General features: G+C 58.0%; 62 protein-coding genes and 1 tRNA gene (2 of these 63 running past the window's edge). 15 read left to right on the top strand and 48 right to left on the bottom strand.

What is annotated here, in order from left to right; genetic code table 11:
- Positions 1 to 525: the beginning of a dipeptidase gene (locus BLU89_RS01170; protein ID WP_074733778.1), read on the bottom strand. The gene continues 531 nt to the left of window position 1, outside the view; the window shows 525 of its 1,056 coding nt (coding positions 1-525); its start codon is at positions 523 to 525; the stop codon falls past the left edge of the window.
- Positions 526 to 640: 115 nt separating this feature from the next.
- Between BLU89_RS01170 and BLU89_RS01165 the strand changes: the two genes are divergently transcribed.
- Entirely contained in the window at positions 641 to 1,558 is a 918-nt protein-coding gene (locus tag BLU89_RS01165) for a LysR family transcriptional regulator (protein WP_074733776.1), read from the top strand.
- 116 nt (positions 1,559 to 1,674) lie between these two features.
- On the opposite strand, the gene BLU89_RS01160 is transcribed toward BLU89_RS01165, so the two are convergent.
- Positions 1,675 to 2,382 (bottom strand): IS6 family transposase, encoded by a 708-nt coding sequence (locus BLU89_RS01160; protein WP_074733774.1) that lies wholly within the window; start codon positions 2,380 to 2,382, stop codon positions 1,675 to 1,677.
- Between the two features lie 582 nt (positions 2,383 to 2,964).
- Positions 2,965 to 3,054: transfer RNA gene (locus BLU89_RS01155), tRNA-Ser, on the bottom strand.
- 205 nt (positions 3,055 to 3,259) lie between these two features.
- Here BLU89_RS01155 and BLU89_RS01150 point away from each other — a divergent pair.
- The 8 genes from BLU89_RS01150 (at position 3,260) to BLU89_RS01115 (ending at position 10,834) form a co-directional block, all read left to right on the top strand.
- The gene (locus BLU89_RS01150) at positions 3,260 to 4,552 is read left to right on the top strand and encodes an SPOR domain-containing protein (RefSeq protein ID WP_074733773.1); all 1,293 of its coding nucleotides are present in this window, start codon (positions 3,260 to 3,262) and stop codon (positions 4,550 to 4,552) included.
- Between the two features lie 18 nt (positions 4,553 to 4,570).
- Positions 4,571 to 5,737 carry a D-alanyl-D-alanine carboxypeptidase family protein gene (locus BLU89_RS01145; RefSeq protein WP_074736270.1) on the top strand — a complete coding sequence of 389 codons (1,167 nt, stop codon included), beginning with the start codon at positions 4,571 to 4,573 and terminating at the stop codon, positions 5,735 to 5,737.
- Complete coding sequence (tmk, locus tag BLU89_RS01140; RefSeq protein ID WP_074733771.1) at positions 5,734 to 6,360, top strand: dTMP kinase; 627 nt, start codon at positions 5,734 to 5,736, stop codon at positions 6,358 to 6,360. The genes BLU89_RS01145 and tmk overlap by 4 nt, the downstream gene beginning before the upstream one ends.
- A gap of 7 nt (positions 6,361 to 6,367) precedes the next feature.
- Entirely contained in the window at positions 6,368 to 7,492 is a 1,125-nt protein-coding gene (locus tag BLU89_RS01135) for a DNA polymerase III subunit delta' (protein ID WP_074733769.1), read from the top strand.
- Complete coding sequence (locus tag BLU89_RS01130; protein ID WP_074733767.1) at positions 7,489 to 8,295, top strand: TatD family hydrolase; 807 nt, start codon at positions 7,489 to 7,491, stop codon at positions 8,293 to 8,295. Before BLU89_RS01135 ends, BLU89_RS01130 begins: the two co-directional genes overlap by 4 nt.
- Positions 8,292 to 9,089: an MBL fold metallo-hydrolase gene (locus BLU89_RS01125; RefSeq protein ID WP_074733765.1), complete on the top strand. Its 798-nt coding sequence runs from the start codon at positions 8,292 to 8,294 to the stop codon at positions 9,087 to 9,089. Before BLU89_RS01130 ends, BLU89_RS01125 begins: the two co-directional genes overlap by 4 nt.
- A gap of 53 nt (positions 9,090 to 9,142) precedes the next feature.
- Positions 9,143 to 10,075 (top strand): AEC family transporter, encoded by a 933-nt coding sequence (locus BLU89_RS01120; protein WP_074733764.1) that lies wholly within the window; start codon positions 9,143 to 9,145, stop codon positions 10,073 to 10,075.
- A 72-nt stretch (positions 10,076 to 10,147) separates the two neighbouring features.
- The gene (locus tag BLU89_RS01115; protein WP_074733762.1) at positions 10,148 to 10,834 is read left to right on the top strand and encodes a CbiX/SirB N-terminal domain-containing protein; all 687 of its coding nucleotides are present in this window, start codon (positions 10,148 to 10,150) and stop codon (positions 10,832 to 10,834) included.
- A gap of 26 nt (positions 10,835 to 10,860) precedes the next feature.
- Here BLU89_RS01115 and BLU89_RS01110 read toward each other — a convergent pair whose 3' ends face one another.
- The 5 genes from BLU89_RS01110 to BLU89_RS01090 all read right to left on the bottom strand — a co-directional run bounded on the left by BLU89_RS01110 (position 10,861) and on the right by BLU89_RS01090 (position 15,244).
- Positions 10,861 to 11,859 carry a GGDEF domain-containing protein gene (locus BLU89_RS01110; RefSeq protein WP_074733760.1) on the bottom strand — a complete coding sequence of 333 codons (999 nt, stop codon included), beginning with the start codon at positions 11,857 to 11,859 and terminating at the stop codon, positions 10,861 to 10,863.
- A complete protein-coding gene (locus tag BLU89_RS01105) occupies positions 11,856 to 12,443 on the bottom strand; it encodes a heme NO-binding domain-containing protein (protein WP_074733758.1) in 588 nt (195 codons plus the stop codon). Before BLU89_RS01105 ends, BLU89_RS01110 begins: the two co-directional genes overlap by 4 nt.
- Before the next feature lie 126 nt (positions 12,444 to 12,569).
- The gene (locus tag BLU89_RS01100; protein WP_074733756.1) at positions 12,570 to 14,129 is read right to left on the bottom strand and encodes a trimethylamine methyltransferase family protein; all 1,560 of its coding nucleotides are present in this window, start codon (positions 14,127 to 14,129) and stop codon (positions 12,570 to 12,572) included.
- 118 nt (positions 14,130 to 14,247) lie between these two features.
- Positions 14,248 to 14,940, bottom strand: a complete 693-nt coding sequence (locus BLU89_RS01095; protein WP_074733755.1) for an HAD family hydrolase — start codon at positions 14,938 to 14,940, stop codon at positions 14,248 to 14,250.
- 19 nt (positions 14,941 to 14,959) lie between these two features.
- Positions 14,960 to 15,244 carry a DUF3572 domain-containing protein gene (locus tag BLU89_RS01090; RefSeq protein WP_074733753.1) on the bottom strand — a complete coding sequence of 95 codons (285 nt, stop codon included), beginning with the start codon at positions 15,242 to 15,244 and terminating at the stop codon, positions 14,960 to 14,962.
- An 89-nt stretch (positions 15,245 to 15,333) separates the two neighbouring features.
- Here BLU89_RS01090 and BLU89_RS01085 point away from each other — a divergent pair, with 89 nt between their 5' ends.
- Positions 15,334 to 16,734: a diguanylate cyclase gene (locus tag BLU89_RS01085; protein ID WP_083347661.1), complete on the top strand. Its 1,401-nt coding sequence runs from the start codon at positions 15,334 to 15,336 to the stop codon at positions 16,732 to 16,734.
- A 4-nt stretch (positions 16,735 to 16,738) separates the two neighbouring features.
- On the opposite strand, the gene BLU89_RS01080 is transcribed toward BLU89_RS01085, so the two are convergent.
- Genes BLU89_RS01080 through BLU89_RS01065 form a run of 4 tightly spaced genes read right to left on the bottom strand, consistent with a single transcriptional unit; the run spans position 16,739 to position 18,622 of the window.
- Positions 16,739 to 17,212, bottom strand: a complete 474-nt coding sequence (locus BLU89_RS01080; RefSeq protein WP_074733751.1) for a periplasmic heavy metal sensor — start codon at positions 17,210 to 17,212, stop codon at positions 16,739 to 16,741.
- Positions 17,209 to 17,553 (bottom strand): hypothetical protein, encoded by a 345-nt coding sequence (locus tag BLU89_RS01075; RefSeq protein ID WP_074733749.1) that lies wholly within the window; start codon positions 17,551 to 17,553, stop codon positions 17,209 to 17,211. The genes BLU89_RS01080 and BLU89_RS01075 overlap by 4 nt, the downstream gene beginning before the upstream one ends.
- Positions 17,546 to 18,160, bottom strand: a complete 615-nt coding sequence (locus BLU89_RS01070) for an RNA polymerase sigma factor (protein ID WP_074733747.1) — start codon at positions 18,158 to 18,160, stop codon at positions 17,546 to 17,548. The genes BLU89_RS01075 and BLU89_RS01070 overlap by 8 nt, the downstream gene beginning before the upstream one ends.
- Positions 18,161 to 18,166: 6 nt before the next feature.
- Positions 18,167 to 18,622 (bottom strand): EF-hand domain-containing protein, encoded by a 456-nt coding sequence (locus BLU89_RS01065; RefSeq protein WP_074733745.1) that lies wholly within the window; start codon positions 18,620 to 18,622, stop codon positions 18,167 to 18,169.
- Positions 18,623 to 18,843: 221 nt separating this feature from the next.
- On the opposite strand from BLU89_RS01065, the gene BLU89_RS01060 reads away from it, so the two are divergent.
- Positions 18,844 to 19,242, top strand: coding sequence for a DUF983 domain-containing protein (locus BLU89_RS01060; RefSeq protein ID WP_074733743.1), 399 nt, complete (start codon positions 18,844 to 18,846; stop codon positions 19,240 to 19,242).
- Positions 19,239 to 19,940, top strand: coding sequence for an NUDIX hydrolase (locus BLU89_RS01055; protein ID WP_074733741.1), 702 nt, complete (start codon positions 19,239 to 19,241; stop codon positions 19,938 to 19,940). Before BLU89_RS01060 ends, BLU89_RS01055 begins: the two co-directional genes overlap by 4 nt.
- Here the strand turns inward: BLU89_RS01055 and BLU89_RS01050 are convergent.
- The 33 genes from BLU89_RS01050 to BLU89_RS00900 form a co-directional block, all read right to left on the bottom strand.
- Positions 19,937 to 21,604, bottom strand: a complete 1,668-nt coding sequence (locus BLU89_RS01050) for a ribonuclease J (protein ID WP_074733739.1) — start codon at positions 21,602 to 21,604, stop codon at positions 19,937 to 19,939. The two genes, BLU89_RS01055 and BLU89_RS01050, sit on opposite strands and share 4 nt — an antisense overlap.
- A complete protein-coding gene (locus tag BLU89_RS01045) occupies positions 21,601 to 22,380 on the bottom strand; it encodes a type III pantothenate kinase (RefSeq protein ID WP_074733738.1) in 780 nt (259 codons plus the stop codon). Before BLU89_RS01045 ends, BLU89_RS01050 begins: the two co-directional genes overlap by 4 nt.
- An 11-nt stretch (positions 22,381 to 22,391) precedes the next feature.
- Entirely contained in the window at positions 22,392 to 23,141 is a 750-nt protein-coding gene (locus BLU89_RS01040; RefSeq protein WP_074733736.1) for a biotin--[acetyl-CoA-carboxylase] ligase, read from the bottom strand.
- Between the two features lie 54 nt (positions 23,142 to 23,195).
- On the bottom strand, positions 23,196 to 24,638 hold the full coding sequence (gene nuoN, locus BLU89_RS01035) for an NADH-quinone oxidoreductase subunit NuoN (protein ID WP_074733734.1): 1,443 nt from the start codon (positions 24,636 to 24,638) through the stop codon (positions 23,196 to 23,198).
- Positions 24,639 to 24,653: 15 nt separating this feature from the next.
- Positions 24,654 to 26,198, bottom strand: coding sequence for an NADH-quinone oxidoreductase subunit M (locus BLU89_RS01030; RefSeq protein ID WP_074733732.1), 1,545 nt, complete (start codon positions 26,196 to 26,198; stop codon positions 24,654 to 24,656).
- Positions 26,198 to 28,351 carry an NADH-quinone oxidoreductase subunit L gene (gene nuoL, locus BLU89_RS01025; RefSeq protein WP_074733731.1) on the bottom strand — a complete coding sequence of 718 codons (2,154 nt, stop codon included), beginning with the start codon at positions 28,349 to 28,351 and terminating at the stop codon, positions 26,198 to 26,200. The genes BLU89_RS01030 and nuoL overlap by 1 nt, the downstream gene beginning before the upstream one ends.
- A gap of 6 nt (positions 28,352 to 28,357) precedes the next feature.
- On the bottom strand, positions 28,358 to 28,663 hold the full coding sequence (nuoK, locus tag BLU89_RS01020) for an NADH-quinone oxidoreductase subunit NuoK (RefSeq protein ID WP_005984024.1): 306 nt from the start codon (positions 28,661 to 28,663) through the stop codon (positions 28,358 to 28,360).
- A 4-nt stretch (positions 28,664 to 28,667) separates the two neighbouring features.
- Positions 28,668 to 29,270: an NADH-quinone oxidoreductase subunit J gene (locus tag BLU89_RS01015; RefSeq protein WP_074733729.1), complete on the bottom strand. Its 603-nt coding sequence runs from the start codon at positions 29,268 to 29,270 to the stop codon at positions 28,668 to 28,670.
- Complete coding sequence (locus tag BLU89_RS01010; protein ID WP_074733728.1) at positions 29,267 to 29,677, bottom strand: carboxymuconolactone decarboxylase family protein; 411 nt, start codon at positions 29,675 to 29,677, stop codon at positions 29,267 to 29,269. The genes BLU89_RS01015 and BLU89_RS01010 overlap by 4 nt, the downstream gene beginning before the upstream one ends.
- On the bottom strand, positions 29,674 to 30,168 hold the full coding sequence (nuoI, locus tag BLU89_RS01005; RefSeq protein ID WP_074733726.1) for an NADH-quinone oxidoreductase subunit NuoI: 495 nt from the start codon (positions 30,166 to 30,168) through the stop codon (positions 29,674 to 29,676). Before nuoI ends, BLU89_RS01010 begins: the two co-directional genes overlap by 4 nt.
- Position 30,169: 1 nt before the next feature.
- Positions 30,170 to 31,207 carry an NADH-quinone oxidoreductase subunit NuoH gene (nuoH, locus tag BLU89_RS01000; RefSeq protein WP_074733724.1) on the bottom strand — a complete coding sequence of 346 codons (1,038 nt, stop codon included), beginning with the start codon at positions 31,205 to 31,207 and terminating at the stop codon, positions 30,170 to 30,172.
- On the bottom strand, positions 31,200 to 31,415 hold the full coding sequence (locus BLU89_RS00995; RefSeq protein WP_074733722.1) for a hypothetical protein: 216 nt from the start codon (positions 31,413 to 31,415) through the stop codon (positions 31,200 to 31,202). Before BLU89_RS00995 ends, nuoH begins: the two co-directional genes overlap by 8 nt.
- A complete protein-coding gene (gene nuoG, locus BLU89_RS00990) occupies positions 31,412 to 33,433 on the bottom strand; it encodes an NADH-quinone oxidoreductase subunit NuoG (RefSeq protein ID WP_074733720.1) in 2,022 nt (673 codons plus the stop codon). The genes BLU89_RS00995 and nuoG overlap by 4 nt, the downstream gene beginning before the upstream one ends.
- Before the next feature lie 3 nt (positions 33,434 to 33,436).
- Positions 33,437 to 33,841, bottom strand: a complete 405-nt coding sequence (locus BLU89_RS00985) for a DUF5333 domain-containing protein (RefSeq protein WP_074733719.1) — start codon at positions 33,839 to 33,841, stop codon at positions 33,437 to 33,439.
- 98 nt (positions 33,842 to 33,939) lie between these two features.
- Positions 33,940 to 34,296: a hypothetical protein gene (locus BLU89_RS00980; RefSeq protein ID WP_074733717.1), complete on the bottom strand. Its 357-nt coding sequence runs from the start codon at positions 34,294 to 34,296 to the stop codon at positions 33,940 to 33,942.
- A gap of 78 nt (positions 34,297 to 34,374) precedes the next feature.
- Positions 34,375 to 34,878, bottom strand: a complete 504-nt coding sequence (locus BLU89_RS00975; RefSeq protein ID WP_074733716.1) for a DUF3291 domain-containing protein — start codon at positions 34,876 to 34,878, stop codon at positions 34,375 to 34,377.
- Positions 34,875 to 35,291 (bottom strand): MAPEG family protein, encoded by a 417-nt coding sequence (locus BLU89_RS00970; protein WP_074733714.1) that lies wholly within the window; start codon positions 35,289 to 35,291, stop codon positions 34,875 to 34,877. Before BLU89_RS00970 ends, BLU89_RS00975 begins: the two co-directional genes overlap by 4 nt.
- Positions 35,292 to 35,296: 5 nt before the next feature.
- Positions 35,297 to 36,595, bottom strand: a complete 1,299-nt coding sequence (gene nuoF, locus BLU89_RS00965; protein WP_074736266.1) for an NADH-quinone oxidoreductase subunit NuoF — start codon at positions 36,593 to 36,595, stop codon at positions 35,297 to 35,299.
- 12 nt (positions 36,596 to 36,607) lie between these two features.
- The gene (locus BLU89_RS00960; RefSeq protein WP_074733712.1) at positions 36,608 to 36,829 is read right to left on the bottom strand and encodes a DUF5337 domain-containing protein; all 222 of its coding nucleotides are present in this window, start codon (positions 36,827 to 36,829) and stop codon (positions 36,608 to 36,610) included.
- Between the two features lie 30 nt (positions 36,830 to 36,859).
- Positions 36,860 to 37,960, bottom strand: coding sequence for an NADH-quinone oxidoreductase subunit NuoE (gene nuoE, locus BLU89_RS00955; RefSeq protein ID WP_074733711.1), 1,101 nt, complete (start codon positions 37,958 to 37,960; stop codon positions 36,860 to 36,862).
- Positions 37,960 to 39,183 (bottom strand): NADH-quinone oxidoreductase subunit D, encoded by a 1,224-nt coding sequence (locus BLU89_RS00950; RefSeq protein WP_176797643.1) that lies wholly within the window; start codon positions 39,181 to 39,183, stop codon positions 37,960 to 37,962. Before BLU89_RS00950 ends, nuoE begins: the two co-directional genes overlap by 1 nt.
- Positions 39,183 to 39,305: a hypothetical protein gene (locus BLU89_RS21870; RefSeq protein ID WP_257599041.1), complete on the bottom strand. Its 123-nt coding sequence runs from the start codon at positions 39,303 to 39,305 to the stop codon at positions 39,183 to 39,185. The genes BLU89_RS00950 and BLU89_RS21870 overlap by 1 nt, the downstream gene beginning before the upstream one ends.
- Position 39,306: 1 nt before the next feature.
- Complete coding sequence (locus BLU89_RS21470; RefSeq protein ID WP_176797642.1) at positions 39,307 to 39,480, bottom strand: hypothetical protein; 174 nt, start codon at positions 39,478 to 39,480, stop codon at positions 39,307 to 39,309.
- The gene (locus BLU89_RS00945; protein ID WP_074733708.1) at positions 39,480 to 40,085 is read right to left on the bottom strand and encodes an NADH-quinone oxidoreductase subunit C; all 606 of its coding nucleotides are present in this window, start codon (positions 40,083 to 40,085) and stop codon (positions 39,480 to 39,482) included. Before BLU89_RS00945 ends, BLU89_RS21470 begins: the two co-directional genes overlap by 1 nt.
- Before the next feature lie 11 nt (positions 40,086 to 40,096).
- Positions 40,097 to 40,630 carry a NuoB/complex I 20 kDa subunit family protein gene (locus BLU89_RS00940; RefSeq protein ID WP_010442777.1) on the bottom strand — a complete coding sequence of 178 codons (534 nt, stop codon included), beginning with the start codon at positions 40,628 to 40,630 and terminating at the stop codon, positions 40,097 to 40,099.
- Complete coding sequence (locus tag BLU89_RS00935; RefSeq protein WP_074733706.1) at positions 40,621 to 40,986, bottom strand: NADH-quinone oxidoreductase subunit A; 366 nt, start codon at positions 40,984 to 40,986, stop codon at positions 40,621 to 40,623. The genes BLU89_RS00940 and BLU89_RS00935 overlap by 10 nt, the downstream gene beginning before the upstream one ends.
- Before the next feature lie 176 nt (positions 40,987 to 41,162).
- Positions 41,163 to 41,951, bottom strand: coding sequence for a crotonase/enoyl-CoA hydratase family protein (locus tag BLU89_RS00930; protein ID WP_074733704.1), 789 nt, complete (start codon positions 41,949 to 41,951; stop codon positions 41,163 to 41,165).
- A 3-nt stretch (positions 41,952 to 41,954) separates the two neighbouring features.
- Positions 41,955 to 42,809, bottom strand: a complete 855-nt coding sequence (locus BLU89_RS00925; RefSeq protein WP_074733703.1) for a hydroxymethylglutaryl-CoA lyase — start codon at positions 42,807 to 42,809, stop codon at positions 41,955 to 41,957.
- A 79-nt stretch (positions 42,810 to 42,888) separates the two neighbouring features.
- Positions 42,889 to 44,820, bottom strand: coding sequence for an acetyl-CoA carboxylase biotin carboxylase subunit (locus BLU89_RS00920; protein ID WP_074733701.1), 1,932 nt, complete (start codon positions 44,818 to 44,820; stop codon positions 42,889 to 42,891).
- On the bottom strand, positions 44,821 to 45,267 hold the full coding sequence (locus tag BLU89_RS00915; protein ID WP_074733700.1) for a hypothetical protein: 447 nt from the start codon (positions 45,265 to 45,267) through the stop codon (positions 44,821 to 44,823).
- A gap of 7 nt (positions 45,268 to 45,274) precedes the next feature.
- Positions 45,275 to 46,885: a carboxyl transferase domain-containing protein gene (locus tag BLU89_RS00910; protein WP_074736264.1), complete on the bottom strand. Its 1,611-nt coding sequence runs from the start codon at positions 46,883 to 46,885 to the stop codon at positions 45,275 to 45,277.
- Entirely contained in the window at positions 46,878 to 47,360 is a 483-nt protein-coding gene (locus BLU89_RS00905; protein WP_074733698.1) for a lysozyme inhibitor LprI family protein, read from the bottom strand. The genes BLU89_RS00910 and BLU89_RS00905 overlap by 8 nt, the downstream gene beginning before the upstream one ends.
- Positions 47,357 to 48,880: an AMP-binding protein gene (locus tag BLU89_RS00900; protein WP_074733696.1), complete on the bottom strand. Its 1,524-nt coding sequence runs from the start codon at positions 48,878 to 48,880 to the stop codon at positions 47,357 to 47,359. Before BLU89_RS00900 ends, BLU89_RS00905 begins: the two co-directional genes overlap by 4 nt.
- Before the next feature lie 136 nt (positions 48,881 to 49,016).
- Between BLU89_RS00900 and BLU89_RS00895 the strand changes: the two genes are divergently transcribed.
- Positions 49,017 to 49,622 carry an OmpW/AlkL family protein gene (locus tag BLU89_RS00895; RefSeq protein ID WP_074736262.1) on the top strand — a complete coding sequence of 202 codons (606 nt, stop codon included), beginning with the start codon at positions 49,017 to 49,019 and terminating at the stop codon, positions 49,620 to 49,622.
- A gap of 49 nt (positions 49,623 to 49,671) precedes the next feature.
- Here BLU89_RS00895 and BLU89_RS00890 read toward each other — a convergent pair whose 3' ends face one another.
- The 3 genes from BLU89_RS00890 to BLU89_RS00880 all read right to left on the bottom strand — a co-directional run bounded on the left by BLU89_RS00890 (position 49,672) and on the right by BLU89_RS00880 (position 52,900).
- Positions 49,672 to 50,835, bottom strand: a complete 1,164-nt coding sequence (locus tag BLU89_RS00890) for an isovaleryl-CoA dehydrogenase (RefSeq protein WP_074733695.1) — start codon at positions 50,833 to 50,835, stop codon at positions 49,672 to 49,674.
- 163 nt (positions 50,836 to 50,998) lie between these two features.
- Positions 50,999 to 52,189 (bottom strand): DegT/DnrJ/EryC1/StrS family aminotransferase, encoded by a 1,191-nt coding sequence (locus BLU89_RS00885; protein WP_074733694.1) that lies wholly within the window; start codon positions 52,187 to 52,189, stop codon positions 50,999 to 51,001.
- Positions 52,190 to 52,228: 39 nt separating this feature from the next.
- Positions 52,229 to 52,900 (bottom strand): HAD-IA family hydrolase, encoded by a 672-nt coding sequence (locus BLU89_RS00880; RefSeq protein ID WP_074733693.1) that lies wholly within the window; start codon positions 52,898 to 52,900, stop codon positions 52,229 to 52,231.
- A 134-nt stretch (positions 52,901 to 53,034) separates the two neighbouring features.
- On the opposite strand from BLU89_RS00880, the gene glmU reads away from it, so the two are divergent.
- Together glmU and glmS are read left to right on the top strand one after the other, a co-directional pair.
- Positions 53,035 to 54,387 (top strand): bifunctional UDP-N-acetylglucosamine diphosphorylase/glucosamine-1-phosphate N-acetyltransferase GlmU, encoded by a 1,353-nt coding sequence (gene glmU / locus BLU89_RS00875; RefSeq protein WP_074733692.1) that lies wholly within the window; start codon positions 53,035 to 53,037, stop codon positions 54,385 to 54,387.
- Between the two features lie 3 nt (positions 54,388 to 54,390).
- Positions 54,391 to 54,580, top strand: the beginning of a protein-coding gene (gene glmS, locus BLU89_RS00870) for a glutamine--fructose-6-phosphate transaminase (isomerizing) (protein WP_074733691.1). It continues 1,634 nt past the right edge of the window; the window shows 190 of its 1,824 coding nt (coding positions 1-190); its start codon is at positions 54,391 to 54,393; its stop codon lies beyond the right edge, outside the window.

Raw genomic sequence — 54,580 nt, 5'->3', positions numbered from 1 at the left:
TGGATATCTGAATGGCACTCCGTGGCCAAATATGTTGGGCCTGCTCCAAACCGGCCCGAGCGAACGCAACCCCGCAGCATGAAAAACGTCGAGTGAATGTAGATCAGCATCGATCGCTTCGGCGCCTTCGATATGGAATATGGCCGCCATCTGGCCCCGTGCCATGCAGTCCCGGATATCCGCAACGGATCCAACTACCTTCAAAGCATCCAAGCGTTCCAGTTCAAGCAATATTGCAATCTGGCTCAGCGCCGCTGGCAGAGCGTCTTCGGCATCAATCTGGTCAGGAAGCGGCAAGTCATAGCTCGGCTGAACCATTTCTTCCATCTTTGCGTCGATATCGATAGGCGAAGGCACCCAAACTGCAAAGAATCCGCCGCCGAACCCCCCTTCTCTGGACTTAACCAGATCGATTGCGCCATCGCGGCCTTCAAGGAAGCGATCAGCTTTGGACCGACCACCCGCCAAAGCGAGTTTCGATAACACGTCGTTGTGCCCGTCAAAGATAAGAGGAGAAGTATTCACCCTCACATCACCCGATCAAGTATCAATTCGACACACGCTAACAGACATAATAATCATAATTGTAAAAAAAAACGATGAGTTTTACTCATAGAGCTAGTCAGAATCACGAGGGTGCATGGCGTTCAAGAAACCGCGGAACTGGCATTCGCTGCCAGAGTATCAAGCGCTGCGCGCGCTCATGCAGGCTGGAACAACGGCTGCTGCTGCTCGGCAACTTGGCTTGTCTCAATCTGCCATAAGCCGATCCGTCGGCAGCCTGGAGTCCCGATTGGGTAAAACACTGTTCGAACGGGATGCCGGCAGGTTGCGCCCCACGCAGGAGGCCGTGAGGCTCAATATGCGCCTTGATCCCTTATTCGAAGCCTTGGACAGAATAGACGGACCGGGTGAAACCGTACAGGAAACACTGCGTCTGGTTGCTCCGCCCAGCTACGCCCATCGATATATCGTCTCGTTGATCGCCAGCTTCCTGCGAGGAAACCCAGGCTTTTTCGTCAATCTGGAAGTCACGACCTCGGATATGGTCACATTGGGGGTTCTGGAAAACCGCTTCGATCTGGCGGTGACCGGCATTGAACAAAGCCGAGCGGGAATAAAGCTCATTCCCTTCAGGGAGTCGCCCGCTTTTTGCGTCATGCGCCCCGAACATCCGCTTGCGAAACGCGACAAAATTTTACCGTATGACCTTCACAACCAAGAACTGATCGCTTTGACCTATCGTCATGGCAGGCGCGGACAACTGGATCGTTTGCTTCAACAGGTTCGGGCAGAACCAAGAATTGTCGCCGAAGTTTCAACCTCATTTGCCGCTGCTGATATGGCCCGAGAAGGTTTGGGTTTGGCAATCATCAACCCCTTTCCGATTTACATGTACCGCTCACCCGACCTGACATTTATCCCGTTTGAATCCCCCATGAGATATCGCGGCCACTTTGTCGTGTCGGATCAGAGGCCCGTACCAAGGATTGCGCGCGCATTCATGCGACATCTCCGGCTGAATACGCCCTCTGATCCATACACGTTCAAAACTTAGCGGGAGCATTTGATCATTCAAAACACCCGGAAGTATGGCTAATGTCGTCATGGTTGTAGAATAGGTGCTGTCAGACGAATTCGAACCAGTCTCAGTTTGCCACAGAAACCGTGAACCTATCCGGAACAAAGTTGACGCCACTCGGCAAGAGCGGCGGCGCGGGTCAGCTTGAAGGTGTCTCGGCTGGTCAGCGATCTTTCCTGGTTGAAGTGGTTGTAGACGGAGGAATGGACGGAGGCGAATTTCTGTAAACTTCGCATACGCCTGAAACGCTGCATCGCGCGTTCGCGTCGTCGGAAAGGAAGGTGGGAATTCTCAACGCGGTTGTTGAGCCACCTGCCCGTCTGTTGTTTTTTGAGCACGCCCAGCTCTCTGAGCGCGGCTCTGTATGAGGCGAAGCGATCTGTGACGATCTCTTCGGCGCAACCGTGCCGCTTCATCAATTTCTTGAGGAATTTCAGTGCTGCAGCTTTGTTTCGGCGTTTAGTGACTACGGCTTCCAGCACCTCACCTTCGTGATCAACGGCCCGCCAAAGATAATGCCGCTTGCCATTCACCTTCACGAAAACCTCGTCAACGTGCCACTTCCATTTGGAGAAGGCGCGCAGTTGCTGAACACGCTTTCGTCTGATCTCAGCAGCAAACATCGGGCCAAACCTGTTCCACCAATATCGGATAGTTTCGTGGCTCACTTCGATGCCTCTCTCGTGCAGCAGATCTTCGACATTCCGAAGCGAGAGCGGGAAACGGATATACAGCATCACCGCAAGGCGGATGATCTCGGGACTGGTTTTAAAGTATTTGAATGAGGCAGGTCTGGTCATGGGCAAAAGCTACGCAACTGCCCTGCCCCGCTCAAGCAAAGTTCTTCTGACAAGACCCGCACCCGTGCTCAGCTCGCATTTCTCTCACCGAAGATTCAGGCTGCAATTCTCGACGGCACCCAGCCGCCCGAACTCACTCTCAAGCGTCTGGTCAGCGTTACCCAACCACTTGATTGGGCCGAACAGGAATGTCTGTTCGACTTTTGACACCTCAAGAACCGGCCTCCCTGATACAGGGTTCGCCCTCCCTGATCCGTCGGAATAATTCCCTGTTCGCTCAAGAAAATTCCATGTTCCACCTTTTAGGGAATTTCCCGCATAAGCCTCTGAAAAGCATACAATGCTGACATGAAAAATGTCGGATTCCAGACCCGCTTCACGAAATTTCCTTGTAAATTACAGTCTATCAGGGAAATTCAGCCCAAAGCGACCTCGCCAAAACGCGGCACTGAGACTGAGGCCTAAATTGCGCTCTGAGTTTACGGTCTGCTCCGTCTCTGACTGAAAGCGCATGCGCCAACGCGCGGGAATTGCGGCACAATTCCGGGTCAGAAAACACAACTGAAGTGAGACGGGTATGAGTGGCGGGGAGACAGGGATTCGAACCCTGGGAACGCTCTCACGTTCAACGGTTTTCAAGACCGCCGCATTCGACCACTCTGCCACCTCCCCGCGTAAAGCCGGGTCTTAAGACGAGTTTGGCGCAGAGGCAAGCCATAAAGAGGGAAATCTTGCCGAAGCGGAAGCAGCAGTCTTTTCATGGTCCGACGCCCGCGCTATGATCCGCGGGTAAGACCGCACGAGACTGGCATCAAGAACCAGCGAACATGCGGTGGGGCGCGGCCAACATGGCCTTGTCAGGCAAGGGATTGAGAAAATGAAGCGAGCTACGGGCACACGCTTTGGGCCACAACGGTTGGCAGTTTTGGTCGTGACTTTGGCCGCATTGACCGGGTGCGAGGAAGGGTTAATCCCACAAGAAGCCTCGCCCGAAGAAGCGGCAGCCGAGAATGCAGACAACACCAATCGGTTCGAATTGTTCCCCGAGGCAGCGTCTGGCAAACAGCGCGATATCGAAGCACCCGAAGTGTTTCAAGTGACCGAGGCCGGGCTTTGGGACGGGCGGCCATCGCTGGGTGGCATCTGGGTGGCACACCCTGATGTCGCGCAACCCGAACGGGTGCTGATCAAGAACACGGCCAACAATAAATCCGTCACCGGAGCCCTGTTCCGCCGCGAGCGGAACCTGCCCGGGCCTGCGCTGCAGATTTCGTCTTCGGCGGCAGAGCAATTGGGAATGCTGGCAGGTGCTCCGACCAAGGTTCAGGTCGTCGCCCTGCGGCGCGAAACGGTGGAAGAACCCCCTGCCCCGGTGGAATCAGAGCTAACCGAGGACGGCGATGTGGCCGAGGGAACCGATGCCGCAGATGAAACTGCTGATGGCGAGGCGCCCGAAAAGCCAGAAAAGCGTAAGTGGTGGCAGAAGAAACCAGCCGACGAGTCGAATGCCGGTGCGGCGGTTGTCGCCGGGACCGCCGCTGGCGCGGCTGTCGCGTCCTCTGACGATGAGACTGCTGATGCGCAGAGCACAGAACTGACCGCGGCTGACCCGCAAGCGCCTGAGAAACCTGAAAAACGCAAATGGTGGCAGAAGAAACCAGCCGACGAAACAAGCGCCGCTGCAACCGGTGCCGCTGCGGCTACGGTTACGGCTGCCGAGATCGATGCCACGCCCCCAGAGCCTCAGACCACCAACTTGTCCGTCCCTAAGGTGACACCGCCGGCAGAGAAGCCTGCCAAGCGCAAGTGGTGGCAGAAAAAGAACCCCAACGAGATCACCGAGACCCAGCTGGATCCGATCGCGGGGGCAGCAGCAGCCATCGAAGCGTCAGAGCCGACCGCGCCAATTGCGACAAGCGCTGCCGCTGCGGGCGGTTTGTCTAAGCCCTACGTTCAGGCTGGCACCTTCAGCGTTGAAGCCAACGCCAAGAGTGCTGCAGAAAAACTCCGGCGCAACGGTATGACCGCCAACGTGTTCGAGTTGAATAGCGGTGACAAATCGGTCTGGCGCGTTCTGGTTGGGCCCGTTGCAACCCGCACGGAGCGCCGGGCGTTGCTGAACGACGTGAAAGACCTCGGATTCACCGATGCCTTTACGTCCAAGAACTGACGGAACAGGAGGCTCATGATGCTTTCCGCTTTGCGATCTACCAGCTTGGCTATCGGACTGGCGCTGCTGGCAATGCCCGCCCATGCGTTCGACACGACCGCGCGGGCGGCTTATGTAATTGACCAGAAAACCGGCACGGTGCTGCTGTCGAAAGAGGCCGACCAGCCGCTGCCGCCTGCATCGATGTCAAAACTCATGACACTCTATGTCGCGTTCGAAGCGTTGCGTGATGGTCGGCTAACGCTGGATGAAACCCTCCCCGTCTCGGAACACGCCATGAGCTATGGCGGCTCGACGATGTTCCTGAACACGCAGGATCGGGTACGAGTCGAAGATCTTCTGCGTGGGATCATCGTGCTTTCTGGAAACGATGCCTGCGTGGTGATCGCCGAAGCACTGAGCCCGGACGGAACAGAGGCCGGTTTTGCCCGGTTTATGACTCAGCGCGCGCAGCAGATGGGCATGAACAACTCGAACTTTGCCAATTCCAACGGCTGGCCGGCAGCCGGGCATATGATGTCGGTGCATGATCTGGCAGTTCTCGCTGACCGGCTTATTTCTGATTTCCCCGAGTATTATCCGCTGTTTGCAGAAGAAGTGTTCGAGTTCGATGGCCGAGCGCCTTCGAACGCGCGCAACCGAAATCCGCTACTGAAGCTGGATATAGGGGCAGATGGCCTCAAAACCGGTCATACACAAGAGGCGGGGTATGGTCTGGTTGGTTCGGCCAAACAAGGGGATCGTCGGGTTGTCTTCGTTCTTTCTGGTCTCGATAGCGTCGGCAAGCGGGCAGAGGAGGCTGAGGCCGTGGTTAACTGGTCGTTTCGAAATTTTGTCGAGAGGACAGTTGCCAAATCGGAAGAACCGGTAGCCCAGGCCAAGCTTTGGATGGGGGCTGAAAGAACTGTTGGGTTGGTTCCCAAAGCAGACCTGACCCTTTTATTTCCGGTGCTGGGAGACAAGGAAATTCAGGCCGAGGTCGTTTATGATGGCCCGATCAACGCGCCTGTCAGCAAAGGTCAGCCCCTGGCTGAACTGGTGATCAAACCCGAAGGATTGCCCGAGATCCGCCGCCCTCTGGTCGCGGACAGGGATGTACCGCTTGGTGGGTTTGTTGTCCGCATGATGACTGTGGGCGGTATTGTTCTGAAAGACGTGATCAACACCCCGTTGGAGCAAATGTGAGCGCGCGCGGGACGTTTCTGACCTTCGAAGGGATTGACGGTTCGGGCAAGTCCACTCAGGCTCGCTTGCTGGCCGAGCATCTGCGCCGTGAAGGCCGTGACGTTGTTCTGACGCGGGAACCGGGCGGGTCGGACGGAGCCGAGGAAATCCGCAGCCTTGTTCTGCAGGGCGACCCGGATCGCTGGTCGGCCGAGACCGAAATCCTGTTGTTCACCGCCGCTCGGCGTGACCACCTGGAGCGTACGATCGAGCCTGCTCTGGCCGAAGGCAAAGTGGTGATATGTGATCGTTTCGCCGACAGCACGCGCCTGTATCAGGGCCTCTCGCGCGGTGATTTGCGCGGGCTGGTGGATAAGTTGCACAGCCTGATGATCGGACGGGAACCTGACCTGACCTTGCTGATCGACATGGACCCGGAAACGGGGCTGTCGCGTGCCAAAGGACGTCAAGGGGCCGAAGAGAGGTTCGAGGATTTCGGGCTGGGCCTTCAACTGCAGATACGCGCCGGGTTTCTGGGGTTGGCCGAAGAATTCGCAGACCGATTCCGCGTGGTTGACGGCAACCGAGACATGGACAGGGTTGCGCAGGATGTGTCAGAGATTGTCATGACAGCCTTGCGATAGATCAGACATGAGCGACGACACTCCAACACCGGATCAAGCCCCCGGCGCCCCGCATCCGCGTGAAACCGCCAAGCTTCTTGGACAGGAGGCAGCACAGCAGGCGTTTCTAACCGCGTATAATTCAGACCGTTTGCATCACGGCTGGTTGTTGACAGGCCCGCGCGGTGTGGGCAAAGCAACGCTCGCCTGGCGCATTGCGCAATTCTTGCTGGCAACACCTCCGTCCGATGACAGCGGGTTGTTCGGCGCCCCGCCCCCGCCTGACACGCTGGACACCGCCCCGGATCACCCCGTCACACACCGCATTCTTGCAGGGGCCGAACCCGGCCTTGCGGCGATCACCCGATCCGTGAACGATCAGGGGCGACTGCGAAACGAGATCGTTGTCGATGATATCCGCAAACTGGGACGGTTCTTTGGCCTTTCCGCAGCCGACGGTGGTCGGCGCGTTGTCATCGTGGATTCTGCAGACGAGATGAACGTCAGCGCTGCAAATGCGCTGTTGAAAATGCTTGAAGAGCCCCCCGCACGAACGACACTGTTGTTGATCTCGCACCAACCCTCGCGCCTGTTGCCAACCATCCGCTCACGCTGTCGCACATTGCGATTGTCGCCGCTGGGGAGCGACGACATGCAGGCTGCACTGGCCCAAACCGGCACCGATGTCACTGGTGGCCAGGCCGACCATCTGGCCGCAATCGCCGTCGGGTCAGTGGGCGATGCTGTTCGCCTGATCAATCTCGGCGGGCTTGAGTTGTATGCAGAGTTGATCGACATTCTGGGCACACTGCCCCGGCTCGACCGGCAGCGCGCATTGAAGCTTGCCGAAGCTGCGGCACAACGGGGTGCAGCCGACAGGTTCGACTTGCTGTTGTCACTGATCGACATGGCCTTGTCCCGTCTCGCGCTAACCGGAGCAACGGGCACAGCCCCAATGCCCGAAGCTGCCCCGAACGAGGCTGAAATTCTGACTCGCCTGTCCGGCTCGCCAAATAAGGCCCGGCAGTGGGCTGAGGTCGCCGCCCTGATCACGGCGCGCGCGCGGCATGGGCAGGCGGTGAACCTTGACCCTGCCTCGCTAGTCCTAGATACGGTGTTCAAGATACAGGAAACCGCCGGTCAGAGCAGATGAGCCCCACCCCCGAAATTACCGACAGCCACTGCCATCTGGACTTCCCAGATTTCGAGGGGCAGTTGGACGAAATTGTCACCCGCGCCACCGAGGCTGGTGTAACCCGCATGGTGACTATCTGCACCCGCCTTCGTAACGAACCCGCCGTGCGTTCCATCGCCGAGGCCCACGCCCCGGTCTTCTACGCCGCAGGCACCCATCCGATGAGTGCCGCAGAAGAGCCGATGGCCACGATTGATGAACTTGTAGCCCTGACTAAGCACCCGAAATTCGTGGGTATCGGCGAAACCGGGCTTGATTACCACTACACGGCCGAGTCTGCCGATGTGCAGCAACAATCGCTGCGCATTCATATCGAAGCTGCCCAGCGCACTGGTTTACCGCTGATCATCCATGCCCGCGCCGCCGATGACGACATGGCCCGCATTCTGGCAGAGGAATACCGCAACGCGCCCTATTCCTGCGTCATGCATTGCTTTTCTTCTTCGGCTGAGCTGGCCCATGCGGCACTTGAGTTAGGGTTCTACCTGTCCATGTCCGGCATCGCAGCTTTCCCCAAAAGCCAGGAACTGCGCGATATCTTTGCCACCGCGCCGGTCGACCGCATTCTGGTGGAAACTGATGCGCCGTATCTGGCGCCCCCTCCCTATCGCGGCAAGCGGAACGAGCCGGCATATACCGCCCACACCGCCCGCAAAGGTGCCGAAGTCTTTGGGATGGACTATGCCGAATTTGCCGCCCGGACGCAGGCGAACTTTGACAGGCTATTTGCCAAAGCCGCCACATACAGGGCGGCTGCATGAGTGAACTGCGCCTAACAATTCTGGGCTGCGGGTCTTCCGGCGGCGTCCCCCGTCTGGGTGGGCATTGGGGGGCCTGCGATCCGGAGAACCCCAAAAACATCCGCCGACGCTGCTCATTATTGGTTGAACGCGACGGGCCAGAAGGTACGACATCGGTTCTGATCGACACCTCGCCTGATATGCGCAGCCAGTTGTTGGACACGGGTACGGGACGTCTGGATGGAGTGATCTACACTCATTCCCACGCCGATCACATGAACGGGATCGACGACTTGCGGATGATCGTTTTTAACATGAAGACCCGGGTTCCCGTCTGGGCTGACGGCGATACACAGAATGATCTGCTTAGCCGATTTGGTTATGCCTTCGTCCAGCCCGAAGGTTCGCCCTATCCGCCAATTCTCGACCTCAAGACAATTGATGGCCCGTTCGAGGTTTCCGGCACCGGTGGCCCCATCCCGTTCCGACCGTTTCGCGTGAACCACGGGTCGATTGATGCCCTTGGATTCAGAATGGGCGCGACCGTCTATCTACCTGATGTCGCGGATCTTTACGACGAGAGCATGGCTGAACTGGCAAACCTTGATTGCCTGATCATCGATGCCTTACGCCGGTCGCCTCATCCAACTCATGCCCATCTGGACAAAACGCTGGGCTGGATCGATCAATTGCAACCGAAACGCGCTGTATTGACCAACATGCATATAGATCTGGATTATGCCACGGTCGATGCGGAAACTCCGGATCATATTACGCCTGCCTTTGACGGCATGGTGATCCGGCAACCGCTGTAGGGCAAGCCGCTGTTCGCGCCCGCAAAACCCGCTCTGGCGCCTAAGGTCCGATCATGTTTCAAAGTCTGATCGATGTCATCCTGCCGGTGTTTCTGGTCATCGGCGCAGGGTATACTGCAACGCGGTCTGGCTATTTCCGTGAAGCCCATATCGACGGTCTGATGAAGTTTACTCAGGGTTTTGCCATTCCCTGTCTGCTGTTTCTGGCCATTGCAAATCTCGACCTGAGTGCCAGCTTCGATCCTCGACTTCTGGCCAGTTTCTACTCGGCTGCTGGCCTCTGTTTTGTTGCTGGTATGGTTGGCGCTCGCCTGATTTTCGCCCGCGAGTGGGAAGACTGCATCGCCATCGGCTTTTGCTGCCTGTTTTCAAACTCGGTTCTGTTGGGTTTGCCCATAACCGAACGCGCTTATGGGCCTGATAACCTGACAGGCAATTTCGCAATCATCGCGATCCACTCACCTTTTTGCTATTGCGTCGGAATCACGGTGATGGAGGTCTTCCGAAACCGCGGACACGGCGGGGCGCAGATGATTAAATCCGTGTTGTCAGCCATGTTCAAGAACGCGCTCATTCTTGGCATCTCGTTGGGGTTTATCGTGAACCTTACGGGGCTTGGCGTACCCGGCGTCGTGGATGAGGCGCTTAACCTGATCACTCGTGCTGCCCTGCCCGGAGCTTTGTTCGCGCTGGGGGGCGTGCTGGTAAAGTACCGTCCCGAAGGCGACCTGCGTGCGATCATCTTTGTCTGCTGCATATCACTGCTGCTGCATCCAAGCCTGGTTTGGCTGTTCGGATCGTCGCTGGCGCTGCCGCAGGATCTTTTTCGCTCGGGCGTTCTAACGGCGGCAATGGCACCGGGTTTCAACGCCTATATTTTCGCCAATATGTATGGTCGCGCCAAGCGAGTCGCCGCATCCTCGGTCCTGGTGGGGACAGCCGCATCGATCCTGACCGTCTGGTTGTGGCTGACCCTGCTGGGATGACTAAAATGCCAATACCGCATTGACTCTGCCCATAAGCAAAACATCTATCGCAGAACCCATTCGGAGCCCTGCATGTCACACGCCGTTATCGTAGCCCATGGCCAACCCTCTGACCCGGCACCCGCCGAGGCGGCGCTGGCAGCTTTTGCCCGAGAAATCGGCGCATTGTGTCAGCGGGCCTCGGTGCGTTCGGCCACTTTGGCCGCCCCCAACGCGCTAGAGCAGTGTCTGGACAACTTGCCCGACACGACAGCAATCTACCCGCTATTTATGGCACGTGGCTGGTTCGTCACCAGTGCTTTACCCAAGCGGATCGGCAACCGGCCCGTAACGATTCTGGAACCGCTGGGCACCGATCCGAACTTGCCTGCACTTGTTGCCGCTGCCCTACATCAGGCGTTGGCGGACCGGCAGTGGCGCGCATCCAAGACAGACCTTGTGATCGCAGCGCATGGCTCGGGTCGCAGCGCCAATCCGGCGGTGGTTGCGAATGGGTTTGCAAATGCGCTGGGTCGGCTGACTTCTTTCAACAGCATCCGCACTGGTTTTGTAGAACAGCCGCCATCCATTGCTGACGCGGCTACGAATTGCGGTGAACAGGCACTCTGTCTGCCATTTTTTGCCTGCACCGGAGGTCACGTGCTGGAGGATGTCCCGCAAGAGCTGACCCGCGCCAGCTTTTCCGGTCACGTCATGCCGGTAATCTCAGAGCTGCCGCAGGTCGAGCGGCACATCGCGGCAACGCTGGATGCGATATAGCAAGGCCTGCGGGCATTTGCCCACGTTCAACCGGATTGCCGCGCATCGGACAATTCGCAATAGAACCGGTGGCAGGATCGCCCATTCCGCTTCGCCGCATACAGAGCCAGATCAGCGGCATGTAGGATATCCATCGCTTTGGGCACTTCGAACTGCGTCGAAAGCGCCGTACCAACGCTCGCCGATACGCTGCAGGCCGATCCGTCGAACCTCATCGGCTGACAGAGACGTGAGATCAGGCGCTTTGCAATACCACCAAGCTTTTTACGATCGCTCATTCCTTTGAAGATCAAAACAAATTCGTCCCCACCGATGCGGGCAACAGTGTCATCGCTTCGCGTTTCTTCCAGCATGATCTTTGCAGCCTGTTGCAGCACGTAATCCCCCGCGGCATGGCCCAGTCGGTCATTTACTGATTTGAAGAAATCCAGATCCAGATGCATCAGCGAAAAAACCGATTTCGTCGAAATCAGATGAGCAAGGATATGATCCATCGCTCGCCGATTTTTGAGCCCGGTCAACGTGTCGGTATAGGCCTGTTTCTCAGCAGCCAGCATCGCCGCCTGGAGCCGAAGGTTCAGCGAACGAGAGGCCTCCATCGCGGCGGAATTTGCTTCGACCAGATACAATAGCTCGATCGCCAGATCGGTGCCCGAGAAATCCGCGCTAGTCAAAGCATAATCCCGCACCGCATCCAATATCGAAATGCCGAAAGACAGGTTGACGACTGCCCCACCCCCGCAGGGTAATGGGGCAATCAGACCCTTGAATGCTGTTTGTGGTTGGTCCTGAAATCTCAGGTGCAACTTCAGGCCCGGCTCTGCCAGCATCTCGGTCACGGTACATATCGATCGGGGGCGGACGAGTTCAAATATATCCAGAAAGCTTTGCCCAGCCATGGGATAATCGGGGCGCAGTTTTTGCAGCGTTGGTCCGACCTGAACGACCCGGCCGCAATCATCGACCAAAACAAACATCGGACACAATGTTTTCAGCAGCCCTCCAACATCGTCGGTCCTGATCATGATTTGCGTGCCCCGAGATCAAAGTGACGCCCCTCGGCAAATGCGCTTTCTATCAGCCTGATCGAAATGACTTCGGCCTCGTTATGGTGCTCGTCATTGGACAGGATAACCAGCGCCCCGTAATCATCCGCCATGGCCCGCAGAACACCGGTCATAACACTGGAATACCCCGGTAACCCGGGAAAACAGTGCAACTGATATTCCGCCGGTGAATGCTCCTGCAATTCCAGATCCGGCAAACTTAGGTCCGACACGGCAAGGCGCACACGATCTGACAAGTCATCAAGCGAGTGCAGAAACTCGACATAGGTGACCCCTCCGAAACGGAGCAGCCGCCGCAAATCCTCCATGTTTGGATGTGACACAAGGTAGGTTCCCAGATCCTCCAGAAACTCGGTCTTTGGGCGGTTCAGTTTGGCACACAGAACGTCCAGCACACGGGTCGTTATGTCCGCCTCATAGATCAACATCGCCTCAAACTCATCGAAACCAAGGCCCGACGTCTGGGTCGCGTGCAGCCAGCATTGGCGGCCATAGGTGGCGCAGACGAAGGATTGAATCGCCCTGTTGATCAGCCCGTGCATGAGTCGCCTCAGATTGTAAGACAGTCTCAGGTGATCCCAGAAACCTTAACAAAGACCCAACATCCACCACGGGATCATGAGAATGCCATGTAATCTCAACCTGAAACTCAGGTTTGAGGTGTGCGGTCAGAAATCAGTCGGTGCGCCACCCTCAGCCTTGCGACGCTCAACAAAGTCGACCAGTTCCTCACGGATCGCCTCATCCAATTCGGGTGCTTCGAAATTGTTCACGATTTCCTTGAACATTCGATGGGCGCGCTCGGGTGTCCAGATGCCACCGGCGGCCTCCCACGCTTCGAAGTTTTTCCAATCACTCAGGAACGGCTGATAAAATGCTGTGGTATAGCGGTCCTGCGTGTGTTGGATGCCAAAGAAATGCCCGTCATTCCCGACCGAACGGATTGCTTCCAGCGCGATCTCATCCGGTCCCGCCGCCGCCAGCTCAGGCTGCATATAGCGCTGGATCTGCTGCAGGATTTCACAATCCATGATGAACTTCTCGGGGCTCGCGATCAAACCGCCTTCAAGCCAGCCCGCCGCATGATAGACCATATTGGTGCCTGATTGCACCGCTGCCCAAAGGGAATTCGACGTCTCCCAAATGGCCTGACCGTCCGGCACATTCGCAGCACAAACACCCGAAGACCGCATCGGCAAGCCATAAAACCGCGCCATCTGCCCGGTCATCTGAGTCGCGCGCATGTATTCCGGCGTCCCGAATGCAGGCGCCCCGGACTTCATATCCACGTTCGAGGTGAAGGTTCCGATCACACAAGGTATGCCGGGCCGAACATATTGGAACAGCGCGATTGCACACAGCGCCTCGGCCAGCGATTGCGCCACCGCCCCGGCCATGGTCACAGGCGCCATAGCCCCGGCCAGCGTAAACGGGGTCACCACGATCGCCTGCCCACGCCGCGCCAACCTCAGACAACCATCGATCATCGGCTGGTCGTGCTTCAGAGGCGACGTAGAGTTGATGTTGGTGTACATCCGCGGCGCTGCTTCGAACTCGTCGTGACTAAGGCCGCCTGCAATGCGCACCATCTCCATCACATCCTCGACCCGCTCTTTCCCCAACGAGTAGGCGTGCATCGCCTTGTCGGTCAGGGTCAGCTTGTCATAGAGCACGTCGAGATGGCGGATGCTGGCGTGGATATCCACCGGTTCGACCGGATAGCCCCCGGCAAAGTGGATGCAGTTAAAATACTGCGTCAGCTTCAGCAAATCCTGACACATCCGCCGTGTCCCGGGCACTTTCTTGCCGATCTCCATATCCCAGTAATTCGGCGGAGATGAAACATTGCCAAACAGCAATGTCTTGCCCCCGACCTCGATCTGATGATCCGGGTTGCGCGGCGTGATGGTAAACTTGTTTGGCGCCTTGCTCACCATCTCCATCACGAAATCCCGGCCCATGCGAACGTTGTCACCCGAGATCGTGCAGCCAGCCTCACGCAAGATGCCGATAGCTTCCTGATTGTAGAATTCGATGCCAATCTCTTCGAGGATACGCATCGCCCCCTCGTGAATCGCCTCGATCCCATCCGGGTCCAGCGGTTCGGTCGGACGGTCGATGTTTAACGGAGGGTTCCACGGCATCTGATCAATCACGGCACTGCCGCGGCGGGCCGCAGCGCCCGCACGCCCCCCGCCTCGGCGTCTGCGCGTTTTACTATCGTTCATGGGTATCCTCCCGGCTTCCTTTCATAAGCAAGCCCCGAAGAACCCGTTCTGGCCGCTCTATCTGCGACAGCTCATGTCGGTTTTGATATCTGAACCGGCGATTTTCGACGCAGGTTGATCAGTCTTTTGAAAGCCAGCTGGGAATATGGCCGATGTTCGGCAGTACCACATCCGCCAACGGTTCGAGCGTTTCAGCTGTCGCCATTCCGGTCAGAACCCCAATCGTCACCATCCCCGCTGCGCGCCCAGCTTCGAGGTCATGAAGGCTGTCACCGACCATGGCGATGCGGGATGGCTCGACCTCAACATGTTGCGCAAAAGCCAGCAGCTGCCCCGGACCGGGTTTATAACCATGTCCGCTGTCGTATCCGGCCACAAAATCGAAGTGATCCCGCACACCAACCGAATGCAGATGTTGCAACGCCGGCTTTTCAGCGTCATTCGTGGCCACACCCAATCTCAACCCGGCTTGACGCAGTTCCTCAAGAAACGACGCCAGCGGAACGGCCTGAACCTGCTGCGCCTCCGCCGAAGCCCGGTTGAGCGTATCCACCAATTCTTCAAGCGATGTTTCAGACAGGTGCGGTTTCAGTGCTCCGGCGACCTCATCAACGGTTCCGGCAATGACAATGCTGTTGGGATCATAGCTCTCTTGCTCGAAATCAAACCCGATCGCACGTCCCAGATCTGCCGCAAGCTGCATATCTCCTTTCGAGAGTTGCTCGAGCGCGGCGCGCCCGAACGTGCCCCAGGTGGCCGCGAAATCAAAAAGAGTGCCGTCCTTGTCGAACACGAGGGCGTCAATTGCCATGAATGAGGGCTCCTGCAGGTTAGGTCCAGTGCATATTCGAAGTCCCGGACAATGCAGCACGGGCCTGACCCGGCTGATCGTAGGGTACGGAATTGGCGTCACAAAAAGCGATCACCCACGAATCGTCAAGCATCAGAAAGTCCAGAACCGAGCCAAGGAACTCGGTCTCGCCTGCCCGGTCGCGCAAATCCTGGGCAGAGGCGCCGGTTGCGCCCAGAAAGACGGGCAACAATTCGTCGTTTCCCACCAGCCAGCCAAGCACGCTCAGGGCCAGAGTTTCAGCGGAATTGGCGGAGATCGGCATAAACTGGCCTCTAACACAGTCTTGGAAAGGGTTTGTTAACCAGACTCATAAACACTTTGGCAACGCATGCAATCTAACGGTGAATGGCTATGTCTGTGCAGGGCACCATACTTGTCCTCGACGGGGTTTCGACCAATCGCATTATGCTCAAGGTTCAGCTGACAGCGGCCTGGTACCACGTCGTGCAGGGCGAAAGAGTGGCCGGGCTTGCAGCTCTGCTGCGGCGGGTCCGACCGGATCTGGTTCTGACGGCGCAAACCCTGCCCGATGGAACCGCAGCGGATGTCAAGAAAGTGATGGCGGCAGAGCCCGCGCTGATGGATGTGCCTATTGTCGCAATCACACCGCAAAACGACAAGGCGGCACGGTTGCAGGCGCTGTCGGACGGTTTGGACGACGTTCTCGGATACCCGTTCAAGGATACTCTCTTGCTGGCCCGCGTACGCAGCCTGTTACGCACAACAGCCGACCGGCAGGAACTGACCCTAAAAGGCGAATCTCAGTCCATTGGTTTTGGCGAACCGGCGCAAGTTCTGTTTGCACCGCCACCGATCGCGCAGATCGCGATTCTGACGCAATCCGCCCGCACCGGTACGTTGTGGTGCAAATCTCTGGTTAATCAAACCCGGCACCAACTGACCAGCCACACCCTGCCCGATCTCAAAGGCGTCCTGTCCGGAACGACCCCGGATGCCATTGTTGTTGAGCTTGGCTCGAAGGTCACAGGGCGAAACCTTCTGGCTGATCTGCGGTCGCGCGGAGCGACGCGCAATACCGTTCTCATCGGGGTGCTACCGGATGACAACCCCGCGCGCGCGGCCGAAGTGCTGGACCGAGGAGCCGACGCGGTATGTATGGGGGGCTTTCACTCGGATGAGATCGCGCTGCGGCTCGAGACACTGATCGCCCGCAAGACCCGCGACGACCGCTTGCGCGCAACTTTGCGGAAGGACCTTGCCGAATCTCTGACCGATCCGCTGACCGGCTTGCACAATCGTCGCTATGCGATGCGGGCGCTGGACAGGATCGCGCATCAGGCACCGGGATCAGGTCACGGATTTGCGGTGATGCTCGCCGATCTGGACCACTTCAAAGCAATCAACGACCGGTTCGGTCATGCCGCTGGTGATCTGGTCCTGACCGATGCCGCGCGCAGGCTGCAAGCTGTCATCGGTGAAGCCGGTTTTGTGGCCCGTATCGGCGGCGAGGAATTCATGATCGGGCTCCCGAATGCCACGACGGAACATGCGCTGCAGCAAGCGGAAAGGATCTGCGAATGCATCTGCGGAAAACCGTTCCAGTTGCCCGATCATCCAACGTTGATTCCGGTTACCATCAGCGTGGGAGTTAAACTCTGCGCACCGCCCGAGTTCGCCCGTCAGGATGAGACCGATCCTGTCGATCGAATGATGCGTTCAGCGGACAAGGCACTTTACGCCGCAAAAAAGGCCGGTCGCAATCAGGTGCACATCCGGCAGAGCGCGGCATGAGGATTCAATGCCGCTTTTTGTGCTTGCGCGGGCCGCGCTTGACCACTTCTTCCAGTCTATCCGCATATACTGCGCGCTCTTCATCGTTCATGGCTGAGATTTGGGCCAGCCATTGCTGATGCAGAGCGTTCTGCAAATTCGCGGTGGCCTTGGACTGTTGTTCCAGCAAGGTTTCAACTGCTGCGGGGTCGAAAGGGACATCCCTCAGGGCCTGACTGAGCGCACTGAAATCCTGCTTGCGACGATGCGATCCCTTGCCGCGCAGGTCTGACAGTTCACCACGAAGCGCTTTTCGATCCGACTTAGGCAGAGCGTAATACAAGGCCGGGCCAAATCCGGGTGGCGCGGCCGCAGGACTGTTGCCTTTGAACCGTAGAACTGCGCCCAGGACCACCCCGACAATCAACAAGTTCAGAGCAAGCGAAACGCCCAGAAATATCGGCATCCATTTGCGTTTGTGTGCGGGATTATCGTTCATTCTGCGTCCTCCAGATAGTATTCGTCCAGATTCAGATCGGCCATCAGATAGGTTGTCTCTTGCGAGGTGAAATAGACTACGGGGTCCGGCAAAAAGGTCGGGGCAGAAAACCCGATCCAGACGCCCGCCGCACTGGCAGCCACAAGACCACCCAATCCCTGCCAACCACCAATTCCACGCATCCGCTGCCGCCATGTCCGGCGCTTTGCCGGGACGGCCCGGGTCAGCCGAATGGCTTCGGCATCGGTTTCGATGCGAACGGCAAGATGGTCCGGAAATACATCCCGCGCCTCGCGCGCCTGCGCAAACAGTTGGTCAAGTTCTTTGTCTTGGTCAGCCATGTTCGTACCCCAGTTCATCCCGACGCCCTGCCAATATAGCTGTCAGAGACCGTTTGCCGCGCGCGGTCAGGCTTTCGACCGCCTCGACGGAAATGTCCATGATCCCCGCGATTTCAGGGTTGGACAACTCTTCAATGTGCCGCAAAACCACGGCTTGTCGCTGCCGGTCCGGCAACTGTTGCAACGCGTTCTGCAGCGCATCTTTGCGGGCGGTATCCTGCATCCGATCCACCACACTGGCTGTGCCGTCTTCCGGCTCGGCCACATTTTCCAGCGCATCGGGGCGCTTTTTCCGGCGCAAGTCCACACACAGGTTCAACGTCACTCGATAGAGCCAGGTCGAAAGCTGTGCCTGACCCGGAACCCAATCCGGCGCCATTTTCCACAGACGCATCATCGCCTCTTGCGTCACATCCTCGGCTTCCGCCCGATTTCCGAGCATTCGCAAAGCCAAGGAATAGCTGCGCGGTCCCAGCCGTCCGGTCAGCAGGCGGGCCACAGCTGCATCCCCATCAGCGAACCGGCCCAGCAACGCCTCGTCGCTGGGCTCGGGCACGGCAGAAGATCTGCCGTGCGTCGTGTTCGGGTAAGAGGTCAGATCCTCCATCCCGCATCAGTTGTCGTCGGTATCCGACTTCTGATGCCGCTTGTGCTTCCGACCCATCCTGTCTTTTGCATCCGCATATTCTTGCTCTGAGATCGCCCCATTTCCATCGGCGTCGATACGCTCGAACATCTTGGAGGCACGGCGTGGTTTCGGCAATTCATCTTCGCTGATAAAGCCATCTGAATTTGCGTCGTGCTTTTCAAACATCTTGGTCACACGTGCATTGGCCTTTGTCTGTGCCGCCGCCTGCATTTCCTGAACGCTCAGCTGCCCGTCGCCATTCGCGTCGGCGCCTGTGAATTTCTGATTGCGATGTGCAGCAATCTCGGCCTGTGTCACCTGCCCGTCCCCGTCGGTATCCAGTTCCTGAAACGTAGGGCGCGGACCCTTGGCCAATGCGGAGGTGCCGGTCACGGCAACGGCTGCAAGAACTATGGCCGATATGAAGGTGTTGGTTTTCATTACAAAGTTCCCTGATATGAGCGGCCCTATGCCGCTGTTGATACTTGTTCAAACGCGGCCCGGCCGGGTTTCCGTCGCAACGGGGGCAACTTTTTTCATCCTGCTTGAAAAGCAACCGGAAGCTGATACGCTTCGCTGCATCGCCACAAAGCGACGCACCCCCCTTTTCCGACGGGCTCGATACAGCCTATATCGCCCGAATATAAACGCGCGAGATTGAAATGACTGATCAGACCATTAACAGCTCGGTCGAAGAAGACCGCCCGACAAAACCCGCACTGATGCGTGGGTTCCGCTGCAAATGCCCGAATTGTGGCGAAGGCAAGCTATTGCACAGCTATCTGAAGGTAAATGATAGCTGCTCTGAATGCGGGCAAGAGCTGTTCCATCACCGCGCCGATGATGGCCCGGCCTACCTGACCATTCTGATCGTGGGACACCTGCTGGCGCCTGCGCTGCACGTCTCCTACGTGCACTGGCGGCCTGATCCCTGGGTGATGGCAATAGGTTTCTCGATCGGCTGCATCGCGCTGTCACTGTTTCTTCTACCCCGTCTGAAAGGGGCCGTGGTCGCATATCAGTGGGCGCGCCGGATGCATGGGTTCGGCAAATCCGCATGAGCGCGGACAAAACCGCCATTCGCCACGCCGCCACGGTGATCGTTCTGCGTGACCGGCACAGCGACCCCTCGATCCTGATGGGTCAGCGAGGCGCGAAGGCGGCGTTCATGCCCAACAAATTTGTCTTTCCCGGTGGTGCAGTCGATCCTGCCGACGCGACCATTCCACTGAGCACTCCCTTGCCCGATTTGTGCACTGAGCGTTTGACGCAGCAGTCCGAACCAGACCTGCAAAATGCGCTGGCCGCCGCTGCAATCCGAGAGTTGTGGGAAGAAACCGGGTTGATCCTTGGCCAGCGCGGCGAATGGCAGAGCACCGCGCCATCTGACTGGCAAAGCTTTGCTGCAATGGGGTACCTGCCCTCTGCCGAAGCGCTGCAATTCGTGTTCCGTGCTGTCACACCGCCGGGTCGGCCACGCCGGTTCGATGCCCGGTTCTTTCTGGTCGACGCGGACGCCATTCAGAGTGACCTTGATGATTTCACCCATGCCTCGGACGAATTGTCCCATCTGCAATGGGTCAAAGTCAGCCAGGCGCGTGCGTTCGACCTACCGTTCATAACCGAAGTTGTCCTGGCCGAAGTGGCCGCCCGCGCCTCGGACCCGAACCCGCCGGAGACGGTGCCATTCTTCCTCAACAACGAAGAGGCCAGCCTGTTCCTGCAGCTTCGGGGTTATGAGATGCCCTACGCGGACTAACGCATCCTGCTGACAACCACTGTCACCTCGGGTTTCTTGCCAATCTCGGCCTGAGCCGTCTGACGTGCGATCCGGCGCAAACCTTCTTCCAGCTTGCCGTCATCGCGCAGTGTTTTGGCACCGGCACGCATCAGAAACTGATTCAAATCTTCTTCCAGCACTTCGATCAGCGCAGCGCGAGATGACCCCACCTCGGGCAGACCCATCGTATCGCACCACGGCTCACCCAGCGGTTCATCTTCTTCATCCAGAATGACTGTGACCGTGACATGACCATTCAGCGCCATGCGGATACGATCACGTACCACGCCGTCCAACGCGCCGATCTTGACCGTGCCATCCAGATATGTGCGCCCGGTTTCGACGTAATCCACCACTTTCGGCGCATTACCCGTCAAATCCAGCATGGTGCCGTTCACGGCCAGAATCCCGGTTCGTCCACCCGCTTCGGCCAGTTTGGCGTGTTCGCGCAGGTGGCGATGTTCACCATGCATCGGGATGATCATCTGCGGATCAACCAGCGCATGCACCTTTTCAAGATCAGGACGATTGGCGTGACCCGAGACGTGATAGAGGCCCGAGCTGTCATCGACCACATCCACACCCTTTTCGCTGAGCTGGTTCATGATGCGGATTACACCACGCTCATTTCCGGGGATGGTTTTGGAGGAGAACAGGAACAGATCGCCCTCTTTCGCCTCAAGCCCGCGATATTTGCCGCGCGCCAGTTGTGCACTGGCTGCTCGGCGCTCACCCTGACTGCCAGTAACGATCAGCATCAGATTCTGACGTGGCACATCCAGCGCCTCTTCGGCGCTGATAACTTTGGGAAAGTCGCGGAGAATGCCTGTTTCTGTAGCTGCTTCGATCATCCTACGCATCGCACGGCCCAGCAACACGATCGAACGCCCGGCCCTCTGCCCTGCCTCGGCAAGTGTTTTTACCCGCGCCACGTTCGAGGCGAAGGTGGTCGCAATGACCATGCCGCTGGCATCTTGCACCAGTCGGGTGATCTCGGGTCCGACTTCGGATTCCGAGCGCCCGGGATGGGTTGAGAACACGTTGGTACTGTCGCAGACCAGCGCCTTGACGCCCTGTTTTGCCACCTCGGCCCACAGATCGGGGTCAAATGGTTCTCCCACAACCGGATTGGCATCCAGCTTGAAATCTCCGGTATGTACGACGCGCCCGGCCGGTGAATCGATGACCAGCCCTGCACTTTCGGGGATCGAGTGAGAAACCGGGAGGAAACCGATTGTGAACGGGCCAGCCTTGATTTGCTCGGGCCAGGGCGAAGCTGTACGCACGGCCTCGGTCGGATGGCCGTGCTCCTCCATCTTGCGGCGCGCGATGTTTGCCGTGAAGGCACGCGCATAAACGGGGGCACCCAGCGCCTCATAGCAATGCGCGACCGCACCAACATGGTCTTCGTGCGCGTGGGTGACAAAGACCGCCTCAAGCCGGTCGGCACGCTCTTTCAGCCATGTGATATCGGCGAAGATCAGGTCGACACCGGGCGAGGTATCCATGTCCGGGAAAGCAACGCCGAGGTCCACGAGGATCAACCGCTCTCGCCCCGGCTCCCCATAGCCATATACATAGGCATTCATGCCGATTTCGCCTGCGCCGCCCAGCGGCAAATAGATCAGTCGTTCACTGCTCATGTTGAGCCATTTTCCTTGTTATAGCGATAGATCACGGTCAATCCGTGCATCGTCAGATCGTCTTCGATTGCGTCGAACCCCACATCGGCCTGATCGAACAGCGGCGCAAGCCCACCGGTTCCAACGACTTTCATCGGCAATCCATATTCCGCCTTGATGCGGGCAATAAGCCCTTCGATCAATCCGGAATACCCCCAATACACGCCGGACTGAATACAGCCAACCGTATTGGTTCCAATCACTTTATCGGGGCGGGTTATGTCAATATGCGGCAAGGCCGCCGCGCCCTGATGCAAGGCTTCAAGGCTGAGATTCACTCCGGGTGCGATAACACCGCCGACATATGCGCCATCAGACGACACAACGTCGAAATTGGTAGCTGTCCCAAAGTCGACCACAACCACATCCCCACCATGTCGGTCAAACGCGCCGACGGCGTTGGCCAATCGGTCAGGTCCAGGCACTGTGCCTTCGTCGATGCGCGGATTTACAGGTAACAGACATTCTGGCTTTCCCACCACCAGCGGGCGGCATCCAAAGAAGCGATCCGCAAAGACGCGCAGATTAAATACAACCCGCGGCACGGTCGAGGCGATGACGACATCGGTAATGTCAGCCTCGATCCCATAGTGTTTCACCAGCGTTGAATACCAGGTAAAGTAGGCATCCGCTGTCCGGGCATGGTGCGTCGAAGTGCGTAGGGTGCATAAGAATTCTTCGCCATCCCAGATCGAGAAAACGGTATTGGTATTGCCGCAATCAATCGCCAGAAGCATTTGCGCCCCCTTCAGAAATAGACATCCGCGGCAGGAATGCTGACGCGGCCTTTGGCGGTGTTTAGGACAAGGCTGCCACCCGCGTCTACCGTTTCGAAGGTGCCAACCGTTTCCGACGCTGCGGTACGAGCGGTAATTACCTCTCCCAGTCGCGCTGCGCGGGACAGCCATGCCGTGCGGATCGGCCCGAACCCATAGGTCATGAATTGTGTTTCATAATGGGCATAGGCCGAGGCCAGTTCCACCAAAAAATCTTCAGGGGTGACATCGGCACCGGTTTCCGACAACAAAGACACTGGCCGCACTGCGCCGGGTTCGACGCTGCCAGTATCAGGAGCCTCGGAAAGATTGACCCCGACCCCAATGGCCAAGTGGGAAACACCCCGTCCCTGCCCCGTGCTTTCCAGCAATATACCGGCCAGTTTACCCCCGTTGAGCAATACGTCGTTGGGCCATTTCAGTGACAGACCTGCCGCACGCCCTGTCACAGCGACGCAAGCATCATAAAGTGCCAGGGCAGCAACAAAACTGCGCAGAGCGGCTTGTTCCGGATCTCCGGGTGGACGCATCAGTAAGGTCGCGGCCAGATTGCCCTTGGGGTTGGTCCAGGCACGGCCACGACGTCCGCGCGCAGCGGTCTGGTGATGTGCCATGATCCAGACAGGCCCCGAGGCAGTCGGAGCAAGCCGAGCTGCCTCGTTCAGGGTGCTATCCACCTCCTGCAGTACATGCAAGCCGTATCCCTGCGGCCACTCGCTCATGGCAAAAAGGCCCGGCGCAACGACCGAGCCCCCTTACTGTTCATGGGTTTGGTATCAGTTGACAAGCGTTGTCGCCGCTGCAGCCGCAGCGCCTTCGATTCCAAATTGATAGAACACACCGATCAGCATCAGTGCAGCAGACCCCATCAGAGCACCCCACAAAACGGGCGTCGAGCGGGTTTCAATCGGATCTTCATTTTCGGCCCCGAAATACATATAGAATACGATCCGCAGATAGTAGAACGCACCGATGACCGAGGCGATGGCTGATGCGATAACCAGACCGGTCAACCCGGCCTCAACACCAGCTTGCCAAACGCCGAATTTGGCGAAAAATCCCAGCATTGGGGGCACGCCTGCAAGGCTGAACATCAGGATCAGCACGGCCAGAGCTTTCCCCGGATCCCGTTTCGAATACTGCCGCAGGGCATCGATATCTGTTACCGGTTTGCCGTCACGCTCCATCATCAGGATGAATGCGAAGGTGCCGATGTTCATCGTCACATAAATCGCCAGATACATCAGCATAGCCTTGACGCCCATCTCGGTACCAGCAGCCAAACCAATCAGCGCATAGCCCATATGTGCAATCGACGAGAAGGCCATCAGACGTTTGATGTCGCGCTGCCCGATCGCTGCAACTGCGCCCAACAGCATCGACAGAACTGACAGCAGCACGATCACCTGCTGCCAATCTTTGACCACGCCGCCAAACGCATCGTGCAAGACACGCGCGAACAGGGCCATTGCAGCCACTTTCGGGGCAGTAGCGAAGAACGCGGTGATCGGAGTTGGCGAGCCCTCATACACATCCGGCGTCCACATGTGGAAAGGTACGGCAGAGACTTTGAATGCAAGGCCCGAGATCAGCAGAACCAGCCCGAACAGCAGGCCAAGCGATACATCGTCGTGATGAACCGTTTGGATGATGCCCGAGAACAGAGTGGTCCCGGTAAAACCATAGATCAGCGATGCACCATACAGCAGCAGGCCCGAACTGAGCGCACCCAGCACAAAATATTTCAGGCCAGCCTCGGTCGATTTGGCACTATCCCGACGCAGCGCGGCAACGACGTAGAGCGACAGGGATTGCAGTTCTAGCCCCATATAGAGCGACATCAAATCGCCCGCGCTGACCATCATCATCATACCGACAGACGCCAGCGCCACCAAAAGCGGATATTCAAAGCGTAACAGGCCGCGGCGCGCCATGTAGTCCTGGCTCATCAGCAACACAGCGGCAGCAGAGAGCAGGATGGCGACCTTGGCGAACCGGGCAAAGCCGTCATCCACGAACATGCCATTGAAAGCCACGTTTGTGCCGTCACCATTGGTCGCGATCCAGATCGCCAGCAACGCCATCAGCCCCGCCGTTGTCCAGACCAAAACCGGCGCCAGCCCGTCTTTGGTGGTATAGACAGCCCCGATCAGCGCCGCCATCGCATAGATCGCCAGTACGATTTCCGGCATGATAATTGTCAGATCAGCCTGGATCATGTCTCCAAAGCCTCCTTAATGCGATGCGGCTGACTGGTTCGCGGTCTCAGCCGCGGCCAGAGCCGTGTCATAGTTCGAAATCAACGCAGCCGTCGAATTGCCGATCACATCCGTCACCAGCGACGGATAAACACCCAGCAAGATCGTCATCACGATCAGCGGAGCAAAGATCAGCCGCTCGCGCGAGCTCATGTCGGTGATGGCCTTGAGGCTTTCTTTGATCAGATCACCAAAGACCACGCGGCGATAGAGCCACAGCGCATAGCCAGCCGAGAAGATCACTCCGGTCGCGGCTACTGCGGTCACCCAGGTGTTAACCTGAAACGCTCCCATCAATGTCAGGAACTCACCGATAAACCCGCTTGTGCCCGGCAGACCGACATTGGCCATGGTGAACAGCATGAAGACCAGCGCATAGGCGGGCATCCGGATCACCAGACCTCCGTACGCCTCGATATCGCGGGTGTGCATCCGGTCATAGATCACACCAACACACAGAAAGAGTGCCGCCGAAATGAACCCGTGGCTGAGCATCTGGAAAATTGCCCCGTCGATGCCCTGTTGGTTTGCCGCAAAAATCCCCATGGTCACAAAGCCCATATGCGCCACCGAAGAGTATGCGATCAGCTTCTTCATGTCCTCCTGCACCAGCGCGACCAAAGAGGTGTAGACAACCGCGATGGCTGACATCCACAGCACCACGTCGGTCATCACCGCCGAACCCACAGGGAACATCGGAAGGCTAAAGCGCAGGAAACCATAACCGCCCATCTTCAACAGGATCGCTGCCAGCACGACCGAACCCGCCGTTGGCGCTTGAACGTGTGCATCCGGCAACCAGGTGTGCACCGGCCACATTGGCATCTTCACCGCGAAGCTGGCAAAGAAGGCGATGAACATCAGCGTCTGCATCCCTCCAACGATGTAGATACCCAGTACGCTGAACCCTTCGGACGAGAACTGATGGCTCATCAGTGCCTCTATATCCGCGGTGCCCGCATCGGAATACATTGCCACCATCGCAACCAGCATCAGAACTGAGCCGAGGAAGGTGTAGAGGAAGAACTTGAAGCTGGCATAAATCCGGTTCGCCCCGCCCCAGATGCCGATGATCAGGAACATCGGGATCAGGCCGGCCTCGAAGAAAAGATAGAACAACACCAGATCCAGCGCCATGAAAACGCCCAGCATCAGCGTTTCCAACAACAGGAAGGCGATCATGTACTCTTTGACGCGATCTTCGACGTTCCAACTGGCCAGAATGGTCAGTGGCATGATGAAAGTCGTCAGAAGCACGAACAGAACGCTGATCCCGTCCACACCCATCTTGTATTTCAGGCCCATAAGCCATTCGCCTTCTTCCACCATCTGGAAGCCGGTGTTTGACGGATCAAAGCCGGTATAGATGCCGATCGAAACCAGGAAGGTCACGGTCGTCGCTACCAGCGCCACCCATTTGGCATTGCGCTGCGCGGCTGCGTCCTCACCATGCAGGAACAGGGCCAGAATGCCTGCTGCGATGGCGGGGATGAAGGTGACAATAGATAAGATATTGTCCATTAGTGTGCGCCTCCGCCGATCGACATCCAGGTGACAAGGGCGGCTATGCCCAAGACCATCCAGAAGGCGTAAGTAAAGATGTAACCAGTCTGCGCTTTCCCTGCGAGGCGGGTGAAGAAGGGCACAACGCCCATGGAAACGCCATTCAGGAAGCCGTCAATCGTGTTGCCGTCACCGCGTTTCCAAAGGAAGCGGCCCAGTGCCAAGGTCGGTTTGACGAAGATCGCGTCGTAGATCTCGTCAAAGTACCATTTGTTCAGCAGGAACAGGTACAGCGGACGCTGGTTTGCGGCCAGACGCGCTGGCAGAGAGGTGTTCACGATGTAGAACCAGTAGGCCACAATGAACCCAAGCAGCATGGCCACGAAAGGCGAAACCTTAACCCATTTCGGGGCCGCATGTGCATCATCCAGCACGTGATTGTCCGGTGCCATATAGAGCGCACCTTCACCCGGCTCACCCGCAAAGACATAGTGATGATCTCCGCCATCCGCATCTTTTTCATCATGAGCAGCTTCATCGGCATGGCTGTCATCCGTGTGGCCATCGTCGGCATGGCTATCCTCACCATGCGAAGTATCTGCCGCAGCATGATCGGCGGCCTCGGCATGTTCAGAAGCTTCTGCCACCGGGATGCCGTAGAACTTGCCGACCTTGTCCGCATGGCCAAAGAAGTTACCGTACCAGATCATCCCGGCAAACACCGCGCCCAGCGAAAGAACTCCCAGCGGTACCACCATGGTCATCGGGCTTTCATGCGCGTGCTCATGCGTATGCTTGTCGCCGCGCTCTTCGCCAAAGAAGGTCAGGAAAATCAGACGCCAGCTGTAGAATGACGTAAACATCGCCGCGATCACCAACATCCAGAATGCGTAACCTGTGCCGCCTGCAAATGCGCTTTCTATGATAGCGTCTTTCGACAGGAACCCGGCAAAGCCGATCTGGGTCAACGGGATCCCAACCCCCGTGATTGCCAGCGTTCCGATCATCATCGCCCAGAAGGTATAGGGAATTTTTTTCCGCAGCCCCCCGTATTCGGTCATCTCCTGCTCGTGATGCATTGCGTGGATCACCGAACCGGCACCGAGGAACAACAACGCTTTGAAGAACGCGTGTGTCAGCAGGTGGAACATCGCGGCCGAGTACATGCCAACACCCGCGGCTACGAACATGTAGCCCAACTGGGAGCAGGTCGAATAGGCAATTACACGCTTGATGTCGGTCTGCACCAGACCCACGGTCGCAGCAAAGAACGCGGTCGAGGCCCCAAGGAAGGTGATGAACCCGGTGGCACCTGGCGCGAACTCCATCAACGGCGACATGCGGCAGATAAGGAATACACCCGCCGTCACCATGGTTGCAGCATGGATCAGCGCCGACACAGGCGTTGGGCCTTCCATCGCGTCCGGCAACCAGGTGTGCAGGATCAACTGCGCTGATTTACCCATCGCCCCGATGAACAGCAGAACACAGATCACTTCGATGGCGGTCCACTCACCCCACAGGAAGTGCAGTTTCTCTTCTGCCAGCGCCGGAGCGGAGGCAAAAATGTCCGAGAAATTGATGCTGTCAGTCAGGAAGAACAGCGCGAAGATTCCAAGCGCAAAACCAAAGTCGCCGACCCTGTTGACGATGAAGGCTTTCATCGCGGCGGCGTTGGCTGACGGTTTGCGATAATAGAACCCAATCAGCAGATATGAGGCAACACCCACGCCTTCCCAGCCAAAGAACATCTGAACCAGATTGTCTGCCGTCACCAGCATCAGCATCGCGAAGGTAAAGAAGGACAGATAGGCAAAGAACCGTGGCTTATAGCTTTCGCCCTCGCGCCATTGCGGATCGTGGTCCATATAGCCGAAGGAATACAAGTGCACGAGCGCTGAGACGGTCGTCACCACGATCAGCATGATCGCAGTCAATCGATCCAGACGCACCGCCCAGCTTGTCGACAACGACCCGCTTTCGATCCAGCGCATGATCTCGATTTGCTGAGTGTGGCCGTCGAATGTCAGGAAAACGATCCAGCTGAGCAGACAGGCCAGAAACAGCAGACCCGTGGCCGTCCACATGGCGGCCTTCTCACCAATAAATCGCCAGCCAAACCCGCAAAGCAGCGCGCCCACCAGCGGGGCAAAGAGGATGGTGGTTTCCATGTTCTCTTACCCCTTCATCATATTGACGTCTTCAACCGCGATGGTGCCACGGTTGCGGAAGAAGCAGACCAGAATGGCCAGACCGATCGCCGCCTCGGCCGCCGCCACGGTCAACACGAACAGCGTGAACACCTGCCCGACCAGATCGCCGAGGAAGCTGGAAAACGCCACAAGGTTGATATTCACCGCCAGCAGCATCAGTTCGATGCTCATCAGCAAGATGATGACGTTCTTGCGGTTCAGGAAGAGACCGAAGATGCCGATGACGAACAGCGTCGCCGCGACCGTAAGATAGTGTTCAAGTCCGATCATCGTCCTAAAGTCCCTGCCCCGGTTTCACGTCTTTCAGTTCCATCGCCTTGGCCGGGTCGCGCATCATCTGGCCGATGATGTCCTGACGCTTGATGTCCTTGCGGTGGCGCAACGTCAGCACGATAGCGCCGATCATCGCCACCAGCAGGATCAGACCCGCAAGCTGGAACAGAAGGAAGTATTGATCATAAAGGATGACACCCAACGCCTCGGTGTTGTGGCGGTCTGCCGGGACCGGCTGCGCCAGATTGGCCGCCACGCCCTCTGCGCTGTCCCATGCTCCGAAGGCCATGACAAGCTGCATCAGAATGACCAGACCAATCAGCAGGGCCAGCGGCATATAGCGCGCCATCTCGGCCTTGAGCTCGGCAAAGTCCACGTCCAGCATCATCACCACGAACAGGAACAGAACCGCGACCGCGCCGACATAGACGATGATCAGCAGCATCGCCACGAACTCGGCCCCCAGTAGAACGAACAGCCCCGCCGAGGAGAGAAAGGACAGGATCAGCCACAGCACCGAGTGCACCGGCTGACGGCTGATCACCGTGAACAGCCCACCGGTGATGGCGCTGATGGCAAACAGGTAGAAGGCAAAGACGGTCATTGATCCTCATCCTCGTTATCGCCCATGACCTCTTGCGCCAAATCCAGCGCGCGGGTCATGGCCGGGATGCCGGCGAACACCGACATCTGGCCGATCGTTTCCACGATCTCTTGTTTCTTGGCCCCGGCTTCCAGAGCGTGACGCACGGTCTGACGCACTGCGGCATCCGCCTGAGCGCCCTGACAGGTCAACCCGGCCAGCGTCAGCAGAAGGCGAGTCTTGGCGTCCAGCCCGTCTTTGTTGACGGTGTTGCCGAACATCATCTCCATGACCTCTTTGGGCATGGTGGGCCACAGCGCCTCAAACCCTTTGGGCGAGAAATTCTCCATCGCCGGGTTCATCGCCTTGGCCATGTCCTGCGCCTGCTTCATCATCAGCTCGAACGGATTTTGGGGCGTGTCACTCATCTGTACGGCGCGTCCATTTCAAGATTGCGGGCGATCTCGGCTTCCCAACGTTCGCCGTTGTCGAGCAATTTTTCCTTGTCGTAGAACAGCTCTTCGCGGGTCTCGGTGGCGAATTCAAAGTTCGGGCCCTCAACGATGGCATCGACCGGGCAGGCCTCTTGGCAGAAGCCGCAATAGATGCACTTGGTCATGTCGATGTCATAGCGCGTGGTGCGGCGACTGCCGTCTTCGCGCGGTTCGGCGTCGATTGTGATGGCTTGCGCCGGGCAGACGGCCTCGCACAGCTTGCAAGCAATGCAGCGCTCTTCGCCGTTTGGATAGCGGCGCAGAGCGTGTTCACCCCGGAAACGCGGGGACAGAGGGCCTTTTTCGTGCGGGTAGTTGATCGTGGCTTTGGGGGCGAAGAAATACTTCATCCCCAGTTTGAAGCCGACCCAGAAGTCCTGCAGCAGGAAGTATTTGGCGGCGCGGGTATAGTCGATTTGAGTCATATCAGCCTCCTACGCTCCAACGGGCGAATGCGCCCCAGAACCAGTCGAATTTCGCCGCAAAGGCCACAAAGACCACCCAAGCGAGCGAGAATGGCAGGAACACCTTCCAACCCAGACGCATCAGCTGGTCGTAGCGGTAGCGGGGTGTGATGGCCTTGACCATCGCGAACAGGAAGAAGAAGAATGCCATCTTGCCGACCATCCACAAGACGCCATCGGGCAGACCCGGGATCGGGGACAGCCAGCCACCAAAAAACAGCAGCGTGGTCAGGGCGCACATCAGGAAGATGGCGATGTATTCACCCGCCATGAACAGCAGGAACATGGTGGCAGAGTACTCCACCTGATACCCGGCCACGAGTTCCGATTCCGCTTCCGGCAGGTCGAACGGCGGGCGGTTGGTTTCGGCGAGTGCTGAGATGAAGAACAGGAAGACCATCGGGAAATGCGGCAACCAGTACCAGCCGAAGAAGCCGTATCCGGTGTCTTGCGCGCCCACGATCGCGCCGAAATTCATCGATCCGGTCGATATGATCACGCCAATGATGATCAAACCAATGGACACTTCGTATGAGATCATCTGAGCCGCAGACCGCAGTGACCCAAGGAATGGGTACTTTGAGTTCGACGCCCAGCCGCCCATGATCACGCCGTACACCTCAAGCGAGGAGACAGCAAAAACATAAAGCACAGCCACGTTCAGATCGGACAAAACCCAGCCGTCGTTGAAGGGGATCACCGCCCAGGCGATTAGCGACAGGACAAAGCTGGTCAATGGGGCCAGAATGAACACGGCCCGGTCAGCCCCGGCCGGGATCACGACCTCTTTGACCACATATTTCAGGGCATCCGCCACCGATTGCAGAATGCCGTATACGCCCACCACGTTGGGGCCACGGCGCATCTGAACCGCCGCCCAGATCTTGCGGTCGCCATAGACAAGGAACAACAGCGAGATCATCACAAAGGCAACAACAGCAAGCACTTGTGCCAGTATGATGATAGCTATTCCGCCTGGGGTGTTAAAGAATTCAGCCATTGGTCCTCACACCGTGGGTATTCCGTTTTCCGCGCGCGATGCTAAGGCCAGAAGCCTGCGCATAGTGCGGCTGGGTCGGCGCGTTGGTGTAAACAGCATCTGCTGCCATTGCGCCACCCTTAATCTCAGGTTTCACACGCGTTTTGGGCGCGGCTATCTGCCGCCCGGCAGCCGCGTTTGTCTGCGATATGAAACAGTATTGGGTCATTCCGCCGCGATCTTCTCAGACTTGCGCGCCTGAGCCTGCGCCGAAAGCTCGGCCATAAGTTGCGAGGCGCGTGCAATCGGATTGGTCAGATAGAAATCTTTGACGACATTGCGGAAAGTCGCCTTGCCCAATGGTCCTGCGTCCAGAGCCTGAACATCATTCTCGATCACTTCATCAATACGCGACAGGTGCGGGATCGTCTCGATCAGTGCCGTGCGGAGTTGCGCGAGTGAATCATAAGGTAACGTGGCACCCAGCTCAGCAGACAGGGCCCGCAAGATTGCCCAGTTTTCCTTGGCCTCACCCGGAGCAAATCCGGCACGCATGGCAAGTTGCGGACGGCCTTCCGTGTTCACAAACAGGCCGTTTTCCTCGGTATAGGCAGCGCCCGGCAGGATCACGTCGGCGCGATGCGCGCCCCTGTCACCGTGGCTGCCCTGATAGATAACGAAGGCACCCTCGCCGATCTCGACCTCATCCGCGCCGAGGTTATAGATCACATCCGCCGCACTGACGGCTTCCATGCCGCCTTCGTTGGTGGCATCTATATCCATCGCGCCCACGCGAGACGCAGCGGTGTGCAGAACGATCAGACCGCTTTCTGTATTCGTTGCAATGGTTTGTGCAGCTGCAAGAACCGCAGCGCCATCAGCCTCTTGCAGGGCACCCTGCCCGATGATGACCAACGAGCGTTTGCCTTTGATTTCATCATCACCGCCCATGTCAACGACCTGTTGCAACGCGGTGCGGTCGTTGCCCACATGGTGATAGTCATAGGTCAAATCGACCGCAGGCCCGACCAGTGCGACCTCGGCCCCGTGCGCCCACGCTTTGCGGAGGCGTGCGTTCAGAACCGGCGCTTCGTCGCGCGGATTGGTGCCGATCAGAAGTATCCGTTCCGCGTGATCGACATCTTCAATCGCAGCGGTACCGACATAGGCCGCACGGTTGCCCGCAGGCAAGCGCGCACCATCCGTGCGACATTCAACAAACCCGCCCTGCCCTTCGATCATCTGCTTCAACGCAAAGATAGCTTCGACCGGGGCAAGATCGCCCACGATACCAGCGGGCTTTTCAGCCGCTTTCAACGCCGTTGCGGCTTTGGTCAGAGCTTCAGGCCAAGAGGCCGGGCGCAACTTGCCGTTTTCACGCACATATGGCTTGTCCAGACGTTGACGACGCAGCCCATCCCAAACAAAGCGGGTTTTGTCGCTGATCCATTCCTCGTTTACGCCGTCATGGTTTCGCGGCAGGAAACGCATCACTTCGCGGCCTTTGGTGTCCACACGAACGTTCGAGCCCAGAGCATCCATCACATCGATGCTCTCGGTTTTGGTTAGCTCCCAAGGGCGGGCAGTAAAGGCGTATGGTTTTGAGGTCAGAGCCCCAACCGGACATAAGTCGATGATGTTGCCCTGCAGGTTCGAATCCAGGGTCTGGTTCAGATACGAAGTGATCTCGGAATCTTCCCCACGCCCGGTCTGACCCATCTGAGTGATCCCGGCGACCTCGGTCGTGAAACGCACACAGCGGGTGCAACTGATGCAACGAGTCATCGCAGTGCCGACCAGCGGACCAAGGTCCAGATCGTCCACTGCGCGCTTGGCTTCTTTGAAGCGCGAACCGGACACGCCATAGGCCATCGCTTGGTCCTGAAGATCGCACTCGCCACCCTGATCGCAGATCGGGCAATCCAGCGGGTGGTTGATGAGCAGGAACTCCATCACCCCTTCGCGGGCCTTCTTGACCATGGGCGAGTTCGTTTTGACCACCGGCGCCTGCCCTTCCGGACCCGGACGCAAGTCGCGCACCTGCATCGCGCAGGATGCGGCGGGTTTCGGAGGGCCGCCCACGACCTCGACCAGGCACATCCGGCAGTTGCCGGCAATCGACAGACGCTCGTGATAGCAGAAGCGCGGCACCTCGACCCCGGCCTGTTCGCAAGCCTGGATCAGAGTCATCGCACCATCGACTTCTATTTCCTGCCCGTCGATATTGACTTTGCGGAGGTCAGACATGGTCTAGTTCGCCCTCAAATACACGCCGATGGCGCTGTTTCTTTCAATTTCCTTCCGCCCCAGCGTGCAGAAAGATTCAGGGTTGTCATAGGACACGCCGTTCTGGGCAAGGTAATCCTTTCCCTTGGCGCGCATACGATCCTTTTCGGCATCCGAATCCACATAGGCCCGGATTTCAGTGTCCGAGTACCCAAGATTGTTCGCTTTGGACTTCAGTCCCCATATCACTCCGATCGCCTTCAGACGGCGCCCGCTGATCGACGGGCAGTGTTTCGAAATCTCATTTGCGATGGCGATGTAGTAGAGTTCATTGTCGATCTCTTTGACATCCCTCAAGGGCGGCTTGGCTTCGGCCAGAACTGGGATGGAGATCACACATATCGCGGCAACCAATCTTACAACAGACATGACTTTTCCTTTCGTCTTGGGTTGCCCAAGACGATGGGTCGCGCGTCTGCTATGCAATAACAGACCGCAGATCCTGCCGTGATATGCGATACGGTGGCTCATGGTCGTTGGCAGCTACCGGCAAAGTTCAGTTTGTCGTTTTCAATACGCAGCTTCTGAGGTTCGGTGTCCGGACCAACCTTCCACGCTATTCTGGACGATCCGAAATTTTCGATGCAGAATTTAGTCCCCTCATAGCGGCCCGCCTCGCGGGCGCCGTCAAGCGACTGCGAGACGCCGTTCACCGTAACAGTGAACTCGGTGGGCGCAGCCTTCTTGTTCACGTGCTTGGCATTCGCACGAAAGAAAATGCCGTCAAACGCCACCCGTGTTGCCTTTGAAGGCGCGTTGCCGCAGGCAGACACAAGCAAGCTTGCCGCCAATACCGTCGTCGCCGCGTATTTATAATTCGCCATTATGGCCACTCCTGTTTCGTGGCTGGCGCCAGTGGCATCCGGCAAAGCACGAGGGGGTTGAATACACAATCATCCCTCTCACTCCGCCGCGACCTGTACGCAACGATTGTCGCGCCACTTGCTGGCCTGTTTCAATTCCGCCCATCCAAAGGCATCTACGCCGGGACCTTCCGAACGCAACTGCTCGAGACGGTTCAGCGCTTCTTGCAAACTGGGTTGATGACCCTCGGGCACCCACCACATGACAAAATGCTGTTCGCCCAGTATCTCGAACCAGTCGTGCCGACGCTCGTAAAACTGTTTGTGGATGGTTCCCCAAACGAACTTCTCAAGGCTGGCAACATCTTTCCAGACGGTCAGGTTGGCGACAACCTGCGGGTCGCTCCCGATGTTGTTCTCTGTATTACCTGTTCCCGGCTCGCCCGACCCTTCCATCATCCAGACAAAGCCAGGCATCCGCTTACCCAGCCCATTGACGCGATCGAGGTTGGCCATGAATTCAGCCACCCGTGGATCGTCGGTCGGAGCCAACAAGCGACCGACATTCAACTCGGCCAGATGATATCCTTCAGGTTGGATCAAAACGCAGCCACCAGTGCGATAAGCCCAAGAATAACCATGCAGGCCCACCCAACCACATACGTCACAGATCGCAACCCGCTATGCGGCGTGCCGATCCCGCGCAGGTGAATCACCAGCATCGCAATACGTGCCAACAACGCTACGCTTGCCAGTAGATTTACCCAGAACGGGCTTACCCCCAACAGGATCGCGGCAACTGTGACGGCCAAATAGGCTGGCAGTGTCTCGGTTCCGTTCAGATAGGCGCGATTCAGGCGATAGGCCTTATCCGCATAGTCCTGTTCCGGAGTAGCCCCCGGTGCCAACCCCTTGCCAGCCTTGGCAAGCGCCGAGAACGGAGACATGAACAAGATGATCAGCGTAAAGATCACCATTGAGGCAATTGCATGAGAATATTCAGCATAGATTTCCATCAGATCTACTCCGCCGCCATCGCGCCCATACGGCCCGATTTCTGAGCTTTGATGCGATCCTCAATCTCCTCGCGGAAGTTGCGGATCAGGCCCTGGATCGGCCAGGCGGCTGCGTCACCCAGCGCACAGATGGTGTGACCTTCGACCTGTTTGGTCACGTCAAACAGCATGTCAATCTCTTCCAGCTCGGCCTCACCGCGTACCAGTCGGTCCATCACACGCATCATCCAGCCGGTGCCCTCGCGGCAAGGTGTGCACTGGCCGCAGCTTTCATGCTTGTAGAACTTGGACAACCGCCAAATTGCCTTGATGATATCGGTAGACTTATCCATCACGATCACCGCAGCGGTGCCCAGTCCCGAGCCCAGTTCGCCGCGCAGATAGTCAAAATCCATGATTGCATCGCGCATATTCTCACCGCGGACACATGGAACAGACGAGCCTCCGGGGATTACTGCCAGCAGATTGTCCCAGCCGCCACGAATGCCGCCGCAATGGGTCTCGATCAGGTCTTCAAAGGAAATCGACATCGCCTCTTCGACGACACAGGGGTTGTTCACGTGTCCCGAGATCGCAAACAGTTTGGTACCGGCGTTATTCTGGCGACCAAAGCCCGCAAACCAATCCGCACCCCGGCGCAGTATGGTCGGCACAACGGCAATCGATTCCACGTTGTTCACCGTGGTCGGGCAGCCATACAGCCCCGCCCCTGCCGGAAACGGAGGTTTCATCCGCGGCATGCCTTTTTTGCCCTCAAGGCTTTCGATCAGGGCAGTTTCCTCACCGCAGATATAGGCCCCGGCCCCGTGATGCAGGAACAGGTCGAAATCCCAGCCTGAACCCGCAGCATTCTTACCCAGCAGGCCCGCGTCATAGGCTTCGTCAATCGCGGCCTGCAGCGCTTCACGCTCACGGATGTACTCGCCCCGCAGGTAGATATAGCAGGTATGCGCATTCATTGCGAAGGACGCGATCAGGCAGCCCTCGATCAGCGTATGGGGATCGTGGCGCATGATCTCGCGGTCTTTACACGTACCAGGCTCGGATTCATCCGCGTTCACCACCAGATATGATGGGCGCCCATCGCTTTCCTTGGGCATGAACGACCATTTCAGACCGGTCGGGAATCCCGCGCCACCACGGCCACGAAGGCCCGAGTCCTTCATCGTCTGGATGATCCAGTCGCGCCCGTTGCCAATCAGGCCAGCAGTGCCGTCCCAATGCCCGCGGGCCTGCGCGCCACCCAGCGTACGCTCGTGCATCCCGTAGATGTTGGTAAAGATCCGGTCCTGATCCTTCAGCATCATTCGTAACCTTCAGCTGTCCTGACGCATACGCCAGAGTTGAAATATGTTGACGCCCGCATAGATGAATCCCGCAAGAGCAGCGAAATCAAATAGCAGCGCGTGTCGCGTCGTTAGTCCCAGCGCGGGACCAATGAACAGATTCATGGCAAGCCAAAACAGCATGGTCACGGCGATGACGACCCCGATATGACGGCCCTTGTGGGCTATGGCCTGTTCCTTGTCCCTATTCATCTCGTCCTAATGCCCCAAACGGGCACCCGTTTAATCCTTGTACGTGCCATCTTCCTTGGCACGTTTGGCAAACTCGGTTTCCTCACCTGTCGCCAGCTTCGCCGCTTGTTCGATCCATCCGTCCCGTTCGATCCGGCCCTTGAACTTCAGGCGTGCGTCGACCCATGCCACATGATCCGGTGTCCATGCTGCAATCTGGTCGTAATGGTAAAAGCCCAGCTCGTTCAGCGTCTCTTCCAGCTTCGGGCCTACGCCTTTCAGCATTTTCAGATCATCAGGCTTGCCATCCCGCGCACCAGTCAGCGTTTCTGGCTGTTTTTCCTTAGCTGCTTTCGCTTCTGCGGCCTGCTTCACCGCAGGTTTCGCAGGCGCCGGGGCTTTAGGCGGCTTCGGCGCGGTCTTAGTCGCAGCCGCTTTGCCATCCTTGCCCAGCCACGGCGTCAGGATCGGAACCTCGGTTCCGTCGATGCGCTTGACGGAATCGCCCAAATCGGTGGCAAGCTGGACGCTTGCGTTATACTGCGTTCTGCCGCTGTCATACTCTGTAAGACTGGTCAGGCCTTTTAAGGGTTCAGCCGCATAGCGCCCGTTTTGCGGACCAGGGGTTGGCACTTGGCCAGTCACCAGATCATCGAGAATCTTGCCAAAGCTCTCGGTGGTCAGGTCTTCGTAGTAATCCTTGCCAATCTGCGCCATCGGCGCGTTGGTGCAGGACCCGAGGCATTCGACCTCTTCCCAACTCAGCTTGCCATCCGCAGACAGCTCATGTGGTTTAGCGGCAATCTTTTCCTTACAAACCGCGATCAGATCCTCAGCCCCACAGATCATGCAGGATGTCGTGCCGCAAACCTGAATATGCGCCACTGAGCCAACCGGCTGCAGCTGGAACATGAAATAGAACGAGGCCACCTCAAGCACACGAATATAGGCCATGCCCAGCAGATCGGCGACGGATTCAATCGCCGGACGGCTCAACCAGCCTTCTTGTTCCTGCGCGCGCCACAGCAACGGGATCACCGCGCTGGCCTCACGGCCCTCAGGGTACTTCGTGATCTGCGCTTCGGCCCATTGCTGGTTTGCAGCGGTAAAGGCAAAGCTTTCGGGTTGTTCGGGGTAAAGACGGCGGAGCATTAGCGGTCAATCTCTCCAAATACGACGTCCATGGTGCCGATGATGGCGGCGACGTCGGCCAGTTGGTGCCCTCCGGCAACGTAGTCCATGGCTTGCAGGTGCAGGAAGCCCGGCGCACGCAGTTTGGCGCGATAAGGCTTGTTGGTGCCATCGGCGACCAGATAAACGCCGAACTCGCCCTTGGGGGCCTCGACGGCGGCATAGACCTCGCCCGCGGGGACGTGGAAGCCTTCGGTGTACAGCTTGAAGTGGTGGATCAAGCTTTCCATCGAAGTCTTCATGTCCGAGCGTTTCGGCGGTGTGATCTTGCCACGCGCCAGAACATCACCGGGGCAGTCGCGGATTTTGGCGATGGCCTGACGGATGATCAGCAGGGATTGGCGCATCTCTTCCATGCGGACAAGGTAGCGGTCATAGCAGTCGCCATTCTTGCCGACGGGGATTTGGAATTCGAACTCGTCATAGCATTCATAGGGTTGCGCACGGCGCAGGTCCCATGCCAGACCCGACCCACGCACCATCACGCCCGAGAAGCCATATTTCTGAATGTCATCCTCGGTCACGACGCCAATATCGGCGTTGCGCTGTTTGAAGATGCGGTTTTCAGTCAGCAGACCATCAATGTCATCCAGTATGGCAGGGAACTCGTGGCTCCACGTCTCGATATCGTCCAGCAGTTCCGGCGGCAGGTCCTGATGAACCCCACCCGGACGGAAATATGCTGCGTGCAGTCGGGCACCACAGGCGCGCTCATAGAACACCATCAGCTTTTCGCGCTCTTCAAAACCCCAAAGCGGCGGGGTCAGCGCGCCGACGTCCATCGCCTGTGTGGTCACGTTCAGCAGGTGGTTCAGGATGCGCCCGATCTCGGAATACAGTACCCGGATCAGCGAACCCCGGCGAGGTACTTCAACGCCGGTCAGCTTTTCGATGGCCAGACACCAGGCATGTTCCTGGTTCATCGGCGCCACATAATCCAGACGGTCGAAATACGGCAGGTTCTGCAGATACGTCCGGCTTTCCATCAACTTTTCGGTGCCACGATGCAGCAGGCCGATATGCGGATCGCAACGTTCGACAATCTCACCGTCCAGCTCAAGTACAAGACGCAGAACCCCGTGCGCCGCAGGGTGTTGCGGGCCGAAGTTAATGTTGAAATTGCGGATTTTTTGTTCTCCGCTCAGCGCGTCCGAGCTGCCATCATCATATCTTGAGCCGTCCATCAACGCCCTCGTTTCTTCTTCGCTTCGGCCCGAACCCGGACCTTTTCCGCCTCAGCCGCTTTCGCCGCAGCCCCGGCCAGCAGAACACCTAATGCGCCCAGAATGATCAATTCACCCATCATGTCAGCGACGCTCCAACTCTTGCAGTTTGATCCCGACCCACCACAGCAAAGCGATCGTGCCAAAGGGAATCAGACAAAGCAGGCACCAGTATTTGTTGATCCCGAAAAACGGCAAAATCTTCACCATCGGAATGATGGTCAGCGCAGAAAGGATCAGCCACCAGATGCCACCCATTATTCGGTCTCCTGTTTCTCATCCCCCGGAAGAATGTAGTTCGCACCTTCCCACGGGGACATGAAATCAAACTGACGGTATTCCTGCACCAGTGACACGGGCTCATAGACCACGCGCTTTTGCGCCTCGTCATAGCGGACCTCGGTATAACCGGTGGTTGGAAAGTCTTTGCGTAGTGGATGGCCGCGGAACCCGTAGTCCGTCAGAATACGCCGCAGGTCCGGGTGCCCCGAGAACAGGATACCGAACATGTCGAACACCTCACGCTCGAACCAGTTGGCCGAGGGGTGTACGTCGACAATCGAGGGCACCATGTCATCCTCGCGGATCGAGACCCGCAGGCGGATGCGCTGGTTCTGGTACATCGACAGGAAGTGATACACCACGTCGAACCGCTTGGCCCTCTCGGGGTAGTCTACGCCGGTGATATCAACCAGCGACGAAAACTGGCAATTTCGGTCGGATTTCAGGAACTCAATAAATTCCACCAAGTTCGACGGTGCAACATCGACATTCAGCTCTCCATGGGTCACATCCCATGACAGGACGCAATCAGCCCGCTTCAGTTCCAGTTGAGTGCCGAGTTCTTTGAGTGCTTCGCTCATCTGCCCTCTCCTCAGCGTACGATGGTGCCGGTGCGGCGAATTTTGCGTTGCAACTGCATGAGACCGTACAGCAATGCCTCAGCCGTCGGAGGGCACCCGGGCACGTAGATATCTACAGGCACAACGCGGTCACAGCCGCGTACAACCGAATAGGAATAGTGATAATACCCACCACCATTCGCGCAGGAGCCCATCGAGATCACATAACGCGGCTCGGGCATCTGGTCGTAGACCTTGCGCAGCGCAGGGGCCATTTTGTTGGTCAGCGTACCGGCGACAATCATCACGTCCGACTGTCGCGGAGAGGCGCGCGGCGCGATGCCGAAACGTTCCGCGTCGTAACGCGGCATCGAGGTATGCATCATCTCAACCGCGCAGCAGGCCAGACCAAAAGTCATCCAGTGCAAGCTGCCGGTGCGGGCCCAGTTGATGATGTCTTCGGTCGAGGTCAGCAGAAAGCCTTTGTCCTGCAGCTCGGCATTCAGGGCCTGGGTGGCGACTTCTTTGTCGACGCCTGCGGTGTTTGCACCCGTCATCACTCCCATTCCAGGGCCCCTTTCTTCCATTCATAGGCAAAGCCAATGGTCAGAACGCCCAGAAACACCATCATGGACCAGAAGCCTGTGTCGCTGATGTCCTTAAAGCCGACGGCCCAAGGGAACAGGAAGGCGATTTCCAGATCGAAGATGATGAAAAGAATCGCAACCAGATAGAATCGGACATCGAACTTCATCCGGGCATCGTCGAACGCATTGAAACCACATTCATATGCGCTGACTTTTTCAGGGTCTGGATTACGGACGGCAAGCACCACAGCAGCGAGAATCAAGACGATTCCAAGGCCTACGGCGACGGCCAGAAACACCAGGATCGGGAGGTACTCCCGCAACAGGTCTTCCACGTATAGCTCCTTTCCTGCGCATGTCCCGCAAGGGTGCGCCGTCAATTGGCGAGTTGACTGGACATTCTCTATCCCTGTGGGGTCAGAGGGTCAACCGAACAGAAACGCGCAGTGGGGCATTATTGCAATCATCCAGCGGGCTATGGCGGCGAATACCTTCGGAACAGCGTGATCGGCTAAACCTGCCTTTTCCATGCAGGTTTTCGTTTGTCGAAAAAGGCGCTGATTCCCTCTTGCGCCTCATCGGTTTCCCAGCGCGCGACAAGCTGTTGAATGGTGTGGTCGATCACAGCATCGTCAATGCGTGGCCCTAGCGATTGAACCAATTGCTTCGCGGAAGATACCGCTCCGGGTGCGCAGGACAGATAGGGATGCACCTCTGCTTCGACAGCATCTGCCAAGGCATCAGCGGGTATCACGCGCGCAAGCAGACCCAGCTCGACCGCCTCCGCTGCATCAAAGAGGCGCGCGGACATGAAGACCCGCCGCGACCGTGCTTCACCCATGCGAGCAACAACATAGGGGCCAATCGTGGCCGGGATCAGACCCAGGCGGGTTTCGGTCAGGCCCATCTTCAGGCTTTCCACCCCGATCGCCACATCGCAGACCGCTGCCATGCCGACCCCACCGCCAAAAGCATTGCCCTGCAGCGCACCAATCAGCGGTTTGGGCAAAGTGTTCAAGGCGTTCAACATCTCAGCCAGCTTGCGCGCCTCGACAAAGCGCGTCTCTGGGTCAGCAGCCATCTGCGCCTGCATCCATCCCAGATCACCACCGGCGCAGAAGCTTTTTCCTGACGCGGCCAGAACGACCACCCGCACTGCATCATCGGCGGCCAGTTGCCCTGCGGCCTGCGTCAACTCGGCAATCATCTGTGCCGACAGTGCGTTGTGCTTTTCCGGACGTTCCAGCGTCAGTGTGGTAACGCCGCGATCGTCGGTCTTCAAAGATATCGTCTCGAACATTTGCTATTCCGCTCGCATGGCCCGCGCCATGTCTGCAGCCTGTTCCAGCACAGACGCGTCCAACCCGGTTTCATATCCCAGCCGTTCCAGATGCTCGGCCACCGCTTCGGTTGCGACATTGCCCGCTGCACCGGGCGCATAAGGGCACCCCCCCAAGCCGCCCACGGCGGCATCAAACACCCGTACGCCCAGCGCCAGCGAGGCATCGATATTATCGATCGCCCGCCCGTTGGTGTCATGGAAGTGGCCCGCGAGGCGGGAAACCGGCACCCGTTCACGCACCGCCAATAGCATATGCGCGATCTTGTCCGGGGTACCTTGCCCGATGGTGTCGCCCAGCGAGATCTCATAGCAGCCATGAGCAAACAGAGCGTCCGCCACCTCGGCCACCTTTTCGGGCGGGGTCGGACCGTCATAAGGGCAATCGGTCACGCAAGAGACATATCCCCGAACCGGCAGATCGATATGCCGCGCGGCCTCAAGGATCGGGACGAACCGCTCGATGGATTCGGCAATCGTTACGTTGATATTCGCTTTCGAGAATCCCTCGGACGCCGATGCAAACACCGCGATCTCATCCGCCTTGGCTGCCAAGGCATCCTCATATCCGCGCATGTTCGGTGCAAGCGCCGCATAGCGCACGCCCTCAGCCCGCGTGATCCCAGCCAGAACCTCACCGCTGCCCGCCATCTGCGGCACCCATTTGGGAGAGACAAAGCTGGCGACTTCGATCCGATTAAACCCTGCGCGGTTCAGGCAATCAACTAGCGCAATTTTCTCGGCTACCGGAATCTCGCGCGGTTCGTTCTGCAGGCCATCCCGTGGTCCAACCTCGAAAATCTCGACCCGTTCTTTCATCAGCGCATTCCTTCCCGGCTTCTTATCGTTTCAATTTCGGTTGACCCGACTGTGCCACGCAATGCGCGACCCGAACAGATCAATCCTCTTGCAACCGGACCAGGGCCGCTCCGGCTTCGACCTGAGCGCCCGCGTCGGCCAACACTTCGGCCACCACCCCATCCCGCGCAGCCAGCAAAGAATGCTCCATCTTCATGGCTTCCAGAATGGCCAGACGATCCCCTTCCTTCACCGCCTGCCCTGCCGAGGTAAAGACGGCCTTGACCAAACCCGGCATCGGTGCCTCGATCACATTGGTGTCACCCGCTGCACTAGCATCGCGGTCCAGCGGGTCAACGACCTCAAACACTTGCCCATAGTCATCAAAAACGGTGACCTGAGACCCGGCCTGGACGACATTCGGCATGGCTGTCCCGTCGATGATCCAGCCAGCACCACGGCGCTGTGCGATAAGCTGTGCGCCTTCAACCTCCCAGATTTGTCGCTTTGGGCCTTCGACCTGAACGTCCAGATCAACAACATCTCCGTCCCGCAACAACTGTACCGCGCGGTGCAACGGCGCCCATAGCGTAAAGCCCATCTCTGGCCCCGCCTCATTTAGACAAAGTGCTGTCATTGCCGCAGCCACTGCTGACGCGTTACTTGCGCCAGCTTCCTGCACCAGATCATCAAGGTCCCGCCCGATCAATCCGGTATCTACGTCACCCGAGGCAAAACCACTGTGACGCGTCAGAGCCCCAAGAAATGCGAGATTGGTCACCGTTCCGGCAACCTCAGTTTGGTGCAAGGTGCGGTGCAGGCTTTCCAGAGCGACCGCACGCGTCGGGCCGTGCACCACGACCTTGGCGATCATGGGGTCGTACCACGGGCTGATTGTATCCCCTGCCCGCACACCGCTATCGGCGCGGCATTCTTTGGGGAACTTCAGATGCGTCAATGTACCGGTCGCAGGCAGAAAACCCTTGGGCACGTCCTCGGCATAAAGCCGCGCCTCAAACGCATGACCGTTGATCGACAGATCATCCTGCTGTCTCGGCAGGCTCTCACCTGCTGCGACGCGCAGTTGCCATTCGGCCAGATCGACACCGGTGATCGCCTCGGTCACCGGATGTTCAACCTGCAAACGTGTGTTCATCTCCATGAACCAGAACCGGTCAGCTCGCAGCCCGTCCGACGCATCGACGATGAACTCAACCGTTCCCGCACCCTTGTAGCCAATCGCCTCGGCTGCGCGCACGCCCGCCTGTCCCATCGCCTGGCGCATTTCAGCGGTCATGCCAGGGGCCGGGGCTTCTTCGATTACCTTCTGATGCCGCCGCTGGAGCGAGCAATCACGTTCAAACAGATGCACCGCATGGGTGCCGTCACCGAACACCTGCACCTCGATATGGCGAGGCTTGGAGACAAATTTCTCAACCAGAACGGCATCATTACCGAAGGCCGTCTTTGCCTCACCGCGGGCGCTGTCCAAAGCGGATTGGAAATCCTCGGGCTTTTCGACCAGCCGCATCCCCTTGCCGCCGCCACCGGCGACGGCTTTGATCAGAACGGGATAGCCGATGGTTTCTGCTGCCCCGGCCAGATGCTCGGGGTCCTGATTGTCACCGTGATAGCCGGGCACAACGGGGACGCCGGCCTGCTCCATCAGAACCTTGGCCGCGTCTTTGAGGCCCATCTTACGGATCGCGTCCGCAGACGGGCCGATGAAAGTCAGGCCTGCGGCCTCGACCGCATCGACAAAATCAGGGTTTTCGGAGAGAAACCCATAGCCGGGATGAATTGCCTGTGCGCCCGTATCCAGCGCCGCCTGAATGATCACGTCGCCCTTCAGATAGCTCTCGGCCGGGGCAGAACTACCAATATGCAAGGCCTCATCCGCCATCTGCACGTGTTTGGCCGAGGCGTCGGCATCGGAATACACCGCCACACAGAACACGCCCATCTTCTGGGCGGTTTCCATCACACGGCAAGCAATCTCACCGCGGTTGGCAATCAGGATTTTGTTGAACATCTATGTCCCCCCATCGAATATCAAACCGGCAGGCACTTCAGTGTTGAGGCTCCAAGACGATGCAGAACACTCGACGGCCCCATCCCGAAAGTAGAATAGGAAGTTTCGTTCAGAGCGAACGGTGGTATCCAGCGTTTCCCAAGGCGTTGTGTCTTTGCCTCCCAGGAAATCACCAACCACTTCATAAAACTCACCCCAATCAGGTGCCATCTTGCTGAACCGACACTGCCCAGCAAACCATCCATGGTCGTTGACACTGGTAAAGCGGTACCGCCAACAATGTTCGAACTTTATGAACAAACAACCGTGAGCCAAGCGTGATGGATTCACCCATTCATTCGGGCGGAAGCGTAGCCAAAGATCATCGCCCTCCGGCGCAGCAACAGGTATCGGCGCGTTTGGATCGGCGTTCCAATCTTCATTAAGTTTCGTGAACTGCGTTTCCATCAGACGATCACATCCTGAACACGCCAAAACGTGTCTCCTCGATCGGGGCGTTCAGCGCGGCGCTCAGCGACAGGGCCAAAACATCACGACTTTTGCGCGGGTCGATGATGCCGTCATCCCAGAGGCGGGCCGAGGCATAGAGCGGGTGCGATTGTTCCTCGAACATATCCAGCGTCGGACGTTTGAATTCGGTCTCTTCTTCAGCGGACCACGTGCCACCCTGCCGCTCAATCCCATCGCGTTTGACGGTGGCCAGAACGCCTGCAGCTTGTTCGCCGCCCATTACGGAAATACGAGAATTCGGCCATGACCACAGGAAACGTGGCTGATAGGCGCGTCCTGACATGCCGTAGTTTCCGGCTCCGAAGGAACCGCCCACCAACATGGTAATCTTGGGTACCGAGGTTGTGGCCACAGCCGTCACCATCTTGGCCCCGTGCCGCGCGATGCCCTCGTTTTCGTACTTCCGGCCAACCATAAATCCGGTGATGTTCTGCAGGAACACCAGCGGGGTTTTGCGCTGCGAACAAAGTTCAACGAAATGCGCGCCCTTCTGCGCAGCTTCAGAAAACAACACCCCATTGTTGGCAATAATCCCGACAGGGCAGCCTTTGACATGGGCAAAACCCGTCACCAGTGTCTCACCAAATCGGGGTTTGAACTCATCGAAGCGTGACCCGTCAACCACTCGCGCAATCACTTCGCGGATGTCATACGGAGTGCGCAAATCTGCTGGAACAACACCGAGTATCTCTTCAGGGTCGTAGGCTGGCTCTTCTGGTGCCTCAAACTGTAGGCCGGGCTTCAGCCCGGCACCGCCCAATGACCCAACCGCCCGCCGCGCCAAAGCCAGCGCATGGGCATCATCCTCGGCCAGATAGTCTGCCACGCCAGACAGCCGCGTATGCACATCGCCACCGCCCAGGTCTTCGGCGCTGACGACCTCACCCGTCGCTGCCTTGACCAATGGCGGTCCGGCCAGAAAGATTGTGCCCTGTTCCTTCACTATGATCGTCACGTCGGACATCGCAGGCACATAGGCCCCGCCCGCCGTACACGAGCCCATCACCACAGCGATCTGAGGGATGCCCTTCGCGCTCATCCGCGCTTGGTTGTAGAATATACGGCCAAAGTGATCGCGATCGGGGAAAACCTCATCCTGATTGGGCAGGTTCGCACCACCGCTGTCGACCAGATAGATGCAGGGCAGATGGTTTTCCTCGGCAATCTCCTGCGCGCGGAGGTGTTTTTTGACGGTCATCGGATAATAAGTGCCACCCTTCACGGTAGCATCATTACACACCACCATGACCTCGCGGCCCTGCACCCGGCCAATCCCCGCGATCACCCCGGCACAAGGCGCGGCGTCGCCATACATCCCATACGCCGCCGTCACGCCGATCTCCAAAAACGGAGACCCCGCGTCCAACAAGTTCGCAACTCGGCGGCGCGGAAGCATCTTGCCACGCGATTCATGCCGCGCTCGGGATTTCTCTCCACCGCCCATGCGGGCGGTTTCGGCGGCAGCAGAGATTTGTGCCAGCGCGTCAAGATGGGCCGCGCGGTTTGCCTTGAAACCCTCAGAGGCAGGCATGGCTTTGGAAGTTAGCTTACTCATGGTGTGCCCCATATCCGATCAGGTCTAACGCCCGTGTCGCGGTAACCCTCAGAAAGCAATCTGCGCCGTCCTCAAGATGGCCAGTTCCAGTCGTAAGATTCCCACGCGACAGGCATTCGGCATCCCGAAAATTGATCCAAGCCCTTTGGGCATCCGTCAGAGCCTCTGCCGCCACGGGCAACATATCGGGTTCGGACAAGTCGGCTTGCAAAGACTGGTAAGCAGAGTTCAACACCGCATCCCAGCCTTTCATTTCAGCATCATGGCATTGCGCCACGGTGATACTGTCATAAGCACCGCTTTCTTCGACGCAAGCGTCAGCGAAACGCCCGATACAACTGGCCCCTGCGTGCCAACTGCTGCCAGCTTGAGTAACACAATCCCAAAGCTCAGCTTCATCCACTGGCTTCGGTGCCCAGTCTGCCAACGCGTGTACTGGAAACATCAAACACGTAACGAACAACAAACTTCTCATGTCACCTCTCCTGCCGCCCGAGCCTTCAATTCCTTGCGGATTACTTTCCCCGTCACTGTCATCGGCAGTTCCTCCAGAAACGCCACCTCGCGCGGATAGGAATACTGCGCCAGACGATTCTTGACCCAATCCTGCAACTCAGCAGCCGAAGCCTCGGCCCCCGGCTTCAAAACCACATAGGCCTTCACAATCTCGGTCCTCAGCGGGTCAGGCTTGCCGACCACACCCACCGTCGCCACCGCCGGGTGGGTCAGCAGGCAATCCTCGATCTCGGCCGGGCCGATGCGATAGCCGGACGAGGTGATCACATCGTCGTCCCGACCGACAAAGCGCAAATAGTCGCCTTCCCACACGCCGCGATCTCCGGTGATCAGCCAGTCACCCAGAAACTTCTCAGCGGTGGCTTCAGGGCGGTTCCAATATTCCAGCATCATCGAGGCCGAGCCACGCCGTACGGCCACATCGCCCTCTTCTTTTGTCGGATTGCCGTCCTCGTCGATCACCGCCACCTCATGCCCCGGCACCGGTTTACCAATACATCCGGGGCGAACGCGAAAACTCTCGGAGCAAGAAGACACCACCATGTTGCATTCCGTCTGGCCATAAAACTCGTTGATTGTCAGGCCGAATGCTTGCTGCCCCCAGGCAAGCATTTCAGCCCCCAGTGGTTCCCCTCCCGAAGCGACCGAGCGCAGGCCCGGTATCGCCTGATCCATCGTCTTGAGCATCCGCAACGCGGTAGGCGGAAAGAACACGTTCCTCACCCCGCCACGTGTGATAACTTCGACGCAGGTTTCGGGCGTGAATTTGTCCAGCCGTGTCGCAACCACCGGAATACCTAAAGCCAGGCCGGGCATCAGCACATCGAACAGTCCGCCGATCCAGGCCCAATCGGCGGGCGTCCACAGGCAATCGCCCCGACGCAAATGGTTGTGGCTGATCGAAACGCCCGGCAAGTGACCACTCAGCACCCGATGCCCATGCAAAGCGCCCTTGGGGCTGCCCGTGGTGCCTGATGTGTAGATCAAAACCGCAGGGTCTTCGGGACCCGTATCCGCGAATGGCAGTGGCGCGCCCTTGTATCCGACCTCGCCAACCAACAGGGGTTGGGCCAGATTGCCAAGCAACGCGCTCCCCTCTGCATCCGTCAATACAATCCTGGCACCCGCATCCCTGACCCGGGACACCAAGGCGTCATGCTTGAACAGTTTGAACAATGGCACCGAAATCGCACCGATCTTCCAGATCGCCAGATGCGCCGCGGCACACCACGGCGACTGGCTGAGCAATACGCCCACGCGATCCCCCGGCTGCACGCGCCCCATCAAAGCACGGGCAATACCGTCGACCATGAGCCCGAGATCGCCAAAGGTCACCACGCGCAGATCACCCTGCGTCAGATCAACGACCGCAGTCCGCTCGGGCGGTTGAGAAAGGCACTGGCGCGCCATATTCAATCGATCCGGGATTGCCCAGCTTTGATCATGGCTCAGACCCGGTATGACCTCAGCGGGATGCACAGCGGATTCCCCTTATTTTATGAGCAGTTATTCCATGTCGCGCTGCAATTCCACCCAGCGGGATTTGATGCAGATCAGGGCTCGAAGATACCGGCGCATTCACAAAACTCACATTGACGCAACCAAAGGCATGAATATGACAAAGAAACTCGCCGCTTTGACCCTGTCTACCGCACTTGTCGCGCTGGCTGCTCCGGTGTTCGCTCAATCTCAGGGCGATTGGACGGTCGGTTTCGGTGTGGGATACCTGAACCCCAAATCCGACAACGGCACCCTGGCCGGGCTTGACGCCGACATTGACTCGGACACCCGCCCGATCTTCACTGCCGAATACTTCATTCAGGACAATCTGGGGATCGAATTGCTTGCTGCGACGCCGTTCAAGCACGACATCACCCTCGGAGGGAGCGTGGACGCGGGCAGCGTCAAGCATCTGCCGCCTACTCTGTCGCTGAACTATCACTTTCCCACCAACAGCGCCTGGAAACCCTATGTCGGCGCCGGTCTGAACTACACGATCTTCTTCGACGAAGACTCGCCGCTGGGCGATCTGAATGTCGATAATTCGTTTGGGGTCTCGTTGCAGGCGGGTCTGGACTACATGGTCACCGAAAAAGGCGCCGTGCGTCTGAACGTACGCTGGTTCGACATCGACTCGGACGTCACCCTGGATGGCAACGACATCGGCAAAGCCGAAATCGATCCTTTCCTCGTTGGGCTGTCCTACGTGCATCGCTTCTGATCCAAACTCTGAAGGTCCCGCAGCGCGGTAAGCTGCGGGGCTTTTACGTTCAGCGCATTTCGCTCATCATTTCACGGCCGATCAGCATCCGGCGGATCTCGCTGGTGCCTGCGCCGATTTCCATCAGCTTAGCATCGCGGAAGATCCGGCTGACTGGTGAATCCGACAGGAACCCCGCGCCGCCCAAGGCCTGAATGGCCTGATGCGCCTGCACCATTGCCTGTTCCGAGGCATAGAGGCAGCACGCCGCCGCATCCTGCCGGGTCACATCCCCACGATCACAAGCCTTGGCGACCTCATAGACATAGGCGCGTGCCGAGTTCATTGCGGTGTACATATCCGCGATCTTGCCCTGCATCAGTTGGAACGAGCCGATCGGTTTGCCGAACTGCTTGCGCTCGGCCAGATACGGCATAACCTCATCCAGACAGGCGGCCATAATGCCCGTCCCGATTCCGGCAAGAACCACGCGTTCATAATCCAGACCAGACATCAGAACGGCAACGCCCCTGCCCTCTTCGCCCAGAACATTTTCAAACGGCACTTCGACATCTTCAAATATCAGCTCAGCAGTGTTTGAGCCACGCATACCCAGTTTGTCAAAATGAGGCGAAGTTGAGAATCCGTTCATCTCTTTTTCGATCAGAAAGGCTGTGATTCCTTTTGATCCCGCGTCCGGATCGGTCTTGGCATACACCACCAAAGTATCCGCATCCGGCCCGTTGGTGATCCAGTATTTGTTGCCGTTCAGGCGATAGTGATCATTGCGCTTTTCGGCCCGCAGCTTCATCGACACCACATCTGACCCTGCCGAGGCCTCGGACATGGCAAGCGCGCCCACATGATCCCCTGAGATCAGACGCGGCAGATACTTCTGTTTCTGTTCTTCCGTTCCATTCAGCTTGATCTGGTTCACACACAAATTCGAATGCGCCCCATACGACAGCGAGACTGAGGCCGAAGCCCGCGCCACCTCTTCCACGGCGATGGTGTGCGCCAGATAAGACATCCCCGCGCCGCCATACTCTTCGGATACTGTGACCCCCAACAGGCCAAGCTCGCCCATCTCTTTCCACAGCTCGTTCGGGAAAGCATTGGAAGCATCGACCTCTGCCGCCATCGGCTTCACGCGTTCCTGCGCCCAACGGTGAACCATCTCGCGCAGGGCGTTCACGTCCTCGCCCAGATCGAATTGCATTGTGGCCGTGAACATGCGGGGCTCCTCCGACTACGTTAATGAACAAGTGTTCAATAATCAGATACCAGTGTTTCCACCTCCGGTCAACGACGCCGTACCGACCAACGTAAAACGCCGCCCAACAAGGGGCGGCGTTCTCAAAAAGTCAGAGTGTGCGCTAAAAGCGCACTCAATAGGATTACGACTGGTAGACCGATCCAACCTCGGCGCGGATAATGCGCGCGACCTGTCGGCAATCCTCAAGTGAAAAGGTCAACGGAACCCTCATATCCATGATGCCGGACAAAATCCTGTCACTTGCAGGCATCGGTTCGCTGTCCGCATAACGCCAGCTGTCATAGCGCGAGGTAAAGCCAGCCGGCTCGGCCCCGCCAAACCACTTCAACTCAACCCCACGCGCAGCGCAGCGGCTGATCACTTCAGTGATGCGCCCAGGTGTCCAGTCCAGCAACAAGAACTGTATGGATGAGCCGACATAGGTTTCGTCATCGGGCCGTTCGACGATCGTCAGCCCGGGCGTTTCACGCAGACCACGTTCAATTTCGTCATATCGCTCGTTCCAGCGCTGTACCTGCCGGCCCAGATCCCGCAATTGAGGGCGCAGGATCGCGGCACGCAGATTGTCCATCCGGCCCGAAACATTGGGCGTTGTGTATTTGATCCGCTCAAACACGTCCGGACCGGGCGCGGCCAGATGGCGTTCATAAAGCATGTAAGACCCAGAAAGCATGGTTGCCTTCGCCGCCAGTTCCGGGTCATCGGTGACCAGCAACCCGCCCTCGCCCGAGTTCACGTGCTTGTAGGTCTGGCACGAGTAACAACCGATGGCCCCTTGCCGTCCTGATAGCTGCCCGCGCCACGCGGCACCCATGGTATGTGCGCAATCTTCGATCACGATCACACCGGCAGCGTCGCACATCCGCATAAGCCTATCCATGTCACACAGATGCCCGCGCATGTGGCTGAGCATTAACACTCTTGCCTGATCCAGCTTTGCCTCAAGATCATTCAGATCAATGGTCAGAGTTTCCGTTACACCAACAAAGATCGGCTTCGCCCCTACCGAAGCAATCGCCCCCGGCACCGGGGCCAGCGTGAACGCGTTGGTCAGCACCGGATCGCCGGGTTGGACGCTTACAGCGCGCAACGCAGTCGCCAAAGCATAGCCACCTGATGACACCGCCAGACAGTATTTCGCACCCGTCTGGGCCGCAAATTCCTGCTCAAGCAAAGCCGTCTCGCTCAACTCGCCGGGCGTGACGTTATAACGATGCAGGCGCCCATGGCGCAGCACGGTCAGGGCGGCCTCGATTGCCTCTTCGGGGATGGGTTCCTGCTGGGTAAAATTACCCTTGAATGTCTCAGTCATGTGTCTGTTTTGGTGCTGTAAATGAGGCAGGTCAAGGGATCACACTGCCACTCCGATCAAATCGGATACCAGTTTCGGCAAATCATCAAAATGATGCAGCAGTGCCTCGGGCTCCAGTGCGGCCATATCATCGCCAGACGGGCCGAATGTCACCAGAACCGAAGGCACGCCTGCAGCCCGTGCCGTATTTCGGTCGGTATCCGAGTCACCTATCAGAACGCAGTGATCTGGGCTCCCCCCGGCACGGCGGGCTGCCTCTCGAAGGGGCTCGGGGTCGGGTTTGCGCACCGGCAATGTATCGGCCCCGACCAGCGATGCAAAACGATCCCGCGCGCCCAATCGGGTCAGCAACAGATCGGCAAGCCCCTCGGGTTTGTTGGTGCAAATACCCACGCCATAGCCTGCAGCCTTCAGTGCTTCGACGGCCTCAAGCGCTCCGGGGTAGAAATAGGTATGGGTATCGATCGCCTGTCCGTAGATATCGAGAAAGATCGGATAATAGGTTTCAACGACCTGCGCGTCATAAGCGCCAACCCGCTTCAAGCCATGTGCCAGCATCAGGCGCGCGCCGCGCACTGAAACTGCTGCATCGAGTTCGGGTGTCAGCACATCCCCATGACCCATCTGGCGAAAACAATGGTTTGCGGCGGCCAGCAAATCGCCCGACGTATCCGCCAATGTTCCATCCAGATCGAAGATAACCGTACGCATTCTCACCTCCTGAACCGGCGGGAATCCGCCATGTCGTGTTGCAAACGGCAATCTTCTTTGATGGCCGAACCGCTTGCGCCTTTGTCCACAGCGGATAAAACGGGCCGCGACAAAACAAAAGAGAAAACGATTTCATGAGCACCGCCCTTGTCATCCTTGCTGCCGGAAAAGGCACTCGGATGAACTCTGATATTCCCAAAGTCCTGCATCCCATTGCCCAGGCGCCGATGCTGGTCCACGCCATGCGCGCCGGCTCTGTCCTGTCGCCCGAACACACCGTGATTGTCACCGGCCACGGGTCTGAGGCCGTTGCCAGTGTGGCCGAAGCCGAAGACGAAAAAGCCAGCATCGCGGTGCAGGAAGAACAGCTGGGCACCGCCCACGCCGTCGCGCAAGCGCGTTCCGCGCTGGACGGGTTCGAAGGGGACGTGGTTGTGCTTTATGGCGACACGCCATTTCTTCAGTCCGATACGCTGGAGCGGATGATTGCCGCACGGGCTGAAAACGATCTTGTCATACTGGGTTTCGAGGCTGCAGACCCCGCGCGATATGGTCGCCTGATCATGGCTGGCAACACGCTTGAGAGGATTGTCGAATACAAGGAAGCTTCAGATGAGGAACGCTCCATAACCTTTTGTAATTCCGGTCTTTTGACTTGCAACTCCCAAACCCTGTTCGCCTTGATCGAGGCGGTTGGGAATGACAATGCATCGGGTGAATACTACTTGACTGATGTAGTTGAGATCGCCCGCAACCAGGGCCTGCGTGTGACCGCTGTCGCCTGCGACGAGGCGCAAACGCTGGGCGTGAACTCTCGTGCGGATCTGGCTGCGGCTGACGCGGTATTCCAGTCACGTGCACGGATCGCATTGCTGGAACAGGGGGTTACGCTGATGGCACCTGACACGGTGTATCTGGCGGCGGATACAGTTATTGGACGCGACAGCGTGATCGAGCCCAATGTTGTGTTCGGCCCCGGTGTAACCGTTGAAAGTGGCGCCACGATTCGCGCGTTTTCGCACCTTGAGGGCTGCCATGTCAGCCGTGGCGCAACGGTTGGCCCCTACGCCCGTCTGCGCCCGGGCGCAGAGCTATCCGAAAACGCCCGCGTCGGCAATTTTGTCGAGATCAAGAACGCGGAAATCGCCGAGGGCGCTAAGGTGAATCACCTCAGCTATATCGGCGATGCTTCGGTTGGAGCGGGCTCAAATATCGGTGCCGGTACCATAACTTGCAACTATGATGGTGTGATGAAACACAGGACCACCATTGGGGAAAACGTGTTTGTCGGTTCGAATACGATGCTGGTGGCGCCGGTTACGCTGGGCGACGGCGCGATGACGGCGACCGGCACCGTGGTGACACGCGATGTCGAATCCGAAGCGCTGGCCGTTGCTCGTGCCAAGCAGGAAAACAAGCCCGGCTATGCGCGAAAATTATTTGATATGTTGAAGGCGAAGAAGGCCCGCCGCAACAAAGGAAGCTGAATTATGTGTGGAATTGTAGGTGTTCTGGGCAGTCACGAAGCCGCCCCCATTCTGGTTGAGGCGCTGAAACGACTGGAGTATCGCGGCTATGACAGCGCCGGGATCGCAACGGTGAATGACGGTGCTCTGGCGCGGCGACGGGCCGTAGGCAAGCTGGTCAATCTCAGCGACCTTCTGGTGCACGATCCTCTGC

This window comes from Ruegeria halocynthiae (assembly GCF_900106805.1).
Taxonomy (GTDB): Bacteria; Pseudomonadota; Alphaproteobacteria; order Rhodobacterales; family Rhodobacteraceae; genus Ruegeria; species Ruegeria halocynthiae.
Note: the sequence above shows the minus strand (reverse complement) of the source record. Positions and strands in the feature narration are given on the sequence as shown.

Excerpts from the sequence above, each read along its gene's own strand:
- BLU89_RS01010 (WP_074733728.1), bottom strand. The coding sequence starts at position 29,677 with ATGAGTGACACGCCCCAAAATCCGTTCGAGCTGATGATGAAGCAGGCG.
- BLU89_RS01075 (WP_074733749.1), bottom strand. The coding sequence starts at position 17,553 with ATGGCTGACCAAGACAAAGAACTTGACCAACTGTTTGCGCAGGCGCGC.
- BLU89_RS01040 (WP_074733736.1), bottom strand. The coding sequence starts at position 23,141 with ATGAGCGAGTGGCCGCAGGGATACGGCTTGCATGTACTGCAGGAGGTG.
- BLU89_RS01045 (WP_074733738.1), bottom strand. The coding sequence starts at position 22,380 with ATGCTTCTGGCGATTGATTGCGGCAATACCAATACCGTTTTCTCGATC.
- BLU89_RS00920 (WP_074733701.1), bottom strand. The coding sequence starts at position 44,820 with ATGTTCAACAAAATCCTGATTGCCAACCGCGGTGAGATTGCTTGCCGT.
- BLU89_RS01080 (WP_074733751.1), bottom strand. The coding sequence starts at position 17,212 with ATGAACGATAATCCCGCACACAAACGCAAATGGATGCCGATATTTCTG.
- BLU89_RS00890 (WP_074733695.1), bottom strand. The coding sequence starts at position 50,835 with ATGTTCACGGCCACAATGCAATTCGATCTGGGCGAGGACGTGAACGCC.
- BLU89_RS01015 (WP_074733729.1), bottom strand. The coding sequence starts at position 29,270 with ATGACCGTCTTTGCCTTCTACCTGTTTGCCATCAGCGCCATCACCGGT.
- BLU89_RS00930 (WP_074733704.1), bottom strand. The coding sequence starts at position 41,951 with ATGTTCGAGACGATATCTTTGAAGACCGACGATCGCGGCGTTACCACA.
- BLU89_RS00915 (WP_074733700.1), bottom strand. The coding sequence starts at position 45,267 with ATGGAAACGCAGTTCACGAAACTTAATGAAGATTGGAACGCCGATCCA.
- BLU89_RS00895 (WP_074736262.1), top strand. The coding sequence starts at position 49,017 with ATGACAAAGAAACTCGCCGCTTTGACCCTGTCTACCGCACTTGTCGCG.
- nuoK (WP_005984024.1), bottom strand. The coding sequence starts at position 28,663 with ATGATCGGACTTGAACACTATCTTACGGTCGCGGCGACGCTGTTCGTC.
- BLU89_RS01100 (WP_074733756.1), bottom strand. The coding sequence starts at position 14,129 with ATGAACGATAGTAAAACGCGCAGACGCCGAGGCGGGGGGCGTGCGGGC.
- BLU89_RS00960 (WP_074733712.1), bottom strand. The coding sequence starts at position 36,829 with ATGAATAGGGACAAGGAACAGGCCATAGCCCACAAGGGCCGTCATATC.
- nuoN (WP_074733734.1), bottom strand. The coding sequence starts at position 24,638 with ATGATCCAGGCTGATCTGACAATTATCATGCCGGAAATCGTACTGGCG.
- BLU89_RS01115 (WP_074733762.1), top strand. The coding sequence starts at position 10,148 with ATGTCACACGCCGTTATCGTAGCCCATGGCCAACCCTCTGACCCGGCA.
- nuoG (WP_074733720.1), bottom strand. The coding sequence starts at position 33,433 with ATGTCTGACCTCCGCAAAGTCAATATCGACGGGCAGGAAATAGAAGTC.
- BLU89_RS01135 (WP_074733769.1), top strand. The coding sequence starts at position 6,368 with ATGAGCGACGACACTCCAACACCGGATCAAGCCCCCGGCGCCCCGCAT.
- BLU89_RS00910 (WP_074736264.1), bottom strand. The coding sequence starts at position 46,885 with ATGAGTAAGCTAACTTCCAAAGCCATGCCTGCCTCTGAGGGTTTCAAG.
- BLU89_RS00980 (WP_074733717.1), bottom strand. The coding sequence starts at position 34,296 with ATGGCGAATTATAAATACGCGGCGACGACGGTATTGGCGGCAAGCTTG.
- BLU89_RS00905 (WP_074733698.1), bottom strand. The coding sequence starts at position 47,360 with ATGAGAAGTTTGTTGTTCGTTACGTGTTTGATGTTTCCAGTACACGCG.
- BLU89_RS01050 (WP_074733739.1), bottom strand. The coding sequence starts at position 21,604 with ATGAGCAGTGAACGACTGATCTATTTGCCGCTGGGCGGCGCAGGCGAA.
- BLU89_RS00995 (WP_074733722.1), bottom strand. The coding sequence starts at position 31,415 with ATGACCCAATACTGTTTCATATCGCAGACAAACGCGGCTGCCGGGCGG.
- BLU89_RS00970 (WP_074733714.1), bottom strand. The coding sequence starts at position 35,291 with ATGGAAATCTATGCTGAATATTCTCATGCAATTGCCTCAATGGTGATC.
- BLU89_RS01150 (WP_074733773.1), top strand. The coding sequence starts at position 3,260 with ATGAAGCGAGCTACGGGCACACGCTTTGGGCCACAACGGTTGGCAGTT.
- BLU89_RS01030 (WP_074733732.1), bottom strand. The coding sequence starts at position 26,198 with ATGGACAATATCTTATCTATTGTCACCTTCATCCCCGCCATCGCAGCA.
- BLU89_RS00985 (WP_074733719.1), bottom strand. The coding sequence starts at position 33,841 with ATGTCTGTTGTAAGATTGGTTGCCGCGATATGTGTGATCTCCATCCCA.
- BLU89_RS21470 (WP_176797642.1), bottom strand. The coding sequence starts at position 39,480 with ATGGGTGGCATCTGGTGGCTGATCCTTTCTGCGCTGACCATCATTCCG.
- nuoI (WP_074733726.1), bottom strand. The coding sequence starts at position 30,168 with ATGACTCAAATCGACTATACCCGCGCCGCCAAATACTTCCTGCTGCAG.
- nuoL (WP_074733731.1), bottom strand. The coding sequence starts at position 28,351 with ATGGAAACCACCATCCTCTTTGCCCCGCTGGTGGGCGCGCTGCTTTGC.
- glmU (WP_074733692.1), top strand. The coding sequence starts at position 53,035 with ATGAGCACCGCCCTTGTCATCCTTGCTGCCGGAAAAGGCACTCGGATG.
- BLU89_RS21870 (WP_257599041.1), bottom strand. The coding sequence starts at position 39,305 with ATGATGGGTGAATTGATCATTCTGGGCGCATTAGGTGTTCTGCTGGCC.
- BLU89_RS01165 (WP_074733776.1), top strand. The coding sequence starts at position 641 with ATGGCGTTCAAGAAACCGCGGAACTGGCATTCGCTGCCAGAGTATCAA.
- BLU89_RS01125 (WP_074733765.1), top strand. The coding sequence starts at position 8,292 with ATGAGTGAACTGCGCCTAACAATTCTGGGCTGCGGGTCTTCCGGCGGC.
- BLU89_RS00950 (WP_176797643.1), bottom strand. The coding sequence starts at position 39,183 with ATGGACGGCTCAAGATATGATGATGGCAGCTCGGACGCGCTGAGCGGA.
- BLU89_RS01145 (WP_074736270.1), top strand. The coding sequence starts at position 4,571 with ATGCTTTCCGCTTTGCGATCTACCAGCTTGGCTATCGGACTGGCGCTG.
- BLU89_RS00885 (WP_074733694.1), bottom strand. The coding sequence starts at position 52,189 with ATGACTGAGACATTCAAGGGTAATTTTACCCAGCAGGAACCCATCCCC.
- BLU89_RS01070 (WP_074733747.1), bottom strand. The coding sequence starts at position 18,160 with ATGGAGGATCTGACCTCTTACCCGAACACGACGCACGGCAGATCTTCT.
- BLU89_RS00925 (WP_074733703.1), bottom strand. The coding sequence starts at position 42,809 with ATGAAAGAACGGGTCGAGATTTTCGAGGTTGGACCACGGGATGGCCTG.
- BLU89_RS01105 (WP_074733758.1), bottom strand. The coding sequence starts at position 12,443 with ATGCACGGGCTGATCAACAGGGCGATTCAATCCTTCGTCTGCGCCACC.
- nuoE (WP_074733711.1), bottom strand. The coding sequence starts at position 37,960 with ATGCTCCGCCGTCTTTACCCCGAACAACCCGAAAGCTTTGCCTTTACC.
- BLU89_RS01065 (WP_074733745.1), bottom strand. The coding sequence starts at position 18,622 with ATGAAAACCAACACCTTCATATCGGCCATAGTTCTTGCAGCCGTTGCC.
- nuoF (WP_074736266.1), bottom strand. The coding sequence starts at position 36,595 with ATGCTGAAGGATCAGGACCGGATCTTTACCAACATCTACGGGATGCAC.
- nuoH (WP_074733724.1), bottom strand. The coding sequence starts at position 31,207 with ATGGCTGAATTCTTTAACACCCCAGGCGGAATAGCTATCATCATACTG.
- BLU89_RS00880 (WP_074733693.1), bottom strand. The coding sequence starts at position 52,900 with ATGCGTACGGTTATCTTCGATCTGGATGGAACATTGGCGGATACGTCG.
- BLU89_RS01095 (WP_074733755.1), bottom strand. The coding sequence starts at position 14,940 with ATGGCAATTGACGCCCTCGTGTTCGACAAGGACGGCACTCTTTTTGAT.
- BLU89_RS01085 (WP_083347661.1), top strand. The coding sequence starts at position 15,334 with ATGTCTGTGCAGGGCACCATACTTGTCCTCGACGGGGTTTCGACCAAT.
- BLU89_RS00940 (WP_010442777.1), bottom strand. The coding sequence starts at position 40,630 with ATGGGAGTGATGACGGGTGCAAACACCGCAGGCGTCGACAAAGAAGTC.
- BLU89_RS01130 (WP_074733767.1), top strand. The coding sequence starts at position 7,489 with ATGAGCCCCACCCCCGAAATTACCGACAGCCACTGCCATCTGGACTTC.
- BLU89_RS01110 (WP_074733760.1), bottom strand. The coding sequence starts at position 11,859 with ATGATCAGGACCGACGATGTTGGAGGGCTGCTGAAAACATTGTGTCCG.
- BLU89_RS01120 (WP_074733764.1), top strand. The coding sequence starts at position 9,143 with ATGTTTCAAAGTCTGATCGATGTCATCCTGCCGGTGTTTCTGGTCATC.
- BLU89_RS01090 (WP_074733753.1), bottom strand. The coding sequence starts at position 15,244 with ATGCCGATCTCCGCCAATTCCGCTGAAACTCTGGCCCTGAGCGTGCTT.
- BLU89_RS01160 (WP_074733774.1), bottom strand. The coding sequence starts at position 2,382 with ATGACCAGACCTGCCTCATTCAAATACTTTAAAACCAGTCCCGAGATC.
- BLU89_RS01055 (WP_074733741.1), top strand. The coding sequence starts at position 19,239 with ATGAGCGCGGACAAAACCGCCATTCGCCACGCCGCCACGGTGATCGTT.
- BLU89_RS00945 (WP_074733708.1), bottom strand. The coding sequence starts at position 40,085 with ATGAGCGAAGCACTCAAAGAACTCGGCACTCAACTGGAACTGAAGCGG.
- BLU89_RS01060 (WP_074733743.1), top strand. The coding sequence starts at position 18,844 with ATGACTGATCAGACCATTAACAGCTCGGTCGAAGAAGACCGCCCGACA.